The organism is Drancourtella massiliensis, from assembly GCF_016900655.1.
GTDB lineage: Bacteria > Bacillota > Clostridia > Lachnospirales > Lachnospiraceae > Sellimonas > Sellimonas catena.
In genome coordinates, this window is the sequence record NZ_JACJKH010000011.1 from 1 (window position 1) to 57,671 (window position 57,671).

Consider the following 57,671-nt stretch of genomic DNA (forward strand, 5'->3'; position numbering starts at 1 on the left):
CTTCATACTTTTCTCCTGTGTGTAAAATTTTTTTCTTTTATTTTACATTAAACAGAAGAAAAGCAGGAAATCTCTGGGATTTTTATTGCGAAAAGTTTTTATTCTTCAGTGCTGATTGCTTCTTCTTTTCCATCATCAGATACAGATATGCATCTTCCAGTGTGATCTTCGGCTGTGTACAGTCAATATCCGGTTTCACATCGCTGATAATTTTCACCGTCATTCCTTCTTCCGTGTACTGCTTGGAAGTCGTACGGTACTGCTTTTCCAGTCTTTTTGCTTCTGTGTCGTCTGCTACATTTGCTGTCCAGATCTTTCCTTTTGCCCGGGAAAGGAGCGCCTGTACCGTACCTGTATAGAGGAATGAACCTTTCCGCATCACCGCAAGCTTGCTGCACGTAGCCGCGATGTCCTCCACCACATGAGTGGAAAACAAAACGGTCCGCCCCTCCGAAAAATCCACCAGAAGGTTACGGATACGCACCCGCTCTTCCGGATCAAGCCCCGTTGTCGGTTCGTCCACAATCAGAAATTCCGGTTCATTCAGAAGTGCCTGAATGAGTCCGACTCTTCGCTTCATTCCTCCGGAAAGCTGGCGCATTTTCTTTTTCCGGTGATTCGTAAGCCCTGTCTTTTCCAGATAATAGCGGATACGCTTTTTACATTCCTCCTTCGGGATACCGGAAAGTTCTCCCAGATATTCCAGGCAGTCCTGCACGGGAAGCCCCGGATAGAGGTTGAGCTCCTGCGGCAGATACCCGATTTTCTGCCTGATGACTTCGTCCTTTCCAGTCCCGTACCGAATTCCGTCCAGATACACCTCACCATCGGACGGAGTCAGAACCGTCGTCAGTACCCGCATCAGTGTCGTCTTTCCGGCGCCGTTTTCCCCGAGCAGCCCATAGACACCGTGGGGGATTTCCAGATTGACATGGTCTACCGCCCGAACCTGATTTTTAAATGTTACTGTCACGTTTTTTATGTTTACACTCATTTTGACACCCTCTTTTCTATAATCGAAATCAATACCAGAAATACAATGGACAACAGAATTTGAATCAGTGTGCCATATGCCCATTCGTTCCATTTGGCTCCCATGGAATCACAGAAGGAATAGGCAAACAGGTTGTACCGCCCAAACAGTCTCTCTCCTGTTGTGGAATTGGTCGTAATCCATAGAAGAACCGATACTCCAATCCCCGCCCACTGGCTCTTTGCCAGATTGGAAATGACAACCGAGATCAGACTCCAGAATAAAACAGTTCCCGCAAGTGCCGCTGCGTAACCGCCGTACTCGGAAGCAAAGGTACGCTCTATCATGCGGTAAGGCTTCTGCCAGTAAAAGTAAAATATGCTGCAAGAACGGTCACATACAAATACACTGCCTGAATAATCCATCTCCGGTAAATCATGCGGATCCGGTTCTTTTCCGGTTTCAGACAGATGATTTCCCACCGCTGCCCGTTTCGGTCCATCACACTGGTCTCCGCGCAGAATACGGATGCCAGAACGGCCGCTCCCGGCATCAGCGCAGGACCGATCTCTGAAGTCAGCGTGACGCCCCGTACCAGCGCAAACAGAAGCAGAAACAGGATGGAGTACGCCAGTTTATAGGGTGCAATACAAATTTTCCATTCCTTTTTCAATACACTCTCCTCCTTTTCCAGATGGCCGCCGCCCCAATGAGAAAGGCTGCTGAAGCCACAAGCAGAAAGATCTGATTCCACATAGCCATCGGCGGCGGCGCCGTGTCCAGAAATCCGCCCGGAAACCGCACCAGAATGGCAAGCGGTCTTCCGTAGTATCCAAATTCACCGTCCGGCCCGATACTTCCCATATTGGAATAAAACAGATACAGAAACAAAAGCGGTACTCCCGGAAGCGGATTTTTAAAAATCAGCGCGATGATCACATACACGCTCGCAATCATCAGAAGATTCGGCAGCATATAGCAGACCGCCGGAATCAGAAATTCGATCAGCGATACCGGCAGATCATTGCGGATCCCTGCCGCAAAACTGACAAAGAAGAACACAATCACAAGGATCAGCCAGACAATTCCCACTGAAAGAAATCCTCCTGCCGCTTTTCCAAAGATATAGCTCCCTGCCGAAACCGGCTTTGTGTGCAGCAGTTCGTAAGTGTCTCTTCTCGTATCCCGGATAAAGAGAAACGCCAGCAAAACCGCGCTGAAAAAAGTAAGATACAGTCCGCCGAAATCTGCAAATTTTCTTCCGAAGTACCAGGAATAACTGTATTCCGACAGTTTTGCTTTCAATTCAGCGTTGATTTCATCTACGGTACCCTGATGATATTCATAGTCCTCGTAATAATATCTCAGACTATAACCGCCCGGATACCCGTAAATCTCTCCGATGGCATCGGACATTTCATTGATACTCTTTCCAGAAGAACAGATCTGATCCAGTGTGTTCTGAACTACTTGTTCCTCCTCACCGTTCTCCTTTACAACCATACTGATCATCTTTTTCTTGGCAAGTTCCAACTGCTCTTCCTTCGTGGATTTGACATATCCGTTCATGATATCTGCATCCGCAATGTTCTCCGGCTTTGCCGATTTCACTTCCTGCTCCGTGCGGAAATATTTCACTTCCAGATATGGAGACAGAATCTGAAACAAACCGAAAATCACAACCACGATCCCGACCCAGAATAACGGATTCTTCAGGTAGTTTTTTACTTCCCGTTTCATTACTGCTTTCATGTTCATCCCCTCTTTCTTTTTTGATATTTCTATCGTATCAGGAGATTCACAATGAAAAGACAATGGAAAAAAGACAAAAAATTCCTGCTGCATTTTTTTACAGCAGGAATATCATTTTTCATCCGTGTACGAAACGGAAATACGCCCGTACACACGCCCCGTCTCTCTGGTTTTCCACTTCGAGGTGTCCTCCGTGTTTCTTACAGAACGCTTCGCTGATATACATTCCAAGTCCGAAATGTTTCAGATCATCCCTTGGATTGGCCGAAGTGAAGGCCTGTTTTGCTTCTTCTTCACTGATGGTAAATCCTGTTCCATCATCTTTTACTTCCAGTACCAGCCGATCGGCTTCCCGACAAACGACCACCGATACCTTTGACGCTGCATAACGCAGTGCGTTGGTAATCAGGTTTTCCGCTACTTCCAGAATCAGGTCCCGATCCAGCGTAAGTTTTTCTCCCTCTCCTCCCGCAAAGATTTCAAACTGCTTTCCGGAAGCTGCTGCCAGCATCTCTCCGGTCTTTTCGATCTGTTCTGCAATCTCAGCAGCCGTCGTGTCCATGCAGGAAATCGGCTCCCGTTCCAATGCGGAGAAGGCCCGCATCCGATCCAGAAACCGCTCCAGCCGTTCCACCTGTCCCATGCTTTCTTTCAGCATATCCAGAAGCGCTTCCCGGTCCAGCTTTTCTTCCGGGATAAACTCCATCATCATTTCCTGATACCCTTTGAGCACAGTCAGAGGCGTCCGCAGATCGTGTGCAATGGCAGATCGCAGTACCTGCTCATCTTCCACCATCCGCCACATCTTCTGGTTGTTCTGAGCCAGTTCCTCTTTCATGTGGTCAAACTGCTGATGCCGTTCCTCCCGCCGCAGATGAGCCAGCACTCTCGCCTCCAGTTCCTTCAGGCTGAACGGTTTTACAATATAATCATCTCCGCCCATCATCAGCCCGTTCACCCGGTCCTGCTCTTCGACCCGTGCGGTCAGAAATAAAATCGGACAGGACACCTGATCCCGGATTCTCCGGCACACCTCCAGCCCGTCCATTCCCGGCATATTGATATCCAGAAGAATGAGATCCGGTCCCTCTCCAGACTTCTTCACTGCGTCCATCCCATTGACCGCTGTCAGCATTTCATATCCCTTCAGCCGGAAATACCGGCACAGCATCTCTACCAGATCCTGGTCATCATCCACCAGAAGAATTTTGTAGCTCATCCGACGAATACCATCCTTTCTTTACGATAAAACATTGCCGAGATGATCATTCATCTGTTAAACCAGCAGTTTTCGAAAATCTTCGATCGATATCCCATATTCGGATGCCGCCTGCTCCAGATTCAGAAAACCTTTCTGATATAACTCTATCACGGCATCTTTCCTCCCCTGATCATGTGCGGCATCTTTTTCGGCCCTGGCTTTCTCAAGCTGCTTTTGACTTTCCGAAAAACGCTCCTGCATATCAGCCAGATTATCCTGAGCTACATCCAGCTTCCCCTGCGTCTCATCCAGTTTCCCCTGCGTCTCATCCAGTTTCCCCTGCGTCTCATCCAGTTTCCCCTGAATCTCTTCCAGCTTTTCCTGTGCATTTGTCATCCGCTGAAAAGCCCGTTCAGCCTGTCTTTGCAGAGACAGCTGATCGCGAAGTGCACGTTCCCTTGCCTCATATGCTCGGCGTTTCTCTTCATCCTGGCTCATTTCCATCAGATCTTCATAGGCTTCTTCCAGATAGGTATTTCCCTTTGCCATCTCTTTTAAATCCTCCTTTTTACCGCCGCGGAAGAATTTCATCCATGCAATGATGCCATCTGGATGGTGATACTCCTCTGGAATCTTGGGAAGTTCCAGAATCTGAAGTTCCAGCTTATCGCTGTACAGTTCTCCGGTCGCTTTATCATAAACCTGTGCCTTACGGTAGCAGATATCATCCTTCTTATAGTAGGTGAAATTCAAAACACTGACATGTACACATTTCTGAAGCCGATCATATTCCTCACCTTTGCAAAGCTGGCTGGAAAACATCTTGCACAGATAAAACAGACTCCTGTCGTCCCAGTATTCCATATATACAACCTGCATCTCAATATCAAGCTGAGTGCCGTTTTCCAGAAGAACATGAACATCCAGCACTCCCTTCTTTTCCTCCTCCGACCGTTTGGGAAGTTCATTTTCCAGAATAATAGTATTCCCGATCTGCTCAGGTGAAAGCTCCAACAATTCAGCGATGAAGCCTCTCCTTGTATTCGGATTCCGCATCAGTTCTTTGAAACACCAGTCGATGTAAGGCTTCATAATAAATTCTTCTTCTGAAATTGCAGCGGTAGTTCGATTTGCCATTTTGTTTCGTTCCATAAACAGTCTCCTTTCTGTGACGGCAATGCCTCTGACATAAGAAAACTGTTTCTGTTTCTTGTAGTCTACCATATTTCCGGGTACCAGAAAAGAGACGTCCCAAAGAAAACATATTTTCCAGACAGAAAGCTGCCCTCATAATTCCCTTGTCAAATACTTGGATAAAACGGCGAACGCCTTGAAAATGAAAAAGCAGAGAGCTTTTCCGATGAGTAAAGGATAACACGAACAATCTGCTGAATCAAGGAATATAAGGATAAATTTTTTCTAACCTTTATTAACCTTTGACATAAATTCAGGGAGGTAATGGCTCATATGAGTCACTACCTCCCCTGATATTACAGTAAAATATTGTCCGGCTACTGACATTTTCTTACCGCCCGATTCTCCGAATCAGTACTCCTTTCGGTTCCAGGCGTCCATCCTGATATTGTCTCTGGAACAGGATCTCTCCTTCTCCTTTCACTGTCACCGGTTCTTCCGTGCAGTTCAGAAGGATTTCGGTCTTATTCTGCTCCTGATCAAGTTTAATATACTGTACCAGACGCGGCTCGTCATATGCTTCCGGGAAGTGGAAATACAGACTTCGCAGCGCCGGTTCCGTCTTCCGAAGATGAATCAGCTTCTGGATTTCATGAATCTTCTGCTGGTTTTCTTCGGTCTGAATCTGATCCCACGGCATACATCTGCGGCAGTCCGGATCGAAACTTCCTTCCATGGCAATTTCCGTGCCGTAATAGATGCACGGACTTCCCGGCATGGTAAAGAGAATCGCCAGCTGCTGGTAGAACAGGTCCAGATCGTGGAAGCGGTTCATAAGACGCTCCGTATCGTGGGAATCCAGAAGATTGAACAGTACATTGTTGGACTGCTGCATGTACATCGTGTAGCAGTGGTTGATCATGTACTCGAAATCTTCCTTTTTCATCGTCGGATCAATAAAGAAATCGTGGATACCGCTCATGAGCGGATAGTTCATGACGGAGTCGTATTCGTCCCCCATCAGCCACTGGCTGGCGTCGTGCCAGATCTCTCCCAGAAGATAGATGTCCGGTTTGATGGCTTTCACATGATCCCGGATCCGTTTCAGGAACCGGTGGGACACTTCATTTCCCACATCAAAACGGATGCCGTCGATATCATAGTCCCGGATCCAGCCTTCGCAAACGTCCTGGAAATAGCTGATCACGGCCTCGCTGTTTGTATTGAGTTTCGGCATCTTATCCGCAAAAGCGAAGGAGTAATACCGCCCGTCTCTCGTACTTGCTTCTTTGTTCAGTATCGTCCAGTCGTTGACCATGAACCAGTCTGCGTAGGCGGAATCTCTTCCGTTTTTCTTCACATCCAGCCATGGTGCGAAGTCTTTTCCACAATGATTGAAGACCGCGTCCACCATCACACGGATTCCATGTTCGTGCGCCTCTGCCACCAGACGTTTCATCGTCTCGGAGTCTCCGAACTGCGGATCAATTTTTGTATAATCTTTTGTATCGTATTTATGGTTGGAGTCTGCCTCCATAATCGGATTCAGATAAATTCCGGTAATGCCAAGTTCTTTCAGATAAGGAAGTTTCTGACGGATTCCTTCCAGGTTTCCGCCGTAACGCTCTTCGTTTTTGACTTCTCCCTCATTTTTCCACGGAAGAATTCCCTCCCGGTCGTCTCCCGGCGTCCCGTTGCAGAAACGGTCCGGGAAAATCTGATACCAGATCGTATCATTTACCCAGTCCGGCGTCCGGTTCACATCAGCCGGATTCATCCATGGAACCGTAAAGCACTGAAGCATCCGGCCGTCCATCTCCATCTGCTCTTTTGTCAGAAATCCGTCTTCAAAATAATACCAGACCTCATCATCTGTGTGCAGTTCAAAATAATACTTGCAGCGCTTGTATTTCGGTACGAGAGTCGTAGTCCACCAGATCTGATGTTTCAGCCGTTTTTTGTAGACAATCTCTTCCCGGACTCCGGTCCACTTTTCGTTTCCTCCAAGAATTCCCGCTTCAAAGGGATCTCCATAATAGAGGAACACCCGCTTCACATCATATCCTGTCTTCAGATTGACAATCAGTTCCGATTCATTTAACGAGTAGCTCATCTGCTCGGTTGTTCTATGGTAAACTCCTGTAAAATCCATCTGTCATCAGGCCCTTTCTGTCATTGTTTTCCGGTAGTGTTTCAGTTCCTTCTTTGCCTGTGTAAAATCCGTAATTCTCCATTCCCAGTTCGGAGAGCCGACTGTTCCCGGCGTATTGATATGCCCTTCTTCTCCAAGGCCCAGAATGTCCGCCATTGGAATGATCGCGTACTCTGCCCTGCTCCGGAATGTATAGGTAAGGAGCCGGCCTTTCACGGAGCCCTGTTTGATGCCCTGACGTTTGAGGAAGCGGCGTACCTTTCTTTTTGCTGCCACGCTTAATCCCTCATACCACTGCATCAGCGTATCGTTGTCGTGGGTTCCGGTATAAATGATCATGTTTTCCACATCGTGGAAACTGTCGTAGGCATATTTTCCACCTGTTTCGATGGAAAAGACAAGGATTTTCATCCCTTTCAAATGATAATGGTCTTTTAATTCCAGTACTTCCGGGCGGAGTTCCCCAAGGTCTTCAGCCACCAGATTGAGTCCGTCAATCTTTGCTTTCAGTGTGTCGATGACTTCGTATCCCGGAGCTTCGATCCATTCTCCTTCAATGGCTGTCGGACACTCTGCCGGAATCTTCCAGAAAGTGTCAAACGCCCGGAAATGGTCAATCCGGATGATGTCAAACAGCTTCTGGTTGTATCCGATCCGGTCGGTCCAGAACTGATATCCATGCTCCTTCATATAGTCCCAGTTATAGATCGGGTTGCCCCACCGCTGTCCGGTAGCGCTGAAATAATCAGGCGGTACTCCGGCGATGAAGATCGGCCGTCCGTCTGTGTCCAGAAGGAAGTTATCCTTTCCGCCCCAGACATCTACCGAGTCCACACCCACATAGAACGGCACATCTCCCATGATCTGGATGCCGTTTTCGTTGGCATGCTTTTTCACTGCCATCCACTGAGTGAAAAATTCATACTGAAGGAACATCTGATAGGCCGCCTCGTCTTCCTGCTCCTTTGCGAGCGGTGCAGGCACTTCCGGCCAGGCTTTGTCTTCTGCTTTCCATTCATTCCAGCAGGCATTGCCGTTTGCCTTTTTCAGGGCACGGAATACCGCGTATTCGTACACCCACGTCTGTCTTGTAAATTCCCGGTACTCTTCCGTCTCCTGAAAATTGGCGAACGCTTCTTTCAGATACGGCTCTTTGAATGCCCGGACTGCATCATAGTCAACGGTTTTTGCGTTTTCCCGGAAGGAAGGCGCCTTCTCTTTCAACAGCCCCCCCTCATAAAGCAGGTCCAGACTGATGTAAAGCTCGTCTCCTGCGCAGGAGGAATACGGCTGATACGGAGAGTTCCCGTATCCCACCGGATTGAGCGGAAGAATCTGCCAGATCTTCACACCGTTTTCCTTCAGGGCATCGACAAACTCATATGCGTATGCACCCAGTTCCCCCACTCCCGTACGGGACGGAAGTGCGGATACCGGCATCAATATTCCTGTTTCTCTCATGATTGATCCCCTTTCATACCACATCCGGCCTACAGATGCCAGATGTCCTCATTGTATTCCCGGATAGTCCGGTCAGAAGAGAAGAATCCGGCTTTCGCAATGTTGACAAGCGCTTTCTTTGCCCATGTCTTCTCATCCTCATAATCTTCGAGCATCTGCTCTTTTGTCTGAATGTAATCTTTCACATCCAGAAGGGTCATGAACCAGTCTTTGGATACAATCTCTTTGTACAGTCTTGCAAGACTCACCGGATCACCGATGCGGATCAGGTCTTTGCTGATGATAAAGTCTACCAGCTCCTCGATCATCGGATCGTTGTCATAAATCTCGCCGGAGTTGTATCCTGCTGTATCGTAAAGTTTGATGACTTCTTCTGATTTTGCGCCGAAGATGTAGATGTTCTCATCTCCTACCAGCTCGTGAATCTCCACGTTTGCTCCATCTTCCGTTCCCAGTGTCACGGCACCGTTAAGCATGAATTTCATGTTTCCGGTTCCGGATGCTTCCTTGGAAGCAAGGGAAATCTGCTCGGAAATGTCACATGCCGGGATCAGTTTTTCCGCCTTGGTAACATTGTAGTTTTCTACCATGACAATCCGCATGTACGGACGTACCGCCGGATCGTTTTCGATCAGTTTCTGCAGGCAGAGGATCAGATGGATGATATCCTTTGCAATCGTATAAGCCGGCGCTGCCTTTGCACCGAAGATCATTGTAATCGGGCGTTTTGGCAGATTGCCTTTCTTGATTTCTTTGTATTTGTAAATTGCATACAGTGCGTTCATCTGCTGTCTCTTGTACTCATGGAGACGTTTGATCTGGATATCAAAGATGGAATTCTCATCGATTTCCACTCCCTGTGTCTGCATCAGATAATTCTTCAAGGCAGTTTTTGCGTTTTTCTTGATCGCTCTCAGATCACCAAGCACTTTCTCATCGTCCTTGTATGCGAGAAGCTTTTCCAGATTGGAAGCGTCATCCATGAATTCCGGTCCGATCAGGTCTGCCAGATAATCGGACAGCTCATGGTTGCAGTGTACAAGCCATCTGCGGAACGTGATTCCGTTCGTCTTATTGTTGAATTTTTCCGGATAAATGTCGTAGAACGGCTTTAACTCGGATCCTTTCAGAATCTCGGTATGAAGAGCCGCTACTCCATTGACTGCGTAGCCAAAGTGAATGTCAATGTGCGCCATATGTACCCGGTCCTGATTATCGATGATGTACACTCTTTCATCGTGGAAGTCTCTTCTGACACGTGCGTCCAGATCCCGGATGATCGGCATCAGGTGCGGAACGACCTTCTCCAGATAATGGATCGGCCATTTTTCCAGTGCCTCTGCCAGAATTGTGTGGTTCGTGTACGCACAGGTTTTTCTTACAACATCCACAGCGGTATCCATGTTAAATCCTCTCTGCATCAGGAGACGGATCAGCTCCGGAATGACCATCGTCGGATGGGTATCGTTGATCTGGATTGCCACATGATCATACAGCTGATAGAGGTTGTATCCTTTCTCCTCCGCCTCTGCAAGGATCAGCTGTGCCGCGTTGCTGACCATGAAATACTGCTGATAGATTCTTAACAGCTGTCCTGCCTCGTCACTGTCATCCGGATAGAGGAAGAGTGTCAGGTTCTTCTTGATATCCTCTTTGTCAAACTGGATACCGTCATGGATGATGGACTCGTCCACAGAATCCAGATCAAACAGATGCAGCTTGTTGCAGCCGTTTTTATAACCCGGCACATCAATATCGTACATTGTGGAAGTCAGAGTGAAATCTTTAAACGGCACTTCAAAATGGCGTTCCGTCTTTGTCAGCCAGCTGTTGTCTGTGATCCACGGGTTTTTCTCTTCTCTCTGCTTGTTGTCAACAAAGGTCTGACGGAACAATCCGTCGTGGTAGTTTAAGCCCACGCCGTCTCCCGGCAGTCCCAGTGTCGCGATGGAATCCAGGAAACATGCTGCCAGACGTCCAAGTCCTCCGTTTCCAAGGGACGGCTCCAGCTCGGCCTCCTCGATTTCTGTAATATCTTTGCCGTGATTTTTCAGTACCTCTCTTGTCTCATCAAACAGGCCAAGGTTAATCAGGTTGTTGGATAACAGTTTTCCAATCAGGAATTCCGCGGAAATATAATAGAGTTTTTTATTTCCTTCATTCCTCTTTATTCCTGCCATTTTCTCTTTTGTAATGCATAAAAGCGCTGTATAAATTTCTTCATTGGACGCATCGCTGATGCTTTTTCCATAGTTTTTCTGTAACATCTCCTGTAATAACTGTTCCATCTTTGTTCTCCTTTCGATGTGTGTTCTTATTTGACTGCTTCATATACACGCAGAATTTCTCCTACGCTCCACGCCTGGGCGAAGCATCCCTTTGACGAGGATGGATTTCCTCCGTCGTAAATCTCCGGAAGCTGTCCGATACAGCCCTCCCTCATGGCGCTTTCCATGACTTCCAGCTGTTCTTTGACTTCTTCTTTCGCCTCTTCGCTGTATCCGCATACCTTCAGATATGCCAGATAATAAGCGCCAAGCGGGAAGGTCCAGACCGTTCCCTGATGATATGCCAGGTCACGTTCTATCATCTCTCCCCCGTAAAACGGGTGGAACTCTTCGTCCCCTTCTTCCAGCGTGCGCAGTCCGTAAGGGGTGTACAGTTTTTCATAGACAGTGCGCACCACCTGCCGTTCCTGATCTTTTTCCAGCATGGTAAACGGCATGGATACGGCCCAGATCTGGTTGCACCGGATCTGCATGTCCGCCTTTGTTCCGGATACGAGATCTTTCAGGCATCCTCTCTCTTCATTCCAGAACTGTTCCCGGAAAGAAGTGCGTGTCCTGTCCGCAAGCACCCCATACCCAGTATATTCCAATCCAAGTTCAGATGCAAATATTTCCATAATCCGAAGTGCATTATACCAGTAGGCATTGATCTCCACCGGTTTGCCATGTCTTGGCGTCGGAAGGATTTCTCCCACCCGGACATCCATCCAGGTCACCTGGTCCAGGCCTTCTCCTGCCCGGATCAGGCCGTCTTCTTCCATCCGGATGCCGTGTCTCGTTCCCTCCCGGTATTTTGTGATGATCCGTTCCATCACAGGCCAGACTTCCTTGACAAAGTCCATATCCCCCGATGCCTGATAATACAGATACACACAGTTGATAAACAAAAGAGCTGCATCCACTGTATTGTACCTCGGCTCATTCTTTCCTTCCGGGAACAGATTCGGCATCAGACCGTCACGCTCGTTTGCTGCAAAGGTCCTCAGGATCTCTTTTGCCGTCTCATACTGCCCGGTTGAAATGCAGACACCCGGAAGAGCAATCATCGTATCCCGGCCCCAGTCCTCAAAGAACGGGAAGCCTGCAAGAATCGTTTTTCCTCCTGTAGATTCCCGGTCTGCCACAAACTGTGCCGCACTCTTTACAAGAACCTTTGCCATCGGATCCGCAAATCCGGCTTTTTCCTCCAGCGCTTTTCTGTACTTTTTTGTCTCCGCAATCACTGCCTGCGCATCGTTTCTGCCTTGTTCCATCGAGCAGACGATAGAAAGTGTCCTTCTTTCTCCTGCCGGAACCTGCATCCGGATCTTCAGCACCGCTTTTGCCGTTCCGCTCTCCCTTCTGCCGTCGCAGGCATCATAGCTGTAATAATACGTCTCTGTCTGCTCCTCCGGGAGGATTTCCCCGTCCGTCTCGAAATAGAGAGTCAATCCGTCTGAAGAAACGGTATTCCCTTTTCGTTCAAACACCTGCTCCTCCGTCAGATCCTCTCCCTTTCTTACAAACTGTAAAAAAGGTGTAACGACAAGCTCTGCATCAAACAGGCTTTGATTTTTCATCTCATAGACAACTGCCACCGTATTTTCCAACTGGGCCATCCCGAGTTCTTTCCGGATCCGGACGCCTTTTGTCTCCCAGCGCCAGACCGGAGTATCCTCAAAGGAGAATGCGGACAGATGCTGGTATCCTTCTTCTTTTGTCCCGTCCGCAAACTCCTGCGTCGAGAGAATCTGTTTCTCTTCTCCGATCCGGATCTCTTCTTTCAGACGATGGATCAGATTGTATCGATGATTCGGTGCCTTCGTACATGCCATCAATAGCGCATGGTCATTTCTCGTAACCGAACCGGTCATCGTCAGAGAGGAAAACCCTCCCAGTCCGTTTGTCAGAAGATAACAGTTTTCCTGTCCTCTTGAAAGTGTTTTAAAATCCTGTTTTCCGTATATCCATTTCATAAGTCTGTCTTCACTTTCCTGTTTGTCCAAGTACTAATACACTGTGGCTGTCCACCTTTACCGTTCCTTCTGTAACAAATGGATCTCTCCACAGATTGCTGCTATATCCATCCAGAAGGACTTCCCATTTTCCTTCCGGAAGCTCAACCGCAAATTTTTCATTTCTACTATTATAAATAATACATAACGTTTCCCATCTTGACGGTGCTCTTTCGTTTCGATTATCCACCGTAAACCCAACTGCTCCGTCTGTTTTCCACCGGTTCTGAATCCTTTTCCATGCGTTCTCAGACTTGTCGCAAAGTCCCGGAAGCTGTTTTCTCAGATGAATCAGCCCGCTGTAATACTCTGTTAGTTCATACTGTTCATAAGCCCGTTTCCAGTCCAGCCGGTTGATCTCAATCGGCGCATTGTAGGAATTTTCCAGTCCGTCCTTCGTGCGGGCAAATTCCTCTCCGGAAAGGAAGAACAGATTTCCCTGGCAGGTCATGTAGATGGCCGCTGCCATGCGGTTGGCCTGCATCCGTTCTTTCTCATCCGGGATTGTCAGGGAGAGTTTATCCCACAATGTCCAGTTGTCATGGGCAGATACATAGGTGATGACCTGGGAAGGTGCTTTCACCTTCGACTTTGGCCCGCACCAGGCGCGAACGGAAGCAAGAATTTCCTCCTCCAGGCCTTCTCCCCCATTGACAAATCCCGGCTCCTCCCCTTCGAATGTATGACCTTTTACCGCATCCCGTGTATCATCACAGAAGAAGCCTACATGCGGATCCAGCTGGTCCACATGGCATTTCAGTGCCGGAACCGCCTGTTTTTCCATCGGAGTTTCATCTGCAGACCACGGTTCTCCGAATACCATCTTTTCCCCTTTACCATACCGGAGCGCAAGTTCCTTCTCAATCCGGTTCATCAGCCCCGTATCCAGAAGCCCCATCAGGTCAAACCGGAAGCCGTCGATGTGGTATTCTTCAGCCCAGTAAAGAACGGAGTCCAGAATGTAGTTTGCGCACATGCTCCGCTCGCTCGCCACATCGTTCCCACAGGCAGAACCGTTTGCGGTCTCCCCGTTTTCATGGACACGGTAATAGTACCACGGCACCGTTTTCTGGAACCAGGCATCAAGGGAATAGGTATGATTATAAACCACATCCATGATGACCCGGAACCCGTTTTTATGCAGAAACTGGATCATCTCCTTGAATTCCTTGATCCGGACCTCTCCGTTTCTTGGGTCCGTCGAGTAGGAGCCTTCCGGAACGTTATAGTTCACCGGATCGTATCCCCAGTTGAACTCCCCTTCTGTCTTGCTTTCATCCACAGATCCATAATCGTAGACCGGCATCAGCTGCACGTGGGTGATACCGAGTTTCTTCATATAAGAAAAGCCCGTGGGATGCACGCCGTCGTGGTCTAGTGTCGTATTCTCACAGGTAAATGCCTTATACTTCCCCCGGAAGGCTGCCGGGAATCCTCCGGACGGATCCCAGGAATATTCCCCGATATGCAGCTCATAAATAATCTGTTCCTGCTGATAAGCGGGGGAAACATCTTCCTCCCATCCTTTTGGATCTGTTCTTTTTAAATCTACAATCATGCTCCTCTTTCCGTTGATCCCGCAGGCTTTCGCATAAGGATCCGCCGAGCATATCATCTTTCCCTCTATGGAAAGTTCAAAATCATAGTATACTTTGTGAAGCACTTCTTTTGTCCGGTATGCCCAGACACCTTTGCCCTCTTTTACCATCGCTTCCGTCCGGTATGAATCTTCTGATTCTCCATCATGATAGAAGCGGACTGTTACAGACTCGGCCACCGGGCTCCACAGGAGGATGGAAGTTCCATCCTCCGTGCAGGCTGCCCCGAGGTCATGCCCTTCATAGGTATAGTTCTGTTCAAATTCCGGATCTGAATAAAATGTTTTCCATTCTTTTGCTGTCTTTCTCATCTGTCTGTCCCTCATTCAAATCTGATTGTTTTAGCCCTTTACAGCACCGGACATACCGTCCACATAGTATCTCTGCATGAACAGGAAGAGGATCGCGATCGGAATTGAAATCAACACCGCTCCTGCAGCGAAACTTGTGTACCAGCTGTCAATATATTCTTTCTGAAGCATATTCCAAAGTCCGATCGCAACTGTATACTGGTCGGAGTTTGCACGGCAGATTACCTTTGCGAAAATGAAATCCAGCCATGGTGACATGAAAGATGTCAGTACCGTGTAAATAACGATCGGTTTACTAAGCGGCAGTGTAATCTTCGTAAAAATCTGCCACCTTGTACATCCATCGAGAAGCGCCGCCTCGTCCACCGCAATCGGAACCGTATCAAAGAATCCTTTTGCGATCTGGAAGCTTAAGCCCGCTCCTCCTGAATAACACAGGATCAAAGCCAGTTTGATCAGATTGCCTTCTGTAAGGCCAATTGCCTTCAGGATGAAGTACACCGCAATCATTGACATGAATCCAGGAAACAGACCAAGAATCATCGCCATGTTCATGTATGGTTTCCGCAGTTTAAATTTCAGTCTGGACAGACAGTAGGAAACTGCCAGAACATAAAAGGTAGATAAGATACAGGAACATACTGCGATGAACAGCGTGTTCATGAACATCTGCGGAAAGTTCAGGATTGATGTATCCGTAAACAGTTTCACATAGTTGTCAAGTGTGAAGCTTTGCGGGAAGAAGGTGGAAACATAGGATCCTTTTTCCGCCCGGAAGCTCGTCAGTATTACCCAGATAATCGGGAATACCCAGATAAACGCCAGTATGGCAAGTACGACATGAACGATCGTATTATTGATAAAACGTCTCTTTTTAGCTGAGCGTACTTTTGTTTTCGCAGCCATGATCTAGAATCCCCCTTCTTCTTTATATGATTTACTGTTGCGGTAAGTAAGGAGCGCCGCAATCGCCAGAATGATAAATGTCAGGATACCGATAACCGCACCGATGTTGTAGTACTGTTTGTCTACGGTCAGTTTGTACAGCCATGTTACAAGCAGGTCAGTGCTTCCTGCCGTGGATTCCAGATTGGTAACCGGATCTCCTCCCGACAACAGGTAGATAACGTTGAAGTTGTTGACGTTTCCTGTAAATGTTGTAATCAGGTATGGTGTCGTCACATACAGCATGTACGGAAGTGTGATCTTAAAGAAGATCTGCACTGCATTGGCGCCGTCCACTCTGGCGGCCTCGTAAAGCTCACCCGGAATATTCTGAAGGACTCCGGTCAGCTGAAGCAGTGTATATGGTACACCAACCCAGATATTGATTACAATAACCGTTACTCTTGCCCACGTTGGATCCGTAAAGAACGGGAGGCTTGCATCCTGCGCAATCAGTCCCAGATTACGAAGCAGGACATTGACCGCGCCTTCCGGCTGAAGCATCGTTCTCATAATCAGAAGAGAAACGAACATCGGAACCGCACAGGAGAGTACGAAGCAGAATCTCCAGAATCCCTTTGCCTTTGTATCTTTCCGGTTGATTACAATAGAAAGAATCATACCGAAAATATAGTTGCTGAATGTTGCGAAGAACGCCCACACAAGTGTCCATCCAAGTACAGACCAGAACGTGCTTCCCAGGATACTGCTGGAATCAAACAGCGCTTTGAAGTTGTCAAGTCCCACCCAGTCAAACAGCATCAGATGATTGTCGATTTTACTGTAGTTCGTAAATGCCATACAGATCATAAAGATCAACGGCAGAATCGTCAGCGCACCGATAAAGATCATCGGCGGTGTCATCAGAAGTCTGTGCAGGTTTTCATGCAGAAGAGATTTCAGATCTTCCACAAATGTATTGATATGTCTGCCCTGTTTATCCAGGCACTCTGCCTTGTAGGCACTCTTCAGTGCTCCTCTCCATGCCCAGATCATCAGTACGGTAAGAAGAAGTGTTGCCACACCGTAGAGCAGGATCAGAATAGACTGATCTCCCTTTGTATAAACATAAATCTGATTTGCCTCATCCCAGATTTCTTTTTGTTCCACTGTTCCAAGTGTTCCAAGCATCGACAGGAACTGAATCCCATTTACGATCATAAACACGATATATGCTACTTCTATTGCCAGAAAGAGCAGACCTTTGATCTTCTGCTTATGTATAATATTTCCAAATCCCATCAGCACCATGGAGAGTTTTGTCTCCATGCCGCCTTCCCTGATCGCCGCCTTACAGGTATACGGTGTCGGGAAATCATTGACATGCTTTTTTCTTATTCCCATCCTTTTCTCACCTCTTTAGATTCCGCCGCTGTTCATTGCTTCATTCATGGATTCCGTCTGCTCAGCCGCATTATCATGTGTCACGCTGCCGTTTCGGATTCCTTTACCCATATTTTCCACCGGAGTCCAGCAGTTGTTCATCTTGGAAACAAACGGCTGAAGAATTGATGTATAATTAAATGTATTGTTCTGTGCCATAACAAGCGGGTCGCCTGAAATCGCTTCTTCTTCGAGAAGCTCCGTATTACACGGGATCACATTTCTCAGTTCGTAATGTGCCCGCTGAGCTTCTGCGGATCCAAGATATACCGCCAGTTCTACTGCTGCTACCATATCATCACAGTTCGGATTGACTCCGATCGCCTTGGAACCGGCATAAGCCATCATCTGTTTTTCCTCTCCGTTCAATGTGAATGTCGGAAGGGCCGCGATGCCCATGTTGTCCCCAAGCGCTTCTTTTACTGCATTTGCATCCCAGGAACCGGAAAAGATTGCCGAGATACTTCCATCACGAAGTCCTGCAATACCGGATCCGTCGGCATCGATGCGGAAGTTCGGATTCTTTTCCAGATCAATCAGATAATTCGTCACTTCTACTGCCTTGTCGCCGCCGAAATCCACACCTTTCGACTCATCCGTTCCATCTCCGAATAAAGTACATCCATTACCGATGTAGAAAGCCGGAAGATACCAGGAGTTTGTCAGCGGGAAAGAAACGACTCCTTTTTCAAGCATGGTATCCAGATTTTTGATGTCCTCCTCACTGAATACGCTCTTGTCGTAATACATAAACCAGGTATTGGTTGTAAACGGAACTCCGTAAAGTTCTCCGTCTTTGGTCAGAGAAGCAATTACCTCTTCGCTGTTCGTACTTTCGATCTCTTCTCTGTATTTTCCTCCAAATTTCGCAAGTGCATTTGCATCTGTCATCGTGGTGAGCGTGTCATTTGCATACATAAATACGTCCGCACTTGCCTCTGCGTCCTGTGCAACCTGCCCGGCTGCCGATGCTTCATCCGCAACACCGTATACAAAGGTGATGTCCCATTCCGGATGTTCATCCGCAAACTTTTCGCACATGGTCTGCAGCCATTCGCCACTGTCTTTTGACTGGTCTTCTGACGGCGACCAGACCATCAGACGAATATTCTCTTTTCCACCGCCTGAACCGCTGCCGCTCCCGCATCCGGCGAACATTGATACAGCCAGCGCCGCTGTCAGCAGAACTGCCAACCCTCTTTTCTTCATAATTACTGCCCTTTCCTTTCAAAAAAGTTTCGTTTTGTTTCGTTGAATACTACTATACCTTTCATCTACACATAAGTCAACCCTGTAATACACGTTTCATCATGCGTTTCTCTGTTTTAAACATTATTAACCACATATTTTTGTTCAATATGCACAACTTTCTTCCTCAATCTTCTCCAACTCACATTACGAAACTTTCGAATTATAAGTTTCGTAAAAGGAATTGCATTTTTTCCCTCCATCCGATATAATAAAGAAAGATCATTTGATTTTGCAGTTTATTTTCTAAAGGGTGATAATATGGCTACAATTTTAGATATTGCCGAAAAACTTGGCGTGTCCAAGGGTACTGTTTCCAAAGCATTAAACGGTGCCCCGGACATCAGCGAAACATTGCGAAAAACGGTTTTGGAAACTGCTGTTGAAATGGGATATACCAGACAGCGCAGACAGAAAAATACAGCCAAAAAGATGTGTATTCTTGTGGAAAACCTGGACTATGAAGAGCCGCATCAGTTCGGCTACGAGATCGTCACCGGATTTCGGCAGATGGCAGAACCGGCCGGATTCGAAGTGGAGATTGTCCCGGTTAACGAAAAGCTTCAACGTTCCATCCACTATGACATGTTCATGCTGCAGCATGATTATATTGGTGCCTTTGCTCTCGGTTTTACCCTGCAGGACCCGTGGATGCTGGATTTTCAGACCAGCACAACGCCGGCTGTTCTCTATGACAACTATATCAAATCCAACCCGCGGATTGCCTATGTCGGCGTGGACAATAATGAAGGAATGGAACTTGCCGTCTCCCATCTGAAAAGTCTGGGACACAAAAAGATCGGATATTTGAGCGGTGCACTTGGCTCCCACATCATGCAGGTGCGCCACAAGGGATTTTTCCATGCCATGCGGCAGAACGGCCTCAAGGCCGAATCCGACTACGCCGGTGCTTCCTACTATGTCACCCAGTGCCTGGAGAAGCATCTGCCCCGCCTCATTGATATGGGAATGACCGCCATCATCTGCAGTCACGATCTTCTGGCCAACGCGGCCATGATTCAGTGCCAGCAGCTGGGACTTCGGATTCCGGATGATTTAAGCGTCATCGGATTTGATGATCTCCCGATCTGTCCGTATACGTATCCTCCGATGACTACGGTCCGGCAGGAACGGATTGAGATCGGAAAATGCGGCTACTATGCACTGGACAGCCTGATGAACGATGTTTCCATCGGAACGCTGCTGCTTCACGCAAAGCTGATGGTGAGAAATTCTACAGGAAAGGCATCGGAAAAGAACTTCTAACAAAAAACTCCTCACAGAAATCACCGTACTACTATGTACCATGCATTTCTGCGGGGAGTTTTTCAGTCTGCCAAAAGCATCGTTTTTTATTTAATCAGTTTTTGTATTTTTTTTGCCTCCGGCGTTCCTGCTTTTCCAAGAATCTCAAACAGCAGCGCTTCGTAGGTGGTCAGAACGGCACCTTCCATCTTTGCCCGCTCCAGAGCCATCTCCATATCCCGCGGCTTTCTGCTGGAAATGCAGTCCGTCACCAGAACCGGCGTATATCCTTTTGCCTTCAGATCGATCACCGTCTGCAGCACGCAGATGTGTGATTCGATTCCACAGATAATTACCGTGCGCTTCTCTCCAAGTTTCGGAATGACTTCCTCAGCCGCACTGTAGCTGATCTTTTCCAGATAGTCACCGGTTCCTGCCGCTTCTGTAATCTCCGGCACTGTCATTCCAAGTCCTCTTGTATACTGCTGCGTGATATAAATCGGAATTCCAAGTTCTCTTAGTCCATTCAGGAGAATCACTGAATGTGCCAGCAGTTCCTCTTTTTCATACATAACCGGCATGAGCCGTTCCTGATAGTCTACCGCTACTGCCGCCATATCTTCCCGTTTCATCAACATCTGCTCTGTCTCCTTTTCTTCTGTCTTTATGGTTCTATTTGTTATTTTTGCATTTGCTCCGCTTCTTCCAGAGACTGGTATCCATAGAAACGGACCATGAATCCGAGATTCTTCTCCGTCAGGTTTTCCCCTTTTTCGGCCATCTCCCGAATCATCCGTGCATACAGTTTGATGGTCCGGTCCGAAAAGGTGCCGATTTCACCTCTTAAATAAGTCTCCTGGGAAGTATCCCATGGTGTGTCTTCCGAGGTATGGATCTTTCTTCCGGTACTGCCAAGCTTCGGATATCTCCGGGCGAAGTCCTCCGCCCACGCAATTTCCTGCCGGATCACTTCTTCCTGCAGACAAATCCGTTCTTCACTCCGCTTTGGAAGAATATCCCGGAAAGCTTCATATTCTTTTGGCGCTGTACTTTCCATCATTCTGGCGTACTTTTCCGTCAGCAGATTCCAGCCGTCCGCCCATGCATCCTGAAGATCCGCAAGATAACTCTTCAATACTTCCTCATTCCACACAAGGAACTGGCTGTTTCTCATAATCTCAAAGGTCTCTTTGTCATCCTGGCAGGTGGCCCTGCCGCCCTCATTGTGAACATTCTGGAACTGCTGCCATTCCATTTCCACAATCTCTTTAATCAACTGGTTTTTGTCCATCATGTCCCTTGTCCTTTTCTATTTCCATCAGCTTTTCCAGCACGGATGCCTTATGGGCTTCCAGGAAATCATCTTCCCTGCCGGAAATTCCCTGCTCTTTCAGCTCGCCTGCCACAATCCGGCAGATCTGTTCGATTTTCTCTTCTATATCTTTATCTGTCGTCTCTTTTTCCATCAGTTCTTCCAGAAGCACCCGGATCTCCGGAATCCGTTGGAATTCTTCCATGCCTTTCATTTTCCATTTGTAAAACGGCATGTAGGTTTTGTTCAGAAGATATGCAGTCTCCACCGACGCAGAAAGAAACTCTGACAGGGAAAAATACATGGCTCCAAGAGCATTTCTCTTTTTGGCCCGCGGGAAATTATACTGTCCCGCCTGAGCCATTTTTCCAAGTGAAACATAGAGCCGTTTCAAGCGGACGCTCTCCGGTTCCATGGAAAACGCCGCTCTTCTCTTCGTAAATTTCCCGAGCGGATCATCAAAGATCTCGCCGCTTACTGCGGTCCGCAGAGATTCCTGAGAAATGGGAAGCCAGTCTTTGTCTTCCTTCGGTGCTTTTTTATATCCGGTCAGATTCCGGAAAAATGTCCCGATCTCAAAGACGCCGACACGCTGCTTTCCCTGCTCCGTCGTATTTCTTGCCGCATAGCCCATAAATTCTTTTGGCAGTGCGTCATAGGCTTCCTGCAACTTCTGCCCGATTTTCCGATAATCTTTTTTCGTCAGCCACAGACAAAATCCCGGACCGAAATCGTGATCCGTGGACCAGGCATCGTCGTACCCCAGACATTCCGAGCCTTCTCCTACAAGCCCGGCCGCAATCCGCCCGGCATACTCCGGGAACTGCTCTTCGATCATCGTTTTTCCATATTCCTCATAATAAGCTTTCGCAAGTTCCAGACCTTTCATCTGGCTCTTCTCGGCCGCCTGCCGTCTTCTCAGCAGATCCGAGACAATTTCCAGATTCCGTTTTGTCACCTGATAGTACTCATTTTCACCGTAGAACCGGAAAATTTCATCCAGGGCTTTCTGATAGCATGCCTGAGATGCCTCCAGATTTCCTTCATGGAAATACGCTTCGCCAAGTCCGGACAGCGCTGACGCATAGTGAGAATCCTTCCCGTCCGGCATCTTTTCAAAAATCCGGACCGCCTGTTCCATATGCGCTTTTCCTTCGGCCGTCTCGTTCATCTGGAAACAGAGATTTCCCAGGTTCGTATGGGTAATTGCCACTTCTACGTCTGCATCATCCAGCTTTCTGACAATCTCCATTGCCCGCTCCAGCTCCCGTTTCGCCTCTTTCAGACGTCCCGTTTCACTGTACAGAAGACTCAGATTATTATGAAGCGATGCCATATGGTAGTCCGGCCCTGTAATATACCTCCGGTAAATTTCGTATGCCTGTCCGTAGAGCGTTTCCGCCTCCTGATATTTCCCTGCGGCACGGCATCCCGTCGCAGCATTTAACAGCATCGTGCCATACTGCATCGTGCCGTCAAGCCCCAGCTCGTCCGCAAGCTCCATGGCCTGTCTGGTGCAGAGCAGACATTCCTCATATCTTCCTGCCGCCCGGTAATATCCCATCAGTTCATTCAAAATTGCAAGGATCGCTCCGTCATCCCCGCAGGATGCCGCCTCTTTCAGTCCCCGTTTCAGGTACCCTTCTGCTTCACGGCCTTTCCCGGATGCATAGAGCAGATCCAGTCCTTCTAAAAATCGCTGTAGATCAAACATCGCTTCTTCCTATCCTTTCATATCCAGTTCCACCGGACAGTGATCGCTTCCCATGACCTCCGTCAGAATCTTCGCATCTTCCAGACGGTCTTTCAACGCTTCTGACACTACGAAGTAGTCAATACGCCACCCTGCGTTCTTCTTTCTTGCGCTGAACCGGTAGGACCACCAGGAATAAATTCCTTCCTGATCCGGATAAAAATACCGGAAAGTATCGATAAAGCCAGCAGCTTTCAGCGTCCGGAATTTGTCCCGCTCTTCATCGGTAAATCCGGCGTTTTTCCGGTTGGTCTTCGGGTTCTTAAGGTCAATCTCTTCGGCTGCGACGTTCAGGTCTCCGCAGAAAACAACCGGTTTTTTCTCTTCCAGGCGCTTCAAATATGCAAGAAAATCCGTCTCCCATTGCATCCGGTAATCCAGTCTTGCAAGTTCACTCTGGGAATTCGGTGTATAAACCGTGACAAAATAAAAGTCCTCAAACTCCAGAGTAATCACACGCCCTTCCTGATCGTGCTCTTCGATGCCGATGCCGTACTGTACCGAAATCGGCTCCCGTTTCGTAAAAATAGCAGTTCCGGAGTATCCTTTCCGTACCGCATAGTTCCAGTACTGATGATATCCCGGAAGCTCCAGATCCAACTGTCCCTCCTGCATCTTTGTCTCCTGAATACAGAAAATATCTGCATCCGCCTCCTGAAAGAAATCCAGAAATCCTTTCTGCACACATGCGCGGATTCCATTTACATTCCATGATATAAACTTCATGTAACTTTCCTCCTGTATCTTATCTGATTTTCATTTTAAATCCATCATTACCAGACTAGTATACCATGAATCCATGTGGTAAACTATAAGTACTTCTGTCATGAAAGGAAAGTTATCATGAGAATCGAAAAAATCACAGAAAACAAAAAGCAGTTCCTAGACCTGCTTCTGCTTGCTGATGAGCAGGAAAGCATGATTGACCGTTATCTGGAATCCGGCGACATGTATGCGCTTTATGATGAAGATCTCAAAGGTGTCTGTGTCGTGACATGCAGCGATGACGGCACCTGCGAGTTGAAAAATATCGCGGTTTACGAACATTGTCAGGGATCTGGATATGGTAGGAAGATGATCGATTATGTCTGCGGACTTTATTCCGGAAAGTATCATACCATGTATGTCGGAACCGGAGACAGCCCGCTGACTGTTCCGTTTTATAAAAAATGCGGCTTCACCGAATCCCACCGGGTGAAAAACTTCTTTACCGACAACTACGATCATCCTATTTTCGAATGCGGAATTCAGCTCGTGGATATGGTCTATTTGAAAAAAGAACTGTAAAAACACAGGAGGATCCTGCCGTGCGGCATGAGCCTCCTTCCCATTATCTCTGTTCTTCCTGATAATAAACTTCTTTTAAAAACAGTCCCTGTGCCGGAGCCAGAAATCCGGCGCAGGCCCGGCTTTTCGCTTTCAGAATCTCCGGTATGTCCCTGGCACTCTTCTTTCCGCTTCCCACTTCCAGAAGAGTCCCGCTTAGAATCCGCACCATATGGTACATAAATCCGTTTCCCCGAAAGGACATGCAAAGGGAATCTCCACTTTTTTCTATCCGTATCTCATCGATCCGTCTCGTACATCCTTTCTCATCTTTCCGGTCGGTAAAGCTGGAAAAATCATGTCTTCCGAGCAGATATCCCGTGGCCTGTTCCATTTCCTCGATATCCAGTTTTTCCGGATAATGACACGTATACCTTCTGGAAAATACCTGCTGCTTTTCCCGCAAGTCTACATGATATTCGTAACATTTCCCTTTGGCGCTCCGGCGTCCGTGAAAGGTATTCGGGACCAGTTCCATGCTGCGGATCCGAATGTCCTCCGGAAGACCTGCATTGAGTTTTCTTAAGAATTCTCTTTCCTCCACTTTCCCTGAAAGCCTCAGGCTTGCCACCTGTCCTCTGGCGTGGACTCCGGCATCCGTTCTCCCGGATCCCTGGATTTTCACTTCATATCCGGTCAATTTGCAAATGGCATCTTCTATCACATTCTGGATCGTATTCTCTGCTCCCGGCTGCCGCTGCCATCCCTGGTAACGGGTACCGTCATAGGAGATCGTCAGTTTATACGTTCTCATATCCTTGCCTCTCCTTTCAAGAACTTCTCCATCACATTTCTGAGAAGTGTCTGAATTTCCTCCTCAGAAAGTCTCATGTTCCCTCCATAAAGCTGCGTCGCAATTCCATGGGCATAAAAACGGACATCCCGGTACAAGCCTTCACTTTCTTGAATGGAAATTTTAAACTGTTCGGCTGTACACTCGATTGTCTCCCGGTTCCACGGAGAATCAATGACCTCCCGGACTGTACGAGACCCAAGAAGCGGATTTACGAAGAGAGCTCCAAAGAAATTCCGTTCTTTTCTGGCAAAATTGATATAGGCAAAGCTGATCGTAAACAGATAGTCTGCCTTATCAATATATTGATTGATAAACTCAGTATAGTACTCGTCGATTCTGAGCTTTACCTCCGCTTTCAGTTCATTCATATCCTGAAAAGACTGAAAAATCGGCATTGTAGAGCAGTTCAGCTGTTTCGCGAGATATCTGGCATTCAGGCTTTCAATACCTTCCTCGTGAATGATCTCAAATGCCTTCTGCAAAATCAGTTCCTTTGTAATTCTCTTTTTCGGCGGCATGAAAAGTTCCTCCCTTCTTTTTAATATCATACGTTATATAACATTAGTTATTATAAGGGTGTTTTCTTTTTTCGTCAAGTATTTTCCGTAATTTATGTCATTGGATGTTGCTGCTCACACTCTTCCCATAACGCAAACAGGAGAATCCTTTCGGATCCTCCTATTTTTTATCCAGTATACTTTTCAATTCTTCCATGAACGTATTGACGTCCTTAAATTCACGATAAACAGATGCGAAGCGCACATAGGCAACCTCATCCAGATCTTTGAGTCTTCTCATAACAATCTCACCGATCACCTTGCTCGGAATCTCTTTTTCCTCGCGATTGAAAATCTCATTCTCGATCTGCTCAACCGTCTTTTCAATCACTTCAGCCGGAACCGGTCTTTTATAGCACGCCTGAAGAATGCCCTTTTCGATCTTTTCCCGGTCGTACTGCTCTCTGTTATTGTCCTTTTTAATGACAATCAGAGGGATTGTCTCTACTTTCTCGTAGGTCGTAAACCGCTTTCCACAGGAATCGCAGGATCGTCGCCTGCGTATTGAAGATCCATCCTCAGCAGGGCGGGAATCAATCACTCTTGTATCCGGATTGCCGCAGTATGGACATTTCATCTCATGTACCATCCTTTCTCCAAAATCTGGTATCAGTATACCATTACCATTTTAGGCGGTCAACATATTCTCCGTTTTATCTGCACTCACACAAGAATTTTTCCTCGCAAATATCCACCAGAATGATATCCGGTCCCACTTTACAGATGCATTCAAACGGAATCACATATTCACTGTCATATCCAAACAGGCCTCCCAGTCTTCCAGGACCCGGTACAACAATCGCCTGGACACAGCCTTTTTTCATATCCACCACCAGATCTGCCACACAGCCAAGGCGTCTGCAGTTCACTGTGTTGATGACCTCTTTTTCTCTCAGATCACAAAGCCTCATTTTATTTCCCTCCCGTTACCCAGAATCCTGCGGCGCAGAACGTCTATCGCCTTTTCGGACAAAAAAGACGCATACACCGGTCTTATCACCAGCATATGCGTCCATTCTTCTTTTGCTACATATCAAAATCTATTACAGATTCATTACTTTTTCACTTTCAAATGCTTTTGCGATCACTGCCGTCAAAATGCCGCCAAGCACTAATGTCATAACAAGAGTCACACCGTACTGTGCCATCGTCACTTCCGATGTCAGAATCCCTTTTAAAGCGAGCGCAGTATTATAAAATGGTATCAGATAATCTTTCATTCCGGCCTCGCTTGTCGTGAACATGGTCATCATTCCAATTACCAGCACTACCATGTATGCCGGAGTAATGTAGGTGCTTGCCTCCTTCAGATCTCTCGCAAACACAGAGATCAGAATGACAATCGCCGAGTAAAGGAACGAAATTGCCACCAGAAGTACACCGATCATGGCAATCTGTTCCGGTGTAATTTCAATATCCAGCCCGCTGTCTCCTCCCAAAATCTTCGGGAATGTCGCACCCATCACAACAATATAGATGACCGAAGATATTCCGGAAATTGTCATCAGGGCAAATACTTTTCCGAGTACGATGGATTTTCTTTTGACCGGAGTCACGAGAAGACTTGCCATCGTTCCCCTCTCTTTTTCCCCCGCAATCATGTCAGTTCCGATTCCCATTGCGCCTGCAAAAAGCAGGATCGTGATGAAATACGGAAGCATCATGCCGAGTGCTTTGCCGCTTGCCTTCTGGTCATCCTGGACAATCATATCTTTATTGTCGCTGTTGACAGTAAAGATCTGAATCCCGTTCATATCTGCCACTCTCTGGGACAGCAAGGTCTGACGGTATGCTTCCAGCGTCTGATTGGAAATCAGTTCATAAGCACTTGAGGAGTAGTCCTCGGACGGATTGTAGTATGTCTTGATCTGCGGCACCTCATCTCCTGTCTGATATTCCTGAATCATGGAATCAAAATTCTCCGGGAATTCAATCAGGAGATCCGCATCTCCATTCCGCAGAAGATCCATAACATTTTCTCTTTCACCGTCTGTCTTTATGGTATTGACCTCCATATTCAAATCCGCAGCTTCCAGAAATGCGCTGAAACTGTCCGGCTCATTTATCATATATACGATTGATCTGTGGTTCTCGATATCTTCTACCTGTCTCGTCGCAAGGTTTCCTACCAACGCCATGATTCCGACCATAATCAGGACCGGAAGCAGAAAAACAGAAAAAATCATCTTTTTATCTTTGAAAATACGTGCAAGTTCTTTTTTGTATATCGTTTTCATCTTACGCTTCCCCCTTTACACTTTTAAAGTATTCGAAGAAAGCATCTTCCAGATCGTGAGTACCTGTCTCCTCCAGAATTTCGGCAAGCGTTCCCTCTGCTCTCTTTTTCCCGTCAATAATAATCCCGATCCGGTCGCAGAGCTTTTCTGCCTCGGACATAATATGGGTAGAGATTATAACAAGCTTTCCTTCTTCTTTCAGTTTTCTCAGATAGTCGGTTACACTTCTCGCTGTGATAATATCAAGTCCGTTCGTCGGCTCGTCAAAAATCACCACTTCCGGATCATGAATCAGGCTGACTGCAATGGCCGCTTTCTGTTTCATACCCGTGGAAAGCTCTTTGATCTTTTTGTGCGCAAAGTCATTAATTCCAAAATATGTAAATAACTCTTCTTTTCTCTTTTTAATCTGATCCGGTGCAATCCCTCTGAGTTCTCCGAAAAAATCAAACAGATAATCTACCGAGAACTGCGGATCCAGCTTAATATCGCTTGTCAGGAATCCAATACTCTTTCTGACTGCTTCTGAGTTCTTCTGTACCTCATTGCCATTTACATAAATCTCTCCCGACGACGGTTTGATAATCGTCGCAATACACCGGAGCGTTGTCGTTTTCCCCGCTCCGTTCGGACCGAGCAGCCCATAGATCTCCCCTGATTTTGCAGTCAGCGTCAGGTGATCCACCGCTGTCTTTTTCGGATTCTTTGTGTGAGATTCCTGCATCTGCTTTTTATTCAGCTTGTAAATCTTTGTCAGGTCATGAATCTCAATTTGAACACTCTCATTCATAGCCTTTTCCTCCATCTGTCATTCAATGTCATGAATTTTCTTGACTCTTTATCATAATTGCATCTCTTTTGCCTTCTGTCAAGTAAAATCTTATGACAATTTTACCCCCCCCCGGTAATTTTTTGTCAAGTATTTTCATTCATTTTCTGGATTCTCCGGCTGATCAGCCCTGATTTTGTTCAGAAATGTGTTTGACCGCTGATTATGATTTTGCGGTCTATGAAATGATACTCCCAGTTTACAGAGATTCTGATCTTCTGTCAACCGGGAGTAATTGATTTGTTTTCACATATTTTATGCAAACTGACTTTCGTACAGCTGCTTATAAAATCCATTTTTCGCCAGCAGTTCTTCGTGTGTTCCCTGCTCAATGATATTTCCGTCTTTCATGACGAGGATCCGGTCCGCCGTGCGGATCGTGGATAAGCGGTGTGCCACGATGAAACTGGTTCGTCCTTCCATAAGCTTCTCAAAAGCCTGCTGCACCCGGATCTCAGTCCGTGTATCGATGGAAGAGGTGGCCTCATCAAGAATCAGTACCGGAGGCAGTCTGAGCATGACTCTGGCAATACATAAAAGCTGTTTCTGTCCCTGTGAAAGATTGCCGCCTTCTTCGGAAATTACCGTATCGTATCCATCCGGCATTCTTGTGATAAATCCGTGGGCATGCGCTTCTTTCGCCGCATGAATGATCTCTTCTCTCGTTGCATCCGGATTTCCGTAGGCAATATTTTCTGCAATCGTCGCGGATTTCAGCCAGGTCTCCTGAAGTACCATTCCATAATTTTCTCTCAGGCTGTCCCTTGTAATATGCCGGATATCCTCACCTTCCATACGGATAACCCCTGCATCTACATCATAGAAACGCATGAGAAGATTGATGAGAGTCGTCTTTCCGCATCCTGTCGGACCGACAATCGCAATCTTCTGCCCCGGCTTTACGTTCAGATTCAGATTTTTCAGAAGCGGTACTTCTTTCTTATAAGAAAAGCTTACGTGTTCCAGATCCAGGTTTCCTTTTGCATCTATCAGTACCACGGCGTCCTTATCATCTTTCGGCTCCGGTTCTTCTTCGATAAAATCAAACACCCTTTTTGCGCAGGCAAGTGCATTTTGGAGTTCCGTCACGACACCGGAAATCTCATTAAACGGTTTTGTATACTGATTCGCATAGGTCAGAAAGCAGGAAAGCTGTCCGACGCTGATGATCCCGGACATCGCGCTTAACGCCCCCGTGATTCCAACCCCCATATAGACAAGGTTATTGACAAACCGAGTACTCGGGTTCGTAATGGACGAAAAGAAAATCGCTTTCAGGCTGTAGGTTTTCAGTTTTCCATTGATTTCGTCAAACCGTTCGGAAGCGGTGCTTCCGTATCCGAATGCCTGTACTACTTTCTGATTTCCTACCATCTCGTTAACGAGCGATGTCATATCCGCCCTTGCTTCCGACTGTTTTTTAAACATCTGGTATGTCCGTTTTGCAATGAATCCCGCAACAAAGAAGGACAATGGTGTGAGCAGCACGACAACCAGAGTAATTTTCACATCAATGGTCAGCATGAAAATCAATGTCGTAACAATTGTTACTACTCCGGAGAAAAACTGGGTAAATCCCATCAAAAGTCCGTCCGAAAACTGCTCCACGTCTGTGATAATCCTGCTGATGGTATCTCCATTTGCATGGCTGTCCACATAAGAAAGGGGCAGTCTTTCCAGTTTTTTAAATGCTTTTAGCCGTACGTCTCTTACTACCCGGTAGGTAATCTGATTATTGCACAGATTCATCAGCCACTGTCCCACACCTGTAATCGCAATGATAACGGCAAGTTTTTTCAGAATATCAAGAATCCGGTCAAACAGTACCTGATCTTTTCCTATAATAAAATCAATAGCATCACCAACCAGAATCGGTGCATACAGGGTCAGCACTCCTGTCAAGACTGCGAAAAGGAGCGATAAAATCACATAAAACGAATATGGTCTGATATAAAAAAGTACCTTTTTCCATGTACTGTCCTGCTTATGCATGCTGGCCCACCTCCTTTTCTGAAAGCTGAGAGAGACAGATTTCTCTGTAAACCTCGCATGATTTCATCAGTTCATCATGTGTGCCGATTCCGACAATCTTTCCATCATCCATGACAATGATCCGGTCCGCCTGCATGACAGATGCCGCTCTTTGTGATACAACAAAGACCGTCATATCTTTCAGGCCTTTGACAGCTTTCCGAAGCCTGGCATCCGTTGCAAAATCCAGTGCAGATGCACTGTCATCCAGGATCAGGATCTGCGGCTTTCGTACAAGAGCACGGGCAATCGTCAGTCTCTGTTTCTGTCCGCCGGAAAGATTTTTTCCTCCCTCATTAATCAGTGTGTCCAGACCGTCCGGCTTTCCTTCCACAACCTCCAGTGCCTGGGCAGTGCGGATCGCTTCCATGATCTGCTCATCATCTGCATCTTCATTTCCAACTTTCATATTGTCACGGATCGTTCCGCGGAAAAGAACTGCCCTTTGCGGAACCATACCGATCTTCTTTCTTAGTTCTTCAATCTTATAATTACGGACATCCTCTCCGTCTACGGTCACACTTCCTTCCGCCACGTCATAAAAGCGCGGAATCATCTGTACAAGCGTAGACTTTCCGGAACCGGTTCCTCCGATTACCCCGATCATCTCTCCCTTTTTCACAGAGAAATCCAGACCGGTGACCGCATAAACCTTACTCTCCGGATAGGCAAACGACACCTGATGGAATGCTGCCGCTTCCCTTGTCTGCTCCTGCTCTGCCCCCTCTTTATCTGTCACTTTCTTAACTCCGTCTCCATCCTGAATGGACGGTTCCAGTGCAAATACTTCATTGATACGGTTGGCACAGGCAAGCGCTTTTGTAAAGCTGACAATCAGATTGGACAACGCCACCAGCGCAGTGAGAATCTGTGTCATGTAGTTTACAAGGGCGATGACCTCTCCCTGTGTAATGCCACCCGCGTATGTTTCCCGGCCTCCAAACCAGACAATGGCTATGGTCGCCACGTTGACGATAATGTAGGTTGCCGGATTTAAAAGAGCCGAAATTTTTCCGACCAGCATCTGTGCTGCCAGAAATTTTGCATTCTCCGCCTTGAATTCATCCCGTTCTCTTCCCTGCATGCCAAAAGCCCGGATGACGCGGATTCCTTCCAGATTTTCTCTTGTAGAAAGTAAAATCCGGTCAAGCAGTTTCTGTACCTTCCGGTAAAGCGGAATCGATACCACCATGATCCCGTAGATCACCAGCGCCAGAAGCGGCACCGCAACTACAAAAATCAACGCAAGCTTCACACTGATGGTAAACGCCATAATCAGCGCACCGACAACGATAAACGGGGAACGAAGGAAGAGCCGCAGAACCAGATTGACCCCGGACTGCACCTGGTTGATATCACTCGTGATCCTTGTTACCAGAGTCGCGCTCCCTGCCCGGTCAATTTCCGCATAGGAAAGGCTCTGGATATGCCGGAACATATCATGTCGCAGGGCCGTTCCGAATCCGACGGATGCCTTTGCCGCAAAGTACTGGGCTGTCAGCGAACATGCCAGTCCAAGTACCGCAAACAGAATCAAAATGCTCCCCATCCGCAGGATGTATCCTGTGTCCTGATTTCGGATTCCAATGTCTATCATGTTCGCCATAATGAGCGGCACCACCAGCTCAAAGCAGGCCTCCAGAAGCTTAAACAACGGACCGATGACACTCTCCTTTTTGTAATCATTCAGATACTTCAACAATTTTCTCATTTCTTTGATCTCCTATTCGATGCTTTCTTTATTATAAGGTCTTGGACCTGCCCCCGCAAGTATGAACACAGTTTTCTATGTATTCTCTTAATTCTTTTTGAACCTTCTTGTCTTTTTTTTCAATTCTTTTTATACTATAAGAAATCATTTTCAGGAGGTTTTACAATGAGTATTACTGTACATACAACCCATTTTACCGAACGGCCGGACTACACCGGACGGCTTGAAAAGGAGCAGCGTGTCTATGATCTGCTGGAGCAGCTCCACATTTCCTTCGAAGGAGTTGACCACGATACTGCCAATACGATCGAAGACTGTGAGGCAGTTGAGGCGGAGCTTGGTGTGAAGATCTGTAAAAATCTGTTCCTGCGAAACCGTCAGAAGACGACTTTCTATCTTCTCATGATGCCGGGAGATAAGAAATTTGTAACAAAGGATCTTTCCGGACAGCTTGGAATCTCCCGTCTTTCCTTCGCGGAGCCGGAATTCATGGAGGAGTATCTGGACCTGACACCGGGATCTGCAAGTGTCCTTGGACTGATGAATGATCCGGATCGGGAAGTCAATCTTTTGATCGATGAGGATCTTCTCAAAGACGAATATATCGGATGTCACCCGTGTATCAACACCTCGACACTCAAAATCCGGACAGCCGATATTCTGAATGTTTTTCTGAAGCATACCGGACACCGCCCGACACTTGTGCGCCTTTAGCCACATGTTTCGCGATTATGAAAAGGGATTTTACAAAAGAATGGAGAAGTTTTTATGCTTGCAGTTTATTTAAGCCCCCTCTACCTTGCAGTCAATTTGTACCTTCTGCACCGGATCTTTACATGGCTTACCGATATCCATCCATTTTTTGAAAAACGCGCGGTGCGGATCGTACTTGGGATCTGCTACTTCTTTGTCGCGTTTTCTCCGGGGATCGGATTCCTTGTTCCTGCCGGAACAGCTCAGAGAATTCTAAAAGGGCTCGGTTACTACTGGATGGGCATCATGCTCTACACGGCTCTGATTGTCATCGCAGCCGACCTGATACGTCTCATTGTCAGAAAAGTACGAAAGAAAACCTTTCACCGTCTCCGCCCTGCACTTGCCGGAACGATCTGCTTTTTTCTGATTGCCGCGATCAGCATTTATGGAATGTTCAATGCACGTTTCATCCGGATTACTCCGTATGAGGTGACGATTGATAAGAAGGCCGGGAATCTGGATTCTCTTAAGATCGCCCTTGTGGCAGATCTGCATCTCGGATACAGTGTCGGCACTTCCCAGATGCGTCAGATGGTTGACAAAATCAATGCCCAGAATCCGGATCTGGTTGTCATTGCAGGGGATATTTTTGACAACGAATATGAAGCGCTTGACAAGCCGGAAAAACTGGCTGAAATCCTTTCCGGACTTCAGAGTACTTACGGCACCTATGCCTGCTACGGAAACCACGATATTCAGGAGCCGATTCTGGCCGGATTTACCTTTCCTCAGGATGGTAAAAAAATGAGCGATCCTCAAATGGATGTTTTTCTTGAAAAAGCCGGGATCACCCTGCTTCGGGATGAGAGTGTTCTGATTGATGATGCCTTTTATCTTTATGGCAGACCGGATTATGAACGTCCCGGGCGCGGTATAACCAGCCGGAAAACACCGGAAGAGATTACACGGGATCTGAATACGAATAAGCCGGTTATCGTCATCGATCATGAACCGCGGGAACTGTCTGAGCTTTCGGATGCCGGTGTTGATCTGGATCTGTGCGGCCATACTCATGACGGCCAGATCTTTCCGGTCAATCTGATCACAAACCTTGTATGGGAAAATTCCTGTGGTTACCTTCAAAAAGGCTCCATGCATAATATTGTAACTTCCGGTGTGGGAGTCTTTGGTCCGAACATGCGGGTTGCTACCAAAAGCGAAATCTGTATGATTGATGTCCGTTTTCAGTCTTAACATTTTTTACAGGGAACGACGTTTCCTGTTAAAACAAAAAACATCAGGTGTCTCCTAGGAGCGCACCTGATGTTTTTGAAATCCGAAATAGGAACAGACTGCACAGACCGGCGTAAAGCAGACAGCAGCAATGATTCCCATCTGATAAACCTGTATCTTCGTTGTTCCGATCTCATAGGCCGGGAGATTGAAAATCTTGGCCGGAGACAGAAGATTAACCGGACACATTTCCAGAATGTGGTTAAGCCACGGAATATCCCATACGCCCCACAAAAAGTCCGTCCGTTCCAAAATAGCCAATCGTAAGCAGCGTCAAATACAGACTTGTCACTGCAAAGATCCCGGCAGATCAGAGAAAAGACGCCAGGATCTTCGCTCTTGCGCACCGTGTTTTCCCAAAACGCGAGGACAAAATAAGCGAATCCATTCCCGATGTATATTCTTCCGCAAACACCGGAGAAATCATAACAATCAAAAGGAGCGGGGCCAGCAGAAGAAAGCTTGCCAGAAAGCTCAGCAGCATATCCATTCCATTTGTAAAACCGCCCTGCATCAGCCCGTCCTGGCCCGGATAGACCTGATCCGCCGGAAGGTGATTGTAGTTTCCATTTTCATCGGTAAAAACAGACGCCACAGCGCCGTAAAATCCGTTGGCGTACCGATAGTAGTCATCGCCTATCATCTGATTTTCATCCGTGTATTCTGCGAGAATTCTTGCATTCTCCGCCAGAATTTCCTGCACATCCGCATCAGAAAGCGTGTCGTATTTTTCCGCAAGTTTCTTTTCATACTGCACAGCTTCCGTTCCTTCCAGCACCTTCCCATCCGACGTCAGAATCGGTGTATAACGGTCCGGATGTCCTGCATACGCCATAAAAAGCAGGATAGCACTGTAAATAGCAAGCAGAATCAAAATAAACTTACGCTTCAGTATTTTCTGTATTTCCAGACTCACAATCGAAATCATTTTTCTTCCTCCCTCCAGAATAGTTTTCAGATTTTTCAGTCCCTGGCGGATCCTGCTCTTCACGGTTGCTGTCTTTTCTCCCGTTACATAGGCAATCTCTCTTGCTTTCAGCCCATGGAAATACGAAAGATCCAGCACTTCTCTCTGTTCCGGCTTCAGACACTGCATTGCCTTTTGCAGCATCACCTGCTCTGATACCTGGTCGGCAAAGTCTTCCTCCCGGAGCCGTTCTTCGTAACCGTCCTCATATCCTAATTCAGCCTCCGTCTTTTTCCGGAAAAAATCAATGCAGACACTCCTTGCGATTCCAAATAAATACGCCCGGAATTTCTTCTGCTCCACATAGCGGTTCAGGTACCGGATGACACGTAGAAACGTTTCCTGCGCGCAGTCATATGCCGCGCTTTCCCGTCCTGTTCTGGAATAACAATATTGAAATATTTCCTGATAATATGCTTCAATCAACTCGTTCATCTGCTCCGGTTCCCCGGATTGAATACGCCGTATTCGTTCTCTGTCTGTCATGGTTATAGCCTCATTTTTATAAAACGTCTTACATATTGTATAACGAATCAGAAGAGAAAAAAGATTAAAAAAAGAAGAAAAATTTCTCCGCCTGACCGACATCTGAAATTTTTCTTCTTCCATTTGTAGTTATAGTGTCATTTCAATAATCTTTTCTTTGGGATTGTGGTACATTTTGGCAATCGCAACCAGTTGTCCTACCATATCACGTATCGTACACTCTACCATGACACCGGAGATATCCAGTATGTCAACGTCAGAAACAACGGAGCAATCCTGGATCTCCCGGCTGATTCCGCAGTTGAAGTTGCATGCCGTATCACAGCGGACGGACCAAAACCGCTTGCAACCGGGGAACTGAAAGTTTCCATCAGCGGTTATGTGCATATGATTAAAGCGTTCGAACGCATGACGATTGAAGCCGCCGTAAAAGGTGACCGGAACCTTGCTGTTGCTGCCCTGAACTTAAATCCGCTCTGTCCGAGTGATGAACTCGCAAATATCGTTGTGGATGAACTTCTGGAGGCACACAAAGAATATCTTCCGCAGTTTTTCAAAAACCAGACATCTTTTCGATAAATACCTTTTCATCGAAATATGCCGCCTCAAAACATCTGAGGCGGCATATTTCTTTGATCTTCATGCTGCTTCATCAGCAGCGCGAGACATGCGGACAGCACTCTTGCAAATACTGTGCTCCACCAGATCATGATCTGCCCTCCCAGCAGCGGCGGAAGAATCAGCATCAGTACAAGCATCAGCGCCGGCTCCATAAACGTCAGCACATAAGACATTCCCGTCTTTTCCGTTGCATAAAAATAAGCCGTGGTAATCCGGCTGACCGCCACAAACGGGACCGAAACAAGAAAGACCGGCATAATCTTCGCAATCTCCTGGTTTACTTCCCGGGAAGATCCAAACATATTTCCAACACTCCCCCTGACAGCAAACATGACCACACAGCCTGCCAGCGCCAGCAGCATGGCAAATCCGTAGGCGTATCTCCGCATCTTTTTCATCTTTTCCCTGTTTCCTTCTCCATAATAACGGCTGAACAATGGCTGGCTTCCGTCACCGACTCCCTGTAAAATCAGATAAATAATACAGATGATATAGGCGATACAGGCATACACTGCCACTGCTTCGTCCCCGCCATAATGGATGGAAAACCGGTTTATGATGATCAGAGAAATATTCGGCGTCATGGAAAGTCCGAACGGGGCAATCCCGATTTTCACTATGGCTGCGGCTGCAGACCCTGCACCTGAACGGGATATTTTTACCGTAAGCTTCTTCTTCCGGATCAGGTAGATCAACGCAATCAGCATCGTCACTCCCTGACTTATGACGGTCGCAAGCGCCGCCCCTGTGATGCCTCCATTCCAAACCCATACAAGAAAATAATCCAGTACAATATTGCTTCCGAATCCTGCAATCATGGAAATCATCGCATAGAACGGTCCTCCATGATTTCGGATAAACGGTACCAGCCCCGTACCAAGCACCTGAAAAGCCGCTCCCAGTGCAATGACAGAAATATAGTCCTCACCAAGTCTTAACAGTTCCCCCTGCGCACCCAGAAGCCTGAGAAGCGGCGTTGTCAGCAGAAATGTCAGGGCCGTCAGAAGGATACTTCCCAGAATCAGCATCCAAAGCGCACAGGCACTGAACTCACGCGCACGCTTTTCTTTCTTTTCCGCCATATAGATCGAATAATACACCGCACCGCCCATGCCGATCCCTGTTCCGGACGCCTGAATAACTGCCACGATCGGATAGGCCACATTAATGGCCGAAAGTCCCATATCGCCGATACTGTTCCCGACAAAAAAGCCGTCCACGATAGAATAGACGCCGGACAGGGCAAAGGACAGTACCGCCGGAATGACATACTTGAGAAAAACTCTTCTATCGCTCATGTTTCCTGTCCTCCTTCAACTTCCTTTCAAACATGAGATTAAACAGCTCCATCGTCTCACTGATCTGCCGGATCCGTTCTATCCCGATTTTACGGTAAATCTCCTCCTCCGTATGAAGGAGCGGATCGATTTTCTCCCCGGCGTACCGTCTGCCGCTCTCTGTCAGATCCACCCATTTCTCTCTTCGATCCATCTCACTGGCTGTCAGCATCACCAGCTCCCTCTCTTTCAGATCATGGATCACAGTATTCACCGTCTGCTTCTGCAGCCCAAAATCCTCCCGGATCTGCTTCTGAGTCAGACGTCCCATGGTGTACAGGGAATACAGGACAATCATTTCCGGATAACCGATCCCCTCTCTGGCCGCCCACTGTACATAGAGCCCGTTCCCCTTGGCCCAGGCTGCGTAATACTGCGCATTGACATTCATAGCATTCCCTCCGTTCAAAACATTTATTTTTAATCATTCGTTTTTTATACCATAATAGTATGTACACAGACTATTATAAGAGTAAAAAAAGAGGATGTCAAGAAACAATATCACATCTCACTTCCTGTCCTCAATCTTTGTCCTATGTGTGCGTGGTAAGGTGATTTTACATCCGAACTGGTGAATCCGAAGCACCCATCATATTGGGGATCTGAAATCGTGTGTACCTTCAAATTGTTCAGTCCGGTAAAAATACTCTCTTTTGAAATACGCATCCTGATAGGATTTGTTTCCTACGCACTACAGGGGATGCTCCCCGGTTCTCCGTGAACCGTCCGGATGACATCCCCTGTTTTCTTTGTATTTTATCTTCTGTTATTTCCCGCTGACTTCCGGCGGAATTCCTACAGCATTCGGATTTTCCTTCACTTCCACATGAACATATTCCGGCTGTTCCCAGAGAACCACGCTGCCTTTCTCCATAGACTTCTTCACATCGATCAGGCGCTGGTTTGCGGAACCCCGGAACAAAAGATTGACCTGTTTTAACTCCTCCACAAATCTTCCATCCACAAGGACATCAATATACCGGAGCATTTCTTTTGTCTCTTCCCATTTCGGGAGCATGTCCGCAAGAATCTCTTTGTCAAAGACATACCCGGAATAGCACCAGATGGAGATCCCCGGGAACTTTTCTCTGACCCGTTTTAAAAACGGTGCCAGAACCTTCTGATTTTCGTGCTCAAAAGGTTCCCCTCCAAGAAGGGTAAATCCGTGATAATAACTTTTTTCCAGCTCTTTCAAAATTTCGTCTTCTGTTTCTCCGGTAAAGGGATTTCCATAATGGAAATCCCACGCCTCCTCATTAAAGCAGCCTTTACACCGGTGCGTGCATCCGCTGACAAAAAGGGATACTCTTACACCGGGTCCGTTTGCCACATCCCATTTTTTTATATCTGCATAATACATACCGCAAATACTCCTTTACCGCCTGATTCTTACAGATGCATTACCCTGCTTTTAATCTCTTTTGTCTTTCCCGGATTCCAGAAATTTTCTCCCAGATATCCGCAGGTCCTTCTTGTGACATTCATCTTTGACTGATCTTTATTGTGGCAGACCGGACATTCCCACTCATAATCATCATTGATCATGATTTCTCCATCGTATCCGCATTCCTGACAGTAGTCAGACTTCGTATTAAACTCTGCATACTGGATGTTGTCATAGATAAACTTCACAACTTCCGCCACCGCTTCCAGATTATTATTCAGGTTCGGAATCTCTACATAAGAAATACATCCTCCGGTGCTGATTGTCTGGAACTGGCTTTCAAATGTAAATTTGTCGAACGCATCGATCTTTTCACGTACATCCACATGATAGGAGTTAGTATAGTATCCTTTGTCGGTCACATCTGTGATGCTTCCGAATTTTTTCTTGTCAATCTCGGCAAAACGGTAGCACAGACTCTCTGCCGGTGTTCCGTAAAGTCCGAATCCGAGTCCTGTTGTCTCTTTCCATGTATCGGTCGCGTTACGGAGCCTCTTCATCACCTTCAGAGCAAACTTCTGTCCTTCTTCTGTCGTCTGGCTTTCTCCTGTCACCAGTTTGGTCACTTCATAAAGTCCGATATATCCAAGGCTTAATGTAGAGTATCCTCCATGCAGATATTTGTCGATCTTTTCGCCTTTTTCCAGACGGGCGATCGCTCCGTACTGCCAGTGTACCGGGCTGACATCGGAACTTGTTCCTTCCAGCGCTTTATGACGGCACATCAGAGCCTCAAAGCAAAGGGAAAGCCTTTCATCGAGAATCTGCCAGAACTTCTCCTGGTCTCCTTCGGCCAGAATTCCGATCTGAGGAAGGTTGAGGCTGACAACACCCTGGTTGAAACGGCCTTCCCATTTGTAATTTCCGTTCTCATCTTTCCACGGTGAGAGGAAGGAGCGGCATCCCATCGGTGAGAATACATTTCCTTCGTAGTTTTCTTTCATCTTCTTCGCGGAAATATAGTCCGGATACATTCTCTTGGCAGAGCATTTCACTGCCAGTCTTGTCAGATCATCGTACTCGCCTCCACTTAAATTGTTATCTTCATTCAGAACATAGACAAGCTTCGGGAATGCAGGTGTCACATAGACGCCGGATTCATTTTTGATTCCCTCGATTCTCTGGCGCAGAATCTCCTGAATAATCATGGCATTTTCCTTTGCGTACGGATGGGACTTATCCGGGTTCAGGAACAAGGTCACGAACGGAGACTGTCCGTTTGTTGTCATCAGGGTGTTGATCTGATACTGTATCGTCTGTACACCGGATCTCAGCTCATCCTGAAGTCTGTCGTTGGCCAGCTGTTCCATCATCTCTTCGGAAATGATGCCTGTATATTTTTCTCTGTATTTTCTCATATATTTTTCATAGCTTCTGTGCAGATATTTTCCAAGATGACGGATATCGACAGACTGTCCGCCATACTGGCTGCTCGCAACAGACGCGATAATCTGCGTCATAACAGTACATGCGACATGGAAGCTTTTTGGAGACTCAATCAGTTTGCCGTTCATGACTGTGCCATTGTCCAGCATATCGCCGATATTGACCAGACAGCAGTTGAAAATCGGCTGAAGGAAGTAATCCATATCATGGAAATGGATCACACCGTCCTCATGAGCCTTTACAATCTTCTCCGGAAGAAGCACCCTCTTTGTCAGGTCCTTGGACACTTCCCCTGCAATATAATCTCTCTGGGTGGATGCCAGCGTGGAATTCTTGTTTGAATTCTCTGTCTTTAATTCAGAATTCTCTCCGCGGATCAGCCGGAGGATGGAATCGTCCGTTGTATTGGACTTTCTCACCATGGCTCTTGTATAACGGTAAATGATATATTTCTTGGCCAGATGATATTTTTCCTCTTCCATCAGCTTCTGCTCAATGATATCCTGGATATCCTCCACAGCCATACTCTCCAGCTTTCTGTTTTCGATGGACGCAACAATGTCGTAAATTTTTTCTTCGGAAATCCGGTCCTCTTTCTCCACCTCATTATTCGCTTTCTGTATTGCATGGACGATTTTGTTTCTGTCGTACTCAGCTTCCCGTCCGTCTCTTTTTATCACTTTCATATCTTATACCTCGCTGTATCAGTAAATTTCTCAAAGCCGCCTTTTTCATCTTTTCAGCAACAATCCACATTATAGCAGAGAGCAGCCGTTTTTTCTACCATATCTTGTGATTTTTCTATTATTCCACTATATATGGTATTTCATACAATTTTCTAACTATTTCTTTTTCCCTGTAAAATCAAGGTCTGCGGCCCCTTTGAAGGTTGCAATTTCCATGGAAAAATTATATAATTTCTGTATCACAGACACGAAACATCATAGAGAAATAGAGGTAATGCGTATGAAAAAGAAAGTGGTTGTAGCATTGGGACACCGGGCACTGGGAACGACTCTGCCGGAGCAGCAGGTTGCGGTCAAGCAAACGGCAAAGTCCGTCGCGGATCTTGTACAGGACGGCTATCAGGTTGTCATCACACACAGCAATGCCCCTCAGCTTGGCATGATCCACACTGCCATGAACGAATTCGGCAAGAATCATCCGGACTATACACCGGCCCCGATGTCAGTCTGCTCTGCAATGACACAGGGATATATCGGTTTTGACCTTCAAAATGCCATCCGCGAGGAGCTTCTGACACGTGGAATCTACCGCACGGTCAGCACAGTACTGACCCAGGTAACGGTAGATCCGTACGATGAGGCGTTCTATACTCCTACCAAGGTACTCGGACGTTACATGTCCGCGGAAGATGCCGCCATTGAGCGTAAAAAAGGCAATTACGTTGTGGAGGAGCCCGGAAAAGGTTTCCGCCGTGTCGTATCTGCCCCGAATCCGGTAAAGATTGTAGAGATGGATGCGATCCGCACTCTCTCCGACGCAGATCAGGTAGTTATTGCCTGCGGCGGCGGCGGTATTCCGGTTCTGGAACAGGATCATCATCTGAAAGGTGCAAGTGCCGTAATTGAGAAGGACCTGACTGCCGGAAAGCTTGCCGAAGAACTAGGTGCCGATGCTCTGATCATTCTGACGAGCGTGGAAAAGGTATTTATCAACCGGGGAACTGACCAGGAAGAACAGCTTGGAGAAATTACGGTTTCCCAGGCAAAACAGTATATGGAAGAGGGACATTTCGGCGTCTACAATATGCTTCCGAAATTCCGTGCTTCTGTCTCTTTCATCGAGAAGGGAGAAGGACGCCGTGCCTTTATCACCTGCCAGGAATCTCTCCGCGATGCTCTGAAAGGCCGCACCGGAACCGTGATCTGTCAGGATTAGAAAATTCATCACGTAATCACGGACGGTTTTGTCCGTAAACTGCAACAAGCCGGAAGGAATGCATTCTCTGCATTGCCCGTCCGGCTTGTACTATTTCGTTTTATTCTGTTTTTCTTCCGCTTCCCTGGCCAGGCGGATGATCCGTTCATCCAGATGATGTTCCGTAATATACCGGTACACACTCTTTGGAACCAGATGTGCCCATGGCTTTCCTTCAATAATAAGATGCCTCACTTCCGTTCCGGTCGTTCCTTTTTCTTCAAGCGGGCGGTTCCATAGAACTTCCACCTGAAGTCCCAGTCCGGTCAGTGTCCGGTACTTGTCCTCGCCCCATCCGTCGCAGATACTCATATAGTACACTGCATCTTTCGGCGCATACTGGAAAATCAGCTCCGGCGTATTGATCGGAAACGGAACAATCTCAAACTCTTCCCGCGGAACGTGAAACTCCAGCATTGCCTCACGAATCATTTCGTACCGTTCAAAATACGTAAACGGATTATTCTCCGGTCTGGAACGGTTTGTATCATGAATATTGGTTCTGATAAAACCTGCATCCGGATTGGATATTCCGATAATCAGTCTGTCGCACTGCTTTTTTGCCGCAAGCAGATACTCCATATGTTTCAGATGCAGGCATTGAAACCTGCCGTGGATTACTCCTGTTTTCTCTGCCATCTTTCAAACTTCCTTTACGCTCATTTCACATCTTTTTTTACTATATCACAGCTTTCCGAAAAGTAAAGCCTTTAGTTTGCTTTTTCGTTGATCCAGTCTGTAATCTGACACAGTCCTTCGTCATCTGCGGAAAACACTTTTCTTTCGATCTCTTCTTCCGGCGTCACATCATAACAGTACGGCTCCTTCCATACCGCCGCCTCCAGTGTATCGTCCTTTTTGTTCCAGGCGATCCGGAATCGAAGATCCGGTTTGGTGCTTCCGTAATACACAGCTTTTTTATAATATGCGATTCCATACAAATCTTCCCGTTTTACCATGTTCTTTTCTCCCTTTTTATGATAGAATATTTTCATGCCAATCATTGATCCTGTCAATTATGACAGAATAACGAAACGGAGGAAAAGCATCAATGAAATCTCCGAAATATTTTGATCTTTTTCTGCACACCTTGTTTTACAGCCTGATCACGGTGGCGGCAGCACAGTTTTACATCAATATTTTTTCTCCTGAATTCAGCGTTTCACTGGGAATCGTCTTTCTGGCATCCTTTGCCATGCTTGCCCCGGATTTTCCGGTTCTCCCGGTGTCTGCTCTTTCAGGCGTCCTTGTACTGTTTTCACGGGCTTTTCTGGGCAGCTTCAGGGAATCATCTTTCAATATTTCCTTTTCTTTGGCAGTCCCGGAACTGTTTTTTTATCTTTTTTATGGTGTCTTTCTGACTGTCTATATCGTGAAAATCCGAAAATCCTCGGTCCTGATGGACACCGCCGCTTTGCTTTTCTGTGACTATGCGGCAAATTTCGGGGAACTGATGCTACGTCTTAATATTAATGCATTTTCCCTTTCTTCGCAATCCGGAATCTTGATGACCGCTATGTTCCGGACTGCTTTGATTCTGATTTTCATGACGGTGTTCCGCAGGTACCATTTGGTACTTCTGAAAAAGGAGCAGCAGGACTACTACCGGAATCTTTCTCTGTTGACAGCCCGCCTTCAGGAGGAAGTCATCTGGATGGAGAAAAACACCTCCCTGGTAGAGTCGACCATGCATTCTGCATATCAGCTCTTTGAGCGTCTTCGTTCGGATTCAAGTACAAAGGATGCAGCCAAAGACGCCCTGATTATCGCGAATGATATTCATGAAATCAAGAAAGAATACTATCTGATCCTGCGTGGACTTTCCGATGCGCTGCAGACAGAAGATGGCCCTCTCCGCCTGGAATTCGGTGAACTGTTTTCCCTTCTGCGCAGCCCGGTTGAGCAGATTGCCTCAGCCGCTCACAAGACGCTTTCTTTTGAAGTGAAAGGGCGCTCCTCATTCCGCACCGGACATGTGTACGAATTGCTTTCTGTTTTTCGGAATCTTTTTACAAATGCGGTAGAAGCTTCGAAAAATGATCAGGTTTTTATTCAGGTTACACTAGAAGAAACAGCAGACGAAATTCTCTGTACGGTCACAGATCATGGACAGGGAATCCCCCCGGATGCGCTCTCACAGATCTTTGACGCGGGGTTTTCCACAAAAATCAACTATGAGACCGGGGAAATCAGCCGCGGACTGGGCCTCAATATCGTAAAAGGGATTGTGGAAGAAAATCTTGGCGGATGCATCCATGCAGACTCCCGTCCGGGGAATACCTGTTTTTCCATCCGTCTGCCAAAAGAAACACTGGAGGGTTAAAAATGAACTTTTATTTTGTAGATGATGATAAGAATGTACGAAACATACTGAAAATTCTTGTGACTGACAGACAGCTCGGCAAATGCTGCGGTTCATCCGGCAACGGCTACGACGCTCTGGAAGATGTGGAAGCCCTTCATCCTGACATCATCCTTGTCGACCTTCTCATGCCGGATATGGACGGAATCAGTTTTGTGGAAAAAGTAAGAGATATCTCTCCTGATTCTGTCTGCATCATGATTTCCCAGGTCGCTTCCAAGGATCTCATAGCCAAAGCCTATGAGGCAGGCGTGGAATTTTTTATCCAGAAACCAATCAACGCCATCGAGGTCGAGGCTGTAATCCGTAATGTCATCAAAAGCCTTTCCATGCACCGCAAAATCGGAAAGGTTCAGACTCTCTTTGAGGCGGAATTTTCCACCCGGGGAAAAACGTCAGACTCCTCTTCACAGTCTGAAAGTTTTCAGGGCAGACTTACCGGTGTTCTTCAGAAACTGGGCATCATCGGCGAGCTGGGCAGCAAGGATATCATTTCATTGATCACCTTTCTGCACGATCAGGATGAGACTCTCGAGCAGCAGACTCTTGGCAGTCTTCTCTCGCGTTTCAGCGAAAATCCGAAATCTGTAGAGCAGCGAATCCGCCGGGCTGCCTCAACCGGACTGGTCAATCTTGCCCATCTGGGTCTGGAAGATTATTCGAACGATGTGTTTAACGAGTTTTCCAACACGCTTTATAATTTTGAACAGGTCAGACGTGAAATGGATTATATCCGCGGAAAATCCGACCGGCACGGCAATGTAAAAATCCGCAACTTTCTCAATGCACTGCTTTGTTACTGCGAGAACGTGTAACCGTATATCGATGATCACTCAAAAAGGATCCCGGGCTCAAAATGCCCCAGGGATCCTTTTTATCTGCTTTATTCTGCTGCCGGTTCGATAGTCAGATTCTGCCTTGCTTCTGCTTTTTTCTCATAACTCTTCTTGAAAACCTGGCTTCCTACATATCCTGCCAAAGATCCGCCAACCGCTGCGAAGATTACTGCCAGCACGACTTTGACCGGATCATTAAACGCGAACGGTGCCAGAAGTCCCGGAATCGGGGATGCGGTACCCGGCGCGTTATTGATAATATGGAATACTGCTGCGGATACACCTGCAAGTCCTCCTCCGAAGAAGTTGGAACAATAAATCGGAATCGGATTTGCCGTAATGATCGGTGCCTGCGTCAGAGGTTCCATCATAACCGCAATGATATTACTCTTATCACCAAGCTTCAGACGTTTGAATACAATACCGTTTGTGAATGATCCGCCCACACATGCGATTGCCGCGATACCCATCGCAAGTCCGTCCAGTCCAATCATGGCTGTCAGTGCCATGGAACTGAGCGGTGATGTACAGATCATCTTCATGATTCCTCCAAGGAGGAATCCCATAACAAGCGGAGACTGCTCTGCCGCCGCCGTAATAGTACCACCGATTCTTGCAAGCGTCATATTAACAAGCGGGTCTGCAGCTGTAGCTACGAGCAGGGAGATCGGTGCTACGATCAGTGCTCCTGCTATGACATCGACACCTTCCGGAAGATATTTTTCAATCAACTGAGAAAGCAGCCCTACTACATAGCCCGCAATAAATCCCGGAAGGATACCGAACTGTCCCAGAACGACACCGGCTGCAATTGCCAGTACCGGATTGGTCCCCATGCTGAGCGGTACCGCAATCGCTGCTGCCACACCGCCGAATCCGCCTGCATTTTCCCCAACTGATTTGAAAAAGGAGATACCAAAGAGATCCCCTGAAATGTACTTATGAATGGCCTCCACAAGGAACGTTGCTACTGCTGCATTTGCCATACCGCTCATGGCCAAAGACCCTTTCGGCATTTTCATGCTGAAGAGAGAGAAGATTGCCAGTGTAAGCAAAAGCATCCCAACTCCTGATAAGATTGTCATCATAATGTTTTCCTCCTTTACATGCCGTCTTATAGATGTTTTTCCTCTTTTTTTATCTGTCATAAATATAACCTATAAGTTTCAAAATCCTACAGCAGGTATCAAAATGGATAATATTTTTTTCTTATCAAGGAGTTTTTTGTCTACTATATATAAAATATTTGTTAAAAAACTGTCTATAATCACGAAACTCTTGTTTCCGGGATGCTGTCCCTGATACATAAGGCTCCATATCCAAGCTGATTATTCGGCCACGAATCATATCCCGGAAGTTCTCTGGCTCCTCTTCTCAGAAACGCCTTTGCCTTCTCCCCATATAAAAACAGATCATTTTTTTCTGTAATTCCCCACTCCATCAAAAGCGCGGCTCCGCCTGATGCAAACGGAGCCGCAAAGGATGTTCCGGTAAAAGATGCATACCCTTCCTCTCCCTGTACAGAAACGACATTGACTCCCGGCGCGGCAAGATCCGGTTTCTGATTATTCTGGCTTTTTCGGCCCCGTCCTGAAAAATCAGCGTAGGACATGGTGTCCGCATCATATGCTGCCACTGTCAGTACTCTGGATGCTGTCGAAGGGATCGTGAGCGTAAGCTCTTCGGTCGGGTAAAAAAAGGCCGTCCCTTCATTCAGCGTGTAGCTGGCAGGAAGCCACATTTCAAACCGCCCTGTGACAATCTGCTCCGGCACGAGAATAATATTCCATTCTCCACTGTTTACATAATCATCCACCGGCAGGAATTCCAGAAAAATCTCGTTCAGACCACTGTAGGGGCTCGGCTCCCCGTAATACAGCAGAATCTCCGTTTTTCCGGTCAGAAAACGCTGGGTACCCATCACTTCCCGAATCGGACCGACTCGTTCTCCGGATGGCGTCTTAATCGTCACGCCGATCACATCCGTGTAATCCGTCCAGATCTGAAGACTGAATGCTCCCTGACGTTCCTGTACTCCAAGCGGTACACTTGTTTCTTCTCCTTCTCTTACAAATCCGGATGTATGTCCGGCCTCTGCCCCTTCATTTCCTGTTCCCACACTGATTAAAGTCCTGCCGATCTGCGCAGCCGCATCCAGAAAACGCTCCGGCAGTGATGTTCCGTTATGAGCGCCATATGTATTCCCAAAGCTGATGTTGACCGATACCGGCATTTGAAGCATTTCCGCCTTTTGTACAATATAGTCTACTGCCTGCATCAGCTCCGCTGTCCGCGGAAATCCCTCACCTCCCGGATTCCCCAGTTTGACAATGATTAATTCCGCGTCGGGAGCCGTTCCCCGGTAACGTCCGCCGCTGTTTCTTCCATTTCCTGCGGCCACACCGGCAACGGCAGTCCCGTGACCGGAGCTATCAACACTTGGCACCTTCTGCAGACGCATCGTCCTGTTCGGCTGCTGCAGAGCCTCATTGATCTGCTCTGCCGAGAATTCCGAACCGATCCGGTACCCTTCCGGCGGTGTCCCTTCCACGGTCTGATCCCAGAGGAAACGGATTCTCGTCGCGCCATCTTCCTGTCTGAAGTCTGCATTTGCATATTCGATCCCGGAATCAATCACTCCGATCAAAACCCCTTTTCCTGTCAGACGAAAACGGGGTGTCTGCACCGCATCGATGCAGGACACCCTTCTTCCGTCTGCCACTTCAAAGAAAAGTCTTTTTGGTTTTTCAATATAGATTACTTCTTCCAGCGAAGCAAGCTTCTCAATATTTTCCTCCCGTATCCGCACAATAGCAAAATTTTTCAAAAGCGGCGTCACCGACTCCGCAGTCTCCGACACACGTTCCAGCGTACCAGAATACAGAATAATTACGTCCCACGTGTTTGTCATTTCATTATATCCCACCTGAAGATTTACAGATCGAAGCCGTTCTGTCCCGGTCGCGTCCAGTGCAAGATTTAAAAGATTTTCTATTTTCTGGCTGGTCATTCTTTCCCCTTTCCTCGTATTACCTGCATGCTGAAAATCCAAGATACGGAGCCATGCATGCCGGAATAAAATATCCCCGTTCATGTCTGCACACCGGACAGACCGGAGGGACTTTTTCTCCTTTAAAAATATGGCCGCAGTTCAGACACATCCATTCTCCCTGTCCCGAAGACTCATAATAAGTCTCCTTCTTTAACATTTCTGCAATCTTTGCAAAACGCTCCCCGTGAATTTTTTCCACTTCCGCAATCTGTGAGAATGCATATGCTGCTTCCGGGAAGCCTTCCTCCTCCGCTGTCTTTGCAAAGGCCGGATACACCTCCTGATGTTCCTCCTGCTCATTATGCGCTGCCATCATCAGAAGTTCAACCAGACTTTCCGACTGATCCACCGGATATCCTCCTTCGATCCGGATGTTCTCTCCCGCTTCCGTCTTCAGAAGCTCATAAAACCGGGCCGCATGCGCTCTCTCCTGATCCGCCGTAAAAAGAAAGATCTCCTTGAGCGCGAAAAAACCTTTCCGGCACGCTTCCTCTGCCGCAATTGTATACCGGTTTCTCGCCTGGCTTTCTCCGGCAAATGCTTTCATCAGATTTTCTTTTGTTCTGCTCTGTGAAAATTCAACAGCCATGTTACTTACTGCTCCTTTCCATTCTTTTAAAGAGTAGTATGCACCATGGCCGTCTTTTTATTCGTATTTAATTAAATCCGATGATTCTTCTCATCACAGAGTATCCCATGGACGAGATCTTTCTTCCTGATCTTCCCGGAAGATTCATGGTCTGTCCTAAAATTCCATATCGAATTTTGAAATAGGTTTTATAATCTTTCCTTTTCAGATAGGTCCACAGTTCCTTTTTCTTTTTCAGATTTTCCTCTTTCTTGGACCGGATACAGATAATGGACGAAACAGTCATCATGATCGCCAGATATTTGATCATATAGCTCCGAAGCTTTTTATTCGAGATCATCTTCATCTGGTACATATCAATCATGGTCTGGTTGACATACAACTGCTGATCAATCCTCTTGATCATGTTTTTCTCATTGACAGACTGATCATCCCGCCCGATATAATAGCGATACAGATTCACATCCAGATAGTAAATCGTTCTGACATGCGGCAGCGGATAATAGACATAAATATTGTCCACATAAAACGTATGCTTCGGAAGATGCAGCTGACAAAGCTTCAAAAGTTCTGTCCTGTAAATAACCGAATGCATCAGAATATACTGATCTATCCGGAAATGCCCGAGATCACTCCATCCGAACACCTGATCCTGAGGAAGGCAGTTCCTGTAATGAATCACTTTTTTGTGGGAGGCTCCGACTTTCTCATATACATAATTGGAAATCAGCATGTCCACTTCTTCGCCGTTCTCCTCGAATCTCCGCAACGTCTCCATGATCTTCAGAAGCGCTTCTTCATCCAGCCAGTCATCGCTGTCCACTACCTTAAAATACTTTCCCTGGGCATGCAGAAGACCGCTGTTGACCGCTTCTCCATGTCCGCCGTTCTCCTGACTGACCACTCGTACGATATCCGGGTATTCCCGTTCGTACCGTCTCGCGATCTCCTCGGTTCCGTCTTTGGATCCGTCATTGACAATGATGACCTCGATGTCCTTTCCTCCCTTGAGGACAGACTCTATCGCGCGCTCCATGTAGTCCTGTGAGTTATAGCATGGTATTGCAAATGTTATATACTTCATGTTCTTCCCCCGTTCCTGCTTTTTTGCAGTTACTGCTTACAGTATAATCGTTTTTGAACGATTTTCCAAGGAAAATCTCTATAAAAAAAAACATTCTCTTAATATCCGGCAATACATATTGACATTTTTCTATGTGTTTTATATACTACGATATATAGATATTCTTCAATGTATATTCATCAAAAAAAAACGGGGTAGATGAATATACATGATCCAAAATATAAAAATTGTCAAAGGAGTTGTTAACATGTCTGTAAACACAAAACTATATGTTTTGACCGGTTTTTTAGGTTCCGGCAAAACAACTGTACTTCTGGAACTGCTGAAACAGTTAAAGGGGCACAAAATAGGTGTGATTCAAAATGAATTTGGAAAGCTGGGAATTGACGGAACCATTCTCAGAAATGATGATATTCAGATGGTCGAAATCAACCGGGGCTCGATTTTCTGCTCCTGTCTGAAGCTGAACTTTGTAAATGCTCTTGCCGAAATGTCGAAACAGGATTTTGAATATCTGTTCGTGGAAAGCTCCGGCTGGGGTGATCCTTCCAATGTAAACGAAATTCTCGAAGCAGCCAGGGTCGTTTCTGACAAAGAATATGATTTCAAAGGTGTGTTATGTTTCGTGGATGCGGTAAATTTTCTTGAACAGGTAAAAGACGAAGAGACTACATACCGGCAGTTAAAGCACTGTCACCTTGCAATTATTACAAAAACCGATCTTGCAGATGAAGAACAGATTCAAAAGGTCACACAACAGATCAGAGACATCAATCCTGTATGCGAAATTCTGATCAGCGCGAATGGCCAAATGGACTATTCCTTTCTCCGGAAAGATCTGACGATTTATCAGTGGGCGGAGTCCGAAGAGACAACCAACTCCGTGGAAAACAAGCCAAAGTCAATCTTCCTGGAATATAATGGTACCGTTGAAAAAAGTAAGCTGGATCGTTTTTTGCAAAGTCTGACCCCTGATGCATACCGGGTAAAAGGATTTTGCAGACTTGAAAAAGAAGGCTGGACACAGATTGATGTCGTGGAAGCACTGATTGATTATAAACCTTCTGAGGAATTTGAAAAATCACAGCTTGTATTTATTTCAAAAATCGGACCTGCAATCATCAAAAAAATCTTTTCATCATGGCAGGAATGTGTTGGAACGGAAATGACGTTAAAAAACTAGATTGGAGATTATCATGAATATCAAAGTAATAGGCGTGGGATGTGAAAAATGCAGCCGGCTTTATGAGAATGTACAGAAAGCCGTGCAGGAAACCGGATGTGAAGCTGAAGTAGAAAAAGTGGAGGATCTTATTGATATCGTAAAGCTCGGCGTTATGTCAGCTCCTTCTCTTATGATCGACGGAAAATTAGTCGTGTCAGGCAGAGTCGCTAAAACATCTGAAATCATTACTCTTATCAAATCATATAAATAAAGGAGATTACTTTCTTCCAAAACTAAAAATCCTATTAAGCAGTTCCGGCCAGGCATGATCTGCTTAATAGGATTTATTACTTACATCTCTTTTATTCTTCTGGCAATTTCTTCGATTACCTGTATGAAACATGCATCGTCCTTTCCTGTCGGATCAGCAAGCCCCCAGTCTTCATCGAAGTCCCGCCCGATATAAGGGCAGCCGACATCGCACCCCATTGATATTGCAATATCAGGTGCAGGAATTTTATCAACCGTCTTACTGTACTGTGTTTCTTCCATATCGATTCCGTATAGCTGCTTCATAATCCTTACCGCATCCTGATTAATCTGCGGTTTTGTTTCCGTTCCCGCTGAATAAAATTCAAAACGGTCTCCTGCCAAATGTTTCCCGAGCGCTTCCGCAATCTGACTGCGGCAGGAATTGTGAACACAGATAAAAGCGATTTTTTTCTTGCCAAAATTCTCTAATGCCATGATGCGAACCTCCTAAATTATATAATTAAATATTGTATTGCATTGAAAAAGTAACCCACGATAATAATGCCAATCGTACATATTCCAATGAAAATACCAAGCAGTTTCGGTTTAACCGCTTTGCGAAGCATAATCATTGATGGAAGCGAAAGCGTCGTTACGGCCATCATAAAGGAAAGGACGACGCCAAGCAAAGCTCCCTTTGCCAGCAACGCCTCTGCAATCGGGATTGTACCGAAAATGTCCGCATACATCGGAATACCGACTATCGTAGCAAGAATTACACCAAACGGATTGTTATCACCAAGTGCCTTGACAATAAATTCTTCTGGAATCCAGTTGTGAATAACAGCACCAATACCTACACCTATCAAAACATAAGGAGCAACCTTTTTCGCTGTTGAAACAACCTGGTCCCAAGCATAGTTCATTCGCTCTTTAAAATGTAATTCTGCTTGCGGAACATCAATAGAATGACCGTTTCGGATATATTCTTCTACTTGATTTTCAAGATTCAGCTTTTCGATTAACGTACCACCGACAACAGCAATCACCAATCCGAAAATAACATAAAAAACAGCGACTTTCCAACCGAAAATACTCATCAACAAAACAAGGCTTCCAAGGTCAACCATAGGCGAAGAAATCAAAAAGGAAAATGTAACGCCAAGTGGCAAACCTGCGCTTGTAAATCCGATAAACAGTGGAATAGAGGAACAGGAACAGAACGGTGTTACTGTTCCGAGCAGGGCAGCGATGATATTGGCCCATATCCCATGAAATCTGCCGAGTATCTTTTTTGTTCTTTCCGGTGGAAAATAACTTTGAATATACGAAATAATCAAAATTAACACGCCAAGCAGTACCATTATTTTTATAGTATCGTAAATAAAAAATTGAACACTGGCCCCGATTTTACTTGTGGTATCTAAGCCACAAGCGTTCAAAATTGTTTCAATAAGTCGATTCAGCCAGTTCATACCGAGGACTTCATTTTGAAAAAAGTCCCACGCTCCTTTTAATGTCTCCATAGAAATCTCCTTTTATATAGTCATATTGAAATATGTCTATTTGTTCTCTCAAATATAAGCCGTGCGGAAAAGCATTGATTCTCTTACTTTTCACAACACGACTTATCTTCACATTCGCTTTCAAGCGTAGTCAAACGCTGTAAACATTCTTTCGCCTGTTCCACACCTTTCTCTGAAATGGAGTAGTGGGTCCACTTTCCTTCTTTGCGTCCAACAACAATTTCAGCATCGCAGAGTATTTTCATATGATGTGAAAGTGTTGGCTGCGTAACATTGATTTCTTCCAGCAGCTTGCAGGCACATTTCTCGCCCGAACGCAACATTTTTATAATTTTAATGCGGTTTTCGTCGCAGAATGCTTTAAAGATTAGTGCGATCTTCTTATCATCCATCTTCTCCCTCCTTATATAGATATTTATCTATGTGTTATTATATACACCGTTCTGAAAAATGTCAATAAGTTTTTCGTCTGGATTTTTGACGCCTCATCTATTGAGTATTCCTCCCTTTTTCGTTATACTAAATTACAAAATGAGAAAAAAACTGGAGGATATGAAATATGAAACATAACATACTGGTAGGACAGTCCGGAGGGCCGACCGCTGTTATCAACGGAAGTCTCTACGGCGTCGTTAAGAGAGGGTTGGAGACACCGCAGATTGACAATATTTACGGAATGGTCAATGGAATTGAGGGATTTTTAAATGGAAACATGATGGATATGCGTACCCTGGAAGAAAACGGCACGCTTCCTCTTTTGAAGACAACACCGGGTGCCTATCTTGGCTCCTGCCGTTACAAGCTTCCGGAAGATCTCTCCGATCCGGTTTATCCGCAGCTGTTTGCAAAATTTGCGGAATATGAGATTCAGTCCGTCTTCTATATCGGCGGAAATGATTCCATGGATACGGTCAGCAAGCTCTCCCGCTATGCAGCCAAAAATGAAAGCAGCATCCGTTTTATCGGTATTCCGAAAACCATCGACAATGATCTCGTCATGACAGACCATACACCAGGCTTTGGAAGCGCTGCAAAATATGTGGCATCCACAGTCCGTGAAATCGCTGTCGATGCATCAGTATATGACAACAAGCCTTCCGTTACGATCGTAGAGATTATGGGACGACATGCGGGATGGCTGACTGCCGCTTCTGCTCTTGCAAGAAAGTTTGAAGGAGACAATCCGGTACTGATTTACCTGCCGGAAACTGCATTTGACAAAGACCGTTTCCTTTCCCAGGTACAGGATGCCCTGAAGAAGACTACGAACCTTGTCGTTTGTATTTCCGAAGGAATTCACGATGCCGAAGGCACCTTTATCTGTGAATACGCAAGCGAAGTCGGCACCGATACCTTTGGTCACAAAATGTTGACAGGTTCCGGAAAATATCTGGAAAACCTTGTAAAAGATACACTTGGTATTAAAGTACGCTCTGTGGAACTCAATGTCTCCCAGCGCTGCTCTTCTTCCTGCCTGTCCGGCACTGATCTGGAAGAAGCAGTCTGTGCAGGTTCTTATGGAGTTGACTGTGCCATGGATGGGAAAACCGGCGTTATGATCACCTTTGAGAGACAGGCTGGGGATTCCTACGAGATGGTTCCAGGGACTGCTGATGTCAATCAGATCTGCAATGAAGAGAAAGTTGTTCCTTCCGACTGGATCACTGCAGATGGATCCGATGTTACAGAATCGTTCCTGAACTATGTCCGTCCGCTGATTCAGGGACAGGTGGAAGTGCCTCAGAAAGACGGCCTGCCACATTTCATCTATAGAAAATAAGAGAAAGTGTACAATCTGCACAACATCCGTCTTTACGTTCATATTTTGTTCATTTTTTGTTTTTTAAATGTTGATTTGTAGAACACTTTTTTTTCACGAATAACAGGTATACTAAAATCATCAAAAAGAAAACAAAACAGAACTGATAAAGACGCTGTCAAGTAAATACTTTTTGAATAAACTTTTTCATAATAAATGCCGGGGATCAGCCGATGATCACCCGGCATCCTCCCTTTTACGGGGGATTTTCTTTTTATGCAGGATCGTGTTTCCACCGCGTTCCTGCCTTTTTCAATGCTTCTTCTGTCGTAAGGAACCGGACTCCCAGTTTTTTCACTTTTTCGATATTCATCCGCAGATTTCTCGGATGATCCCGGAAGGCTTCCTCATTCTTTTCCAGATTTTCTGATCCCGCTCCGGCACTTTCCAGAAACTCTTTCACCACTTCATACGTACTCCTGTCGTTTTCACTTCCGAAGTTGTAGATTCCTGCCGGTGCATGAAACATGATTTCCAGATTTTCAACTACTTCCCATACATCCGTGATACTCCGGAGATCGTAGACTGGATACCTGATCCGGTCTCCTGATTCCCTGGCCTTGCAGACCGTCGAAATCAGATTCCCATGCTCTTGTCCCTCCCGGAAGTCGACAGCAAACATCCAGCTTAAGCGCAGTGCCACCGTGTCCGGCTGGGCTTTAAGCGCAAGCTCTTCCGCCCGGATCTTCTGCCTGCCGTACACAGTCGGTGGAGCGATCCTCTCTTCTTCTCTGTGGGGCTCTCTTTCTCCATTTCCCACATAAACCTGATCGGAGCTGCAGAAAATCAGCCGCGCCCCGATCTCCCGGCAGATCTTTGCCAGAATTCTGACTCCGTCCACATTGACTTTTTCCGACCGTTCCGGATCCTGTTCACATGCGCCCACATCAGAGACCGCTGCTGTATGGATCAAAATATCAGGGCGGTCCTTTTTCAGGACCGCCTCTGCCTCTTCCGGATCCGTAAAGTCCATGTCCGTATGACGGTATCCCGTCATATCAAATTTATCCTGATAGAAGCGGAGAATTCTGCTTCCGAGAAATCCGTCCGCTCCTGTTACACCGATCTTCACCATTGATCCCTTCTTCAAATATTAATGATGTGGTTTATACAGATGTCTTGGAATACCATCCACCATAACCGGAGATACATCTCCCTGAATCAGCGGTTTAACATATGCAACAAACTCATCTGTTACATAAGTACCGTCTTCATTGACCCATTCTCTCGGCACAAGTTTTTCGTCATTTGCAATCTTGTGCACATCTTTTACTTCTGTGCTGCACTGATACGGATCATCGGAAATTCTCTTGAGCACAACCATCTTTCCGTTATCTCCCTCATCCGCCGCCTTTACTGCAGCACCGCCTACCTGAGACGCTTCCAGAATATCTACTCTGGACGCGCAGTGAGACGCGGATCTCTGCAGCGTACTCAATTCGATGGCGCGGGTCTTGCATCCGATCTCATTTGCTACATACTGTGCAAGGTAAGCTGCTGTTCCAGTGAGCTGCTTATGTCCAAACGCATCTACAAAATCTACATTTGCTCCAAGTTCACAGACATATCTTCCATCTTCCAGATGGATTCCTTCGGAAACCGCTACAACAACAGAAGTTTTCTTTTTCAGCAGATCTTTGATTCTTTCCATGAAATTGTCAAGATCAAATGTCAGCTCCGGAAGATAAATCAGATCCGGTCCCGAACAGTCCTCTCCTTTCGCAAGAGCCGCCGCTCCGGTAAGCCATCCGGCATTTCTTCCCATGATCTCAACGATCGTGACAAGTCCCTTGCTGTATTCCAGACAGAAGCTGTCACGGATAATCTCTTTTACAGATGTTCCAATATATTTTGCCGCGCTTCCGTATCCCGGTGTGTGATCCGTCAGAGCAAGGTCATTGTCAATTGTTTTCGGGCATCCGATAAATCTTGTCGGATATCCCATCACAATCGCGTAGTCGGAAAGCTTTTTGATCGTATCCATGGAGTCATTTCCTCCGATATAGATAAATGCTTCAATATCCAGCTTGTCCAGAATTTCAAAGATCTTTTCATATACTTCTCTGTTTTCATGAATTTCCGGAAGTTTGTACCGGCAGGATCCCAGATATGCAGCCGGAGTTCTCTTTAAAAGCTCCGCATCAAGATCGTTTGTGATATGTTCTGACAGGTCAATGTATTTCTCCTCCATCAGCCCCTGAATTCCATGAAGCATTCCATACACTTTGTTTGCCCCTCTGTCCTTTGCCGTACGGTAAACACCAGCCAGACTTGAATTGATCGCCGCTGTCGGGCCTCCTGACTGTCCAACAATTACATTTCCTTTCATATTACTACCTCCGTATTTGTCATAATGCCAATACGTTTATTTTAGTACATTTGTATATAATTGTCTATGTTTTTTCCGTTTTTTCGTCATTTTTAAATCTCATTATAGATCAGTGTCAGTATCATCTGCGCTGTCTCTACCATATTTCTTCCGGTATCCATACTGCTTTTCTGAATGTAGCGGAATGCTTCCTCCTCCGTCATATGGTTCCGTTCCATCAGGACGTACTTGGCATTCCGGATATAGTTT

General features: G+C 46.4%; 54 protein-coding genes and 2 pseudogenes (1 of these 56 running past the window's edge). 11 read left to right on the forward strand and 45 right to left on the reverse strand.

The genetic code is table 11. The features are described from left to right. Nucleotides 1-82 precede the first annotated feature (82 nt). The 15 genes and pseudogenes from H6A32_RS07465 to H6A32_RS07530 all read right to left on the reverse strand — a co-directional run bounded on the left by H6A32_RS07465 (nt 83) and on the right by H6A32_RS07530 (nt 18,401). Nucleotides 83-994: an ABC transporter ATP-binding protein gene (locus H6A32_RS07465; protein ID WP_204864037.1), complete on the reverse strand. Its 912-nt coding sequence runs from the start codon at nt 992-994 to the stop codon at nt 83-85. Then, entirely contained in the window at nt 991-1,320 is a 330-nt protein-coding gene (locus H6A32_RS07470; RefSeq protein ID WP_204864038.1) for a hypothetical protein, read from the reverse strand. Before H6A32_RS07470 ends, H6A32_RS07465 begins: the two co-directional genes overlap by 4 nt. Continuing rightward, nucleotides 1,317-1,646 carry a hypothetical protein gene (locus H6A32_RS07475; protein WP_204864039.1) on the reverse strand — a complete coding sequence of 110 codons (330 nt, stop codon included), beginning with the start codon at nt 1,644-1,646 and terminating at the stop codon, nt 1,317-1,319. Before H6A32_RS07475 ends, H6A32_RS07470 begins: the two co-directional genes overlap by 4 nt. Next, nucleotides 1,643-2,725, reverse strand: coding sequence for an ABC transporter permease subunit (locus H6A32_RS07480; RefSeq protein WP_243128483.1), 1,083 nt, complete (start codon nt 2,723-2,725; stop codon nt 1,643-1,645). Before H6A32_RS07480 ends, H6A32_RS07475 begins: the two co-directional genes overlap by 4 nt. 118 nt (nt 2,726-2,843) lie before the next feature. After that, the gene (locus H6A32_RS16335) at nt 2,844-3,563 is read right to left on the reverse strand and encodes a sensor histidine kinase (protein ID WP_346342257.1); all 720 of its coding nucleotides are present in this window, start codon (nt 3,561-3,563) and stop codon (nt 2,844-2,846) included. A 9-nt stretch (nt 3,564-3,572) separates the two neighbouring features. Further along, nucleotides 3,573-3,944: pseudogene (locus H6A32_RS16340) on the reverse strand (response regulator transcription factor); the annotation flags it as partial. 57 nt (nt 3,945-4,001) lie between these two features. Further along, nucleotides 4,002-5,078 carry an Rpn family recombination-promoting nuclease/putative transposase gene (locus H6A32_RS07490; protein WP_204864041.1) on the reverse strand — a complete coding sequence of 359 codons (1,077 nt, stop codon included), beginning with the start codon at nt 5,076-5,078 and terminating at the stop codon, nt 4,002-4,004. 373 nt (nt 5,079-5,451) lie between these two features. Further along, nucleotides 5,452-7,212 (reverse strand): glycoside hydrolase family 13 protein, encoded by a 1,761-nt coding sequence (locus H6A32_RS07495; RefSeq protein WP_204864042.1) that lies wholly within the window; start codon nt 7,210-7,212, stop codon nt 5,452-5,454. Between the two features lie 6 nt (nt 7,213-7,218). After that, a complete protein-coding gene (gene malQ / locus H6A32_RS07500) occupies nt 7,219-8,673 on the reverse strand; it encodes a 4-alpha-glucanotransferase (protein ID WP_087168089.1) in 1,455 nt (484 codons plus the stop codon). Nucleotides 8,674-8,702: 29 nt separating this feature from the next. Continuing rightward, a complete protein-coding gene (locus H6A32_RS07505; protein WP_087168090.1) occupies nt 8,703-10,961 on the reverse strand; it encodes a glycogen/starch/alpha-glucan phosphorylase in 2,259 nt (752 codons plus the stop codon). 26 nt (nt 10,962-10,987) lie between these two features. Then, nucleotides 10,988-12,916 (reverse strand): amylo-alpha-1,6-glucosidase, encoded by a 1,929-nt coding sequence (locus H6A32_RS07510; protein ID WP_087168091.1) that lies wholly within the window; start codon nt 12,914-12,916, stop codon nt 10,988-10,990. A 10-nt stretch (nt 12,917-12,926) separates the two neighbouring features. Further along, entirely contained in the window at nt 12,927-14,864 is a 1,938-nt protein-coding gene (gene pulA, locus H6A32_RS07515) for a type I pullulanase (RefSeq protein WP_087168092.1), read from the reverse strand. 30 nt (nt 14,865-14,894) lie between these two features. After that, nucleotides 14,895-15,770: a sugar ABC transporter permease gene (locus H6A32_RS07520; protein ID WP_087168093.1), complete on the reverse strand. Its 876-nt coding sequence runs from the start codon at nt 15,768-15,770 to the stop codon at nt 14,895-14,897. 3 nt (nt 15,771-15,773) lie between these two features. Then, nucleotides 15,774-17,153, reverse strand: coding sequence for a carbohydrate ABC transporter permease (locus tag H6A32_RS07525; protein WP_118636447.1), 1,380 nt, complete (start codon nt 17,151-17,153; stop codon nt 15,774-15,776). A 15-nt stretch (nt 17,154-17,168) separates the two neighbouring features. Then, nucleotides 17,169-18,401: an extracellular solute-binding protein gene (locus H6A32_RS07530; RefSeq protein ID WP_204864043.1), complete on the reverse strand. Its 1,233-nt coding sequence runs from the start codon at nt 18,399-18,401 to the stop codon at nt 17,169-17,171. Between the two features lie 300 nt (nt 18,402-18,701). Here H6A32_RS07530 and H6A32_RS07535 point away from each other — a divergent pair, with 300 nt between their 5' ends. Further along, nucleotides 18,702-19,706 (forward strand): LacI family DNA-binding transcriptional regulator, encoded by a 1,005-nt coding sequence (locus H6A32_RS07535; protein WP_118636445.1) that lies wholly within the window; start codon nt 18,702-18,704, stop codon nt 19,704-19,706. An 86-nt stretch (nt 19,707-19,792) separates the two neighbouring features. Here the strand turns inward: H6A32_RS07535 and H6A32_RS07540 are convergent, their stop codons facing one another. The 4 genes from H6A32_RS07540 to H6A32_RS07555 are packed head-to-tail and all read right to left on the reverse strand — an operon-like array spanning nt 19,793 to nt 23,476. Then, the gene (locus H6A32_RS07540) at nt 19,793-20,323 is read right to left on the reverse strand and encodes an isochorismatase family protein (protein WP_087168094.1); all 531 of its coding nucleotides are present in this window, start codon (nt 20,321-20,323) and stop codon (nt 19,793-19,795) included. A 41-nt stretch (nt 20,324-20,364) separates the two neighbouring features. Next, on the reverse strand, nt 20,365-20,976 hold the full coding sequence (locus tag H6A32_RS07545; protein WP_243424877.1) for a DUF4125 family protein: 612 nt from the start codon (nt 20,974-20,976) through the stop codon (nt 20,365-20,367). After that, a complete protein-coding gene (locus H6A32_RS07550) occupies nt 20,954-22,711 on the reverse strand; it encodes a DUF4037 domain-containing protein (protein ID WP_204864045.1) in 1,758 nt (585 codons plus the stop codon). The genes H6A32_RS07545 and H6A32_RS07550 overlap by 23 nt, the downstream gene beginning before the upstream one ends. Nucleotides 22,712-22,720: 9 nt before the next feature. Then, complete coding sequence (locus H6A32_RS07555) at nt 22,721-23,476, reverse strand: exodeoxyribonuclease III (protein ID WP_087168096.1); 756 nt, start codon at nt 23,474-23,476, stop codon at nt 22,721-22,723. A gap of 117 nt (nt 23,477-23,593) precedes the next feature. Between H6A32_RS07555 and H6A32_RS07560 the strand changes: the two genes are divergently transcribed. Beyond that, the gene (locus tag H6A32_RS07560) at nt 23,594-24,037 is read left to right on the forward strand and encodes a GNAT family N-acetyltransferase (RefSeq protein ID WP_138372792.1); all 444 of its coding nucleotides are present in this window, start codon (nt 23,594-23,596) and stop codon (nt 24,035-24,037) included. A 43-nt stretch (nt 24,038-24,080) separates the two neighbouring features. On the opposite strand, the gene truA is transcribed toward H6A32_RS07560, so the two are convergent. The 8 genes from truA to H6A32_RS07600 all read right to left on the reverse strand — a co-directional run bounded on the left by truA (nt 24,081) and on the right by H6A32_RS07600 (nt 32,237). Then, nucleotides 24,081-24,830 (reverse strand): tRNA pseudouridine(38-40) synthase TruA, encoded by a 750-nt coding sequence (truA, locus tag H6A32_RS07565; protein ID WP_204864046.1) that lies wholly within the window; start codon nt 24,828-24,830, stop codon nt 24,081-24,083. Beyond that, the gene (locus H6A32_RS07570) at nt 24,827-25,390 is read right to left on the reverse strand and encodes a TetR/AcrR family transcriptional regulator (protein WP_191427780.1); all 564 of its coding nucleotides are present in this window, start codon (nt 25,388-25,390) and stop codon (nt 24,827-24,829) included. Before H6A32_RS07570 ends, truA begins: the two co-directional genes overlap by 4 nt. Before the next feature lie 160 nt (nt 25,391-25,550). Next, entirely contained in the window at nt 25,551-26,006 is a 456-nt protein-coding gene (gene nrdR / locus H6A32_RS07575) for a transcriptional regulator NrdR (RefSeq protein ID WP_087168175.1), read from the reverse strand. A gap of 76 nt (nt 26,007-26,082) precedes the next feature. Next, nucleotides 26,083-26,340 carry a PRC-barrel domain-containing protein gene (locus H6A32_RS07580; RefSeq protein ID WP_087168100.1) on the reverse strand — a complete coding sequence of 86 codons (258 nt, stop codon included), beginning with the start codon at nt 26,338-26,340 and terminating at the stop codon, nt 26,083-26,085. Between the two features lie 132 nt (nt 26,341-26,472). Continuing rightward, on the reverse strand, nt 26,473-27,666 hold the full coding sequence (locus H6A32_RS07585; RefSeq protein WP_204864047.1) for an ABC transporter permease: 1,194 nt from the start codon (nt 27,664-27,666) through the stop codon (nt 26,473-26,475). 1 nt (nt 27,667) lies between these two features. Next, a complete protein-coding gene (locus tag H6A32_RS07590) occupies nt 27,668-28,456 on the reverse strand; it encodes an ABC transporter ATP-binding protein (protein ID WP_087252453.1) in 789 nt (262 codons plus the stop codon). A 294-nt stretch (nt 28,457-28,750) separates the two neighbouring features. Then, nucleotides 28,751-30,487, reverse strand: coding sequence for an ABC transporter ATP-binding protein (locus H6A32_RS07595; RefSeq protein ID WP_204864048.1), 1,737 nt, complete (start codon nt 30,485-30,487; stop codon nt 28,751-28,753). Further along, nucleotides 30,480-32,237, reverse strand: coding sequence for an ABC transporter ATP-binding protein (locus tag H6A32_RS07600; protein WP_204864049.1), 1,758 nt, complete (start codon nt 32,235-32,237; stop codon nt 30,480-30,482). Before H6A32_RS07600 ends, H6A32_RS07595 begins: the two co-directional genes overlap by 8 nt. 165 nt (nt 32,238-32,402) lie before the next feature. Here H6A32_RS07600 and H6A32_RS07605 point away from each other — a divergent pair, with 165 nt between their 5' ends. Together H6A32_RS07605 and H6A32_RS07610 are read left to right on the forward strand one after the other, a co-directional pair. After that, a complete protein-coding gene (locus H6A32_RS07605) occupies nt 32,403-32,951 on the forward strand; it encodes a prolyl-tRNA synthetase associated domain-containing protein (protein ID WP_087168105.1) in 549 nt (182 codons plus the stop codon). Nucleotides 32,952-33,005: 54 nt separating this feature from the next. After that, entirely contained in the window at nt 33,006-34,187 is a 1,182-nt protein-coding gene (locus tag H6A32_RS07610; protein ID WP_087168106.1) for a metallophosphoesterase, read from the forward strand. A gap of 54 nt (nt 34,188-34,241) precedes the next feature. Here H6A32_RS07610 and H6A32_RS07615 read toward each other — a convergent pair whose 3' ends face one another. Next, a complete protein-coding gene (locus tag H6A32_RS07615; protein WP_204864050.1) occupies nt 34,242-34,487 on the reverse strand; it encodes a hypothetical protein in 246 nt (81 codons plus the stop codon). A gap of 49 nt (nt 34,488-34,536) precedes the next feature. Then, nucleotides 34,537-35,679: an RNA polymerase sigma factor gene (locus H6A32_RS07620; RefSeq protein ID WP_204864051.1), complete on the reverse strand. Its 1,143-nt coding sequence runs from the start codon at nt 35,677-35,679 to the stop codon at nt 34,537-34,539. Nucleotides 35,680-35,901: 222 nt separating this feature from the next. On the opposite strand from H6A32_RS07620, the pseudogene H6A32_RS07625 reads away from it, so the two are divergent. Beyond that, nucleotides 35,902-36,258 (forward strand): annotated as a pseudogene (locus tag H6A32_RS07625) (6-phospho-beta-glucosidase); the annotation flags it as partial. A gap of 26 nt (nt 36,259-36,284) precedes the next feature. Here the strand turns inward: H6A32_RS07625 and H6A32_RS07630 are convergent. From H6A32_RS07630 to nrdD, 4 genes are all read right to left on the reverse strand, one after another. After that, nucleotides 36,285-37,598 (reverse strand): MATE family efflux transporter, encoded by a 1,314-nt coding sequence (locus tag H6A32_RS07630; RefSeq protein ID WP_204864052.1) that lies wholly within the window; start codon nt 37,596-37,598, stop codon nt 36,285-36,287. Then, nucleotides 37,588-38,028, reverse strand: coding sequence for a MarR family winged helix-turn-helix transcriptional regulator (locus tag H6A32_RS07635; protein WP_087168113.1), 441 nt, complete (start codon nt 38,026-38,028; stop codon nt 37,588-37,590). Before H6A32_RS07635 ends, H6A32_RS07630 begins: the two co-directional genes overlap by 11 nt. Before the next feature lie 375 nt (nt 38,029-38,403). Continuing rightward, on the reverse strand, nt 38,404-38,997 hold the full coding sequence (gene nrdG / locus H6A32_RS07640; protein WP_087168114.1) for an anaerobic ribonucleoside-triphosphate reductase activating protein: 594 nt from the start codon (nt 38,995-38,997) through the stop codon (nt 38,404-38,406). A 29-nt stretch (nt 38,998-39,026) separates the two neighbouring features. Beyond that, complete coding sequence (nrdD, locus tag H6A32_RS07645; protein WP_087168115.1) at nt 39,027-41,153, reverse strand: anaerobic ribonucleoside-triphosphate reductase; 2,127 nt, start codon at nt 41,151-41,153, stop codon at nt 39,027-39,029. Nucleotides 41,154-41,433: 280 nt separating this feature from the next. Between nrdD and arcC the strand changes: the two genes are divergently transcribed. After that, nucleotides 41,434-42,369 carry a carbamate kinase gene (gene arcC / locus H6A32_RS07650; RefSeq protein ID WP_087168116.1) on the forward strand — a complete coding sequence of 312 codons (936 nt, stop codon included), beginning with the start codon at nt 41,434-41,436 and terminating at the stop codon, nt 42,367-42,369. Between the two features lie 90 nt (nt 42,370-42,459). Here arcC and H6A32_RS07655 read toward each other — a convergent pair whose 3' ends face one another. Together H6A32_RS07655 and H6A32_RS07660 are read right to left on the reverse strand one after the other, a co-directional pair. Further along, the gene (locus H6A32_RS07655; protein WP_087168117.1) at nt 42,460-43,047 is read right to left on the reverse strand and encodes an adenylyltransferase/cytidyltransferase family protein; all 588 of its coding nucleotides are present in this window, start codon (nt 43,045-43,047) and stop codon (nt 42,460-42,462) included. 71 nt (nt 43,048-43,118) lie between these two features. Next, nucleotides 43,119-43,367 carry a hypothetical protein gene (locus H6A32_RS07660; RefSeq protein WP_087168118.1) on the reverse strand — a complete coding sequence of 83 codons (249 nt, stop codon included), beginning with the start codon at nt 43,365-43,367 and terminating at the stop codon, nt 43,119-43,121. 92 nt (nt 43,368-43,459) lie between these two features. On the opposite strand from H6A32_RS07660, the gene H6A32_RS07665 reads away from it, so the two are divergent. Both H6A32_RS07665 and H6A32_RS07670 read left to right on the forward strand, forming a co-directional pair. Further along, a complete protein-coding gene (locus tag H6A32_RS07665) occupies nt 43,460-44,731 on the forward strand; it encodes a sensor histidine kinase (RefSeq protein ID WP_191427662.1) in 1,272 nt (423 codons plus the stop codon). Between the two features lie 2 nt (nt 44,732-44,733). After that, entirely contained in the window at nt 44,734-45,585 is an 852-nt protein-coding gene (locus H6A32_RS07670) for a response regulator (protein WP_087168120.1), read from the forward strand. Between the two features lie 68 nt (nt 45,586-45,653). On the opposite strand, the gene H6A32_RS07675 is transcribed toward H6A32_RS07670, so the two are convergent. The 4 genes from H6A32_RS07675 to H6A32_RS07690 all read right to left on the reverse strand — a co-directional run bounded on the left by H6A32_RS07675 (nt 45,654) and on the right by H6A32_RS07690 (nt 50,331). Then, nucleotides 45,654-46,691: a PTS sugar transporter subunit IIC gene (locus H6A32_RS07675; RefSeq protein ID WP_242958947.1), complete on the reverse strand. Its 1,038-nt coding sequence runs from the start codon at nt 46,689-46,691 to the stop codon at nt 45,654-45,656. Nucleotides 46,692-46,873: 182 nt separating this feature from the next. Further along, the gene (locus tag H6A32_RS07680; RefSeq protein WP_204864053.1) at nt 46,874-48,616 is read right to left on the reverse strand and encodes a S8 family peptidase; all 1,743 of its coding nucleotides are present in this window, start codon (nt 48,614-48,616) and stop codon (nt 46,874-46,876) included. Nucleotides 48,617-48,635: 19 nt separating this feature from the next. Beyond that, nucleotides 48,636-49,247, reverse strand: coding sequence for a rubrerythrin (rbr, locus tag H6A32_RS07685; protein ID WP_138373222.1), 612 nt, complete (start codon nt 49,245-49,247; stop codon nt 48,636-48,638). Nucleotides 49,248-49,314: 67 nt separating this feature from the next. Further along, nucleotides 49,315-50,331, reverse strand: a complete 1,017-nt coding sequence (locus H6A32_RS07690) for a glycosyltransferase family 2 protein (RefSeq protein ID WP_087168123.1) — start codon at nt 50,329-50,331, stop codon at nt 49,315-49,317. A gap of 247 nt (nt 50,332-50,578) precedes the next feature. On the opposite strand from H6A32_RS07690, the gene H6A32_RS07695 reads away from it, so the two are divergent. Next, nucleotides 50,579-51,514 (forward strand): CobW family GTP-binding protein, encoded by a 936-nt coding sequence (locus tag H6A32_RS07695; protein WP_087168124.1) that lies wholly within the window; start codon nt 50,579-50,581, stop codon nt 51,512-51,514. A gap of 13 nt (nt 51,515-51,527) precedes the next feature. Next, nucleotides 51,528-51,767 (forward strand): thioredoxin family protein, encoded by a 240-nt coding sequence (locus H6A32_RS07700; protein WP_087168125.1) that lies wholly within the window; start codon nt 51,528-51,530, stop codon nt 51,765-51,767. Nucleotides 51,768-51,847: 80 nt separating this feature from the next. Here the strand turns inward: H6A32_RS07700 and H6A32_RS07705 are convergent, their stop codons facing one another. From H6A32_RS07705 to H6A32_RS07715, 3 genes are all read right to left on the reverse strand, one after another. Continuing rightward, nucleotides 51,848-52,243, reverse strand: a complete 396-nt coding sequence (locus tag H6A32_RS07705; protein WP_118636423.1) for an arsenate reductase ArsC — start codon at nt 52,241-52,243, stop codon at nt 51,848-51,850. Nucleotides 52,244-52,260: 17 nt separating this feature from the next. Continuing rightward, nucleotides 52,261-53,274, reverse strand: a complete 1,014-nt coding sequence (locus tag H6A32_RS07710; RefSeq protein ID WP_204864054.1) for a permease — start codon at nt 53,272-53,274, stop codon at nt 52,261-52,263. Nucleotides 53,275-53,357: 83 nt separating this feature from the next. After that, a complete protein-coding gene (locus H6A32_RS07715) occupies nt 53,358-53,666 on the reverse strand; it encodes an ArsR/SmtB family transcription factor (protein ID WP_118636421.1) in 309 nt (102 codons plus the stop codon). Between the two features lie 167 nt (nt 53,667-53,833). Between H6A32_RS07715 and H6A32_RS07720 the strand changes: the two genes are divergently transcribed. Beyond that, nucleotides 53,834-55,054 (forward strand): 6-phosphofructokinase, encoded by a 1,221-nt coding sequence (locus H6A32_RS07720; RefSeq protein ID WP_087168129.1) that lies wholly within the window; start codon nt 53,834-53,836, stop codon nt 55,052-55,054. 253 nt (nt 55,055-55,307) lie between these two features. On the opposite strand, the gene H6A32_RS07725 is transcribed toward H6A32_RS07720, so the two are convergent. The 3 genes from H6A32_RS07725 to H6A32_RS07735 form a co-directional block, all read right to left on the reverse strand. Beyond that, a complete protein-coding gene (locus tag H6A32_RS07725) occupies nt 55,308-56,183 on the reverse strand; it encodes an SDR family oxidoreductase (protein WP_430749580.1) in 876 nt (291 codons plus the stop codon). Between the two features lie 3 nt (nt 56,184-56,186). Next, complete coding sequence (locus tag H6A32_RS07730) at nt 56,187-57,422, reverse strand: 6-phosphofructokinase (protein WP_087168131.1); 1,236 nt, start codon at nt 57,420-57,422, stop codon at nt 56,187-56,189. A 92-nt stretch (nt 57,423-57,514) separates the two neighbouring features. Continuing rightward, nucleotides 57,515-57,671 carry the final stretch of an ANTAR domain-containing response regulator gene (locus H6A32_RS07735; RefSeq protein WP_204864055.1) on the reverse strand. Its footprint extends 398 nt past the window's final position, so only the last 157 of its 555 coding nucleotides appear in the window; its start codon lies beyond the right edge, outside the window; its stop codon occupies nt 57,515-57,517.

Excerpts from the sequence above, each read along its gene's own strand:
- H6A32_RS07465 (WP_204864037.1), bottom strand. The coding sequence starts at position 994 with ATGAGTGTAAACATAAAAAACGTGACAGTAACATTTAAAAATCAGGTT.
- H6A32_RS07470 (WP_204864038.1), bottom strand. The coding sequence starts at position 1,320 with ATGATAGAGCGTACCTTTGCTTCCGAGTACGGCGGTTACGCAGCGGCA.
- H6A32_RS07480 (WP_243128483.1), bottom strand. The coding sequence starts at position 2,725 with ATGAAAGCAGTAATGAAACGGGAAGTAAAAAACTACCTGAAGAATCCG.
- H6A32_RS16335 (WP_346342257.1), bottom strand. The coding sequence starts at position 3,563 with ATGAAAGAGGAACTGGCTCAGAACAACCAGAAGATGTGGCGGATGGTG.
- H6A32_RS07490 (WP_204864041.1), bottom strand. The coding sequence starts at position 5,078 with ATGGAACGAAACAAAATGGCAAATCGAACTACCGCTGCAATTTCAGAA.
- H6A32_RS07495 (WP_204864042.1), bottom strand. The coding sequence starts at position 7,212 with ATGGATTTTACAGGAGTTTACCATAGAACAACCGAGCAGATGAGCTAC.
- malQ (WP_087168089.1), bottom strand. The coding sequence starts at position 8,673 with ATGAGAGAAACAGGAATATTGATGCCGGTATCCGCACTTCCGTCCCGT.
- H6A32_RS07505 (WP_087168090.1), bottom strand. The coding sequence starts at position 10,961 with ATGGAACAGTTATTACAGGAGATGTTACAGAAAAACTATGGAAAAAGC.
- H6A32_RS07510 (WP_087168091.1), bottom strand. The coding sequence starts at position 12,916 with ATGAAATGGATATACGGAAAACAGGATTTTAAAACACTTTCAAGAGGA.
- pulA (WP_087168092.1), bottom strand. The coding sequence starts at position 14,864 with ATGAGAAAGACAGCAAAAGAATGGAAAACATTTTATTCAGATCCGGAA.
- H6A32_RS07520 (WP_087168093.1), bottom strand. The coding sequence starts at position 15,770 with ATGGCTGCGAAAACAAAAGTACGCTCAGCTAAAAAGAGACGTTTTATC.
- H6A32_RS07525 (WP_118636447.1), bottom strand. The coding sequence starts at position 17,153 with ATGGGAATAAGAAAAAAGCATGTCAATGATTTCCCGACACCGTATACC.
- H6A32_RS07530 (WP_204864043.1), bottom strand. The coding sequence starts at position 18,401 with ATGAAGAAAAGAGGGTTGGCAGTTCTGCTGACAGCGGCGCTGGCTGTA.
- H6A32_RS07535 (WP_118636445.1), top strand. The coding sequence starts at position 18,702 with ATGGCTACAATTTTAGATATTGCCGAAAAACTTGGCGTGTCCAAGGGT.
- H6A32_RS07540 (WP_087168094.1), bottom strand. The coding sequence starts at position 20,323 with ATGTTGATGAAACGGGAAGATATGGCGGCAGTAGCGGTAGACTATCAG.
- H6A32_RS07545 (WP_243424877.1), bottom strand. The coding sequence starts at position 20,976 with ATGGACAAAAACCAGTTGATTAAAGAGATTGTGGAAATGGAATGGCAG.
- H6A32_RS07550 (WP_204864045.1), bottom strand. The coding sequence starts at position 22,711 with ATGTTTGATCTACAGCGATTTTTAGAAGGACTGGATCTGCTCTATGCA.
- H6A32_RS07555 (WP_087168096.1), bottom strand. The coding sequence starts at position 23,476 with ATGAAGTTTATATCATGGAATGTAAATGGAATCCGCGCATGTGTGCAG.
- H6A32_RS07560 (WP_138372792.1), top strand. The coding sequence starts at position 23,594 with ATGAGAATCGAAAAAATCACAGAAAACAAAAAGCAGTTCCTAGACCTG.
- truA (WP_204864046.1), bottom strand. The coding sequence starts at position 24,830 with ATGAGAACGTATAAACTGACGATCTCCTATGACGGTACCCGTTACCAG.
- H6A32_RS07570 (WP_191427780.1), bottom strand. The coding sequence starts at position 25,390 with ATGCCGCCGAAAAAGAGAATTACAAAGGAACTGATTTTGCAGAAGGCA.
- nrdR (WP_087168175.1), bottom strand. The coding sequence starts at position 26,006 with ATGAAATGTCCATACTGCGGCAATCCGGATACAAGAGTGATTGATTCC.
- H6A32_RS07580 (WP_087168100.1), bottom strand. The coding sequence starts at position 26,340 with ATGAGGCTTTGTGATCTGAGAGAAAAAGAGGTCATCAACACAGTGAAC.
- H6A32_RS07585 (WP_204864047.1), bottom strand. The coding sequence starts at position 27,666 with ATGAAAACGATATACAAAAAAGAACTTGCACGTATTTTCAAAGATAAA.
- H6A32_RS07590 (WP_087252453.1), bottom strand. The coding sequence starts at position 28,456 with ATGAATGAGAGTGTTCAAATTGAGATTCATGACCTGACAAAGATTTAC.
- H6A32_RS07595 (WP_204864048.1), bottom strand. The coding sequence starts at position 30,487 with ATGCATAAGCAGGACAGTACATGGAAAAAGGTACTTTTTTATATCAGA.
- H6A32_RS07600 (WP_204864049.1), bottom strand. The coding sequence starts at position 32,237 with ATGAGAAAATTGTTGAAGTATCTGAATGATTACAAAAAGGAGAGTGTC.
- H6A32_RS07605 (WP_087168105.1), top strand. The coding sequence starts at position 32,403 with ATGAGTATTACTGTACATACAACCCATTTTACCGAACGGCCGGACTAC.
- H6A32_RS07610 (WP_087168106.1), top strand. The coding sequence starts at position 33,006 with ATGCTTGCAGTTTATTTAAGCCCCCTCTACCTTGCAGTCAATTTGTAC.
- H6A32_RS07620 (WP_204864051.1), bottom strand. The coding sequence starts at position 35,679 with ATGACAGACAGAGAACGAATACGGCGTATTCAATCCGGGGAACCGGAG.
- H6A32_RS07630 (WP_204864052.1), bottom strand. The coding sequence starts at position 37,598 with ATGAGCGATAGAAGAGTTTTTCTCAAGTATGTCATTCCGGCGGTACTG.
- H6A32_RS07635 (WP_087168113.1), bottom strand. The coding sequence starts at position 38,028 with ATGAATGTCAATGCGCAGTATTACGCAGCCTGGGCCAAGGGGAACGGG.
- nrdG (WP_087168114.1), bottom strand. The coding sequence starts at position 38,997 with ATGTATTATGCAGATATAAAAAAATGGGATGTGGCAAACGGACCCGGT.
- nrdD (WP_087168115.1), bottom strand. The coding sequence starts at position 41,153 with ATGAAAGTGATAAAAAGAGACGGACGGGAAGCTGAGTACGACAGAAAC.
- arcC (WP_087168116.1), top strand. The coding sequence starts at position 41,434 with ATGAAAAAGAAAGTGGTTGTAGCATTGGGACACCGGGCACTGGGAACG.
- H6A32_RS07655 (WP_087168117.1), bottom strand. The coding sequence starts at position 43,047 with ATGGCAGAGAAAACAGGAGTAATCCACGGCAGGTTTCAATGCCTGCAT.
- H6A32_RS07660 (WP_087168118.1), bottom strand. The coding sequence starts at position 43,367 with ATGGTAAAACGGGAAGATTTGTATGGAATCGCATATTATAAAAAAGCT.
- H6A32_RS07665 (WP_191427662.1), top strand. The coding sequence starts at position 43,460 with ATGAAATCTCCGAAATATTTTGATCTTTTTCTGCACACCTTGTTTTAC.
- H6A32_RS07670 (WP_087168120.1), top strand. The coding sequence starts at position 44,734 with ATGAACTTTTATTTTGTAGATGATGATAAGAATGTACGAAACATACTG.
- H6A32_RS07675 (WP_242958947.1), bottom strand. The coding sequence starts at position 46,691 with ATGACAATCTTATCAGGAGTTGGGATGCTTTTGCTTACACTGGCAATC.
- H6A32_RS07680 (WP_204864053.1), bottom strand. The coding sequence starts at position 48,616 with ATGACCAGCCAGAAAATAGAAAATCTTTTAAATCTTGCACTGGACGCG.
- rbr (WP_138373222.1), bottom strand. The coding sequence starts at position 49,247 with ATGGCTGTTGAATTTTCACAGAGCAGAACAAAAGAAAATCTGATGAAA.
- H6A32_RS07690 (WP_087168123.1), bottom strand. The coding sequence starts at position 50,331 with ATGAAGTATATAACATTTGCAATACCATGCTATAACTCACAGGACTAC.
- H6A32_RS07695 (WP_087168124.1), top strand. The coding sequence starts at position 50,579 with ATGTCTGTAAACACAAAACTATATGTTTTGACCGGTTTTTTAGGTTCC.
- H6A32_RS07700 (WP_087168125.1), top strand. The coding sequence starts at position 51,528 with ATGAATATCAAAGTAATAGGCGTGGGATGTGAAAAATGCAGCCGGCTT.
- H6A32_RS07705 (WP_118636423.1), bottom strand. The coding sequence starts at position 52,243 with ATGGCATTAGAGAATTTTGGCAAGAAAAAAATCGCTTTTATCTGTGTT.
- H6A32_RS07710 (WP_204864054.1), bottom strand. The coding sequence starts at position 53,274 with ATGGAGACATTAAAAGGAGCGTGGGACTTTTTTCAAAATGAAGTCCTC.
- H6A32_RS07715 (WP_118636421.1), bottom strand. The coding sequence starts at position 53,666 with ATGGATGATAAGAAGATCGCACTAATCTTTAAAGCATTCTGCGACGAA.
- H6A32_RS07720 (WP_087168129.1), top strand. The coding sequence starts at position 53,834 with ATGAAACATAACATACTGGTAGGACAGTCCGGAGGGCCGACCGCTGTT.
- H6A32_RS07730 (WP_087168131.1), bottom strand. The coding sequence starts at position 57,422 with ATGAAAGGAAATGTAATTGTTGGACAGTCAGGAGGCCCGACAGCGGCG.